Origin of the sequence: Cryobacterium glaciale, from assembly GCF_004402535.1 — a bacterium.
GTDB lineage: Bacteria > Actinomycetota > Actinomycetes > Actinomycetales > Microbacteriaceae > Cryobacterium > Cryobacterium glaciale.
Map to the genome: position 1 here is coordinate 1 of NZ_SOEY01000031.1, position 56,756 is coordinate 56,756.

A 56,756-nucleotide genomic window follows, 5' to 3' on the forward strand; every position below is an offset into this window, starting at 1 on the left:
GACCGGGCCGGTTGCCCCGGCCCCCGCCGCGTCGCCTGCGGCCGCTCCCGCCGCCTCGCCGATCGAGGCGGCCCCGGCCACCCCGGTGCCGCCGATGACGCGCCCGGTGCTGCCGGTCGCTGCGAACGATGACCCGGAGCAGCTCACTCTGGCCGAGAAACTCGGCCTGCGAGCGCCGGGAGAGAAACCCGACCAAACGGGCGAGCAGAACGTGGGGCCGACCCGATGAGGATCGGTCTGGTGCTCTCCGAGGCCGCGAACGGCCTGCGGCGGAACGCCTCGATGGTCGTCTCCGTCGTGCTCGTGACCTTTATCTCGCTGACCTTCGTTGGCGCTGCCGTGCTCATGCAGATGCAGATCGGCCAGATGAAGAATTTCTGGTACGACAAGGCGCAGGTCGGCATCTACATGTGCTCCGATATTTCGCCGGGGGAGACCTGCACCGGCGGTGATGCTTCGCCGGAGCAGATCGCCGCCGTTGAGGCCCAACTGGAATCGCCGACCCTCGCGTCGTTCATCGACAACTACTACTTCGAGACGCACGAGCAGGCCTTCGAGAACTTCAAGAAGCAGTTCGCCGGCAACCCGGTCGCCGACTACGTCACGGCCGACCAGCTCAACCAGACCTTCTGGGTCAACCTGAAGGACCCGGCCCAGTCCGCTGTACTGGTCGAGAGCTTGTCGGGGGTCGCCGGCGTTGAAAATGTCGCCGACCAGCGCAAATACCTCGACCAGATCTTCTCCGTGCTCAACGTGGCGAGCTACACGGCCATCGGTATCGCCGGGTTGATGCTGATTGCCGCGGCGTTGCTGATTGCCACGACGATCCGTTTGTCGGCGTTCTCGAGGCGTCGGGAACTCGGCATCATGCGGTTGGTGGGTGCGAGCAACCGGTTCATCCAGACGCCCTTCATCCTGGAGGGGGTGTTCGCCGCTCTCCTCGGTTCGCTGCTGGCCGGCGGCGCGATCGTGGCGCTCGTCTACTTCTTCGTGCAGGGCTACCTCGGGGCCCGGCTCACCGGCTTCGCCCTGGTCGGCATGGACGATGCGCTCGTCGTCGTGCCCATCCTGCTCGTGGTCGGTGCGGTGCTCGCTGCGTTCTCGGCCAACTTCGCGATCACCCGCTACCTCAAGGTCTAACTCGTGGACGGCACCCGCTAGACTGGTGGGCTGTCTGCCGGATCGGCCGACAGCATCCGCTTGAAGAATCTGAATCGAGGTGAACCATGCCCAGGGAACGTGGCGAAAAAGTTGTGGCGACCAATCGCAAGGCCCGACATGACTACCTCATCAGTGACACCTACGAGGCCGGAATGGTCCTGAGCGGCACCGAGGTCAAGTCTCTGCGCGCCGGCCGGGCGACCCTGGTTGACGGTTACGCCTTCATCGAGGGAGGCGAAGCCTGGCTGGATGCGGTGCACATTCCGGAGTATTCCGGCGGATCGTGGACGAATCACCCGCCGCGTCGCAAGCGCAAACTTCTTCTGCACAAGAAGGAGATCGTGAAGATCAGCCATAAGACCAAAGAGGGCGGATACACGCTGATTCCGCTGCGCATCTATTTCGCGGACGGTCGGGCCAAGGTGGAGATCGCCGTGGCCAAGGGCAAGAAAGAGTACGACAAGCGCCAGACGCTGCGGGAACGCACCGACAAGCGCGAATCGGACCGCGCGATGTCGGCGCAGCGTCACCTCGGCGACTAGCCACCTCCGTCCTTCTGTTGTAGGATGGAGGGCTGCACCGAAAGGTGCGGTTTGGTAACTCAACAGCGTGTGACATGAACCATCGCTGGCGCTTTCACTCTGTAAAGCATGCGATGTGTATGGGGATGATCGGTTTCGACATTGTTTGCGCAATTGTGAGAAGCGGGTCGAGGATGCAGGGTTATCTCGTAAACGATCTCTGCAAAACAATAAGTGCCAATTCAAAGCGCACTGACTTCGCTCTCGCTGCCTAAGCGAAAGCACTAAAGAAGTCCGCCAGACCGGGAATGCTCTCTACCCGGATCCTGACGCCATTTAGAGAGATTGCTTCTACATTGAGCCACGGGGTGTAGAGGGACTTAAACGAAGGCTGGGCCTGTCGGAGTAGATGCCAGTGGCAAATTCCGGGGCCGAGAAAGCGATTTCACTGGATACACCCGTAGAAGGCATATGACCACAACAGTGGACCGGGGTTCAATTCCCCGCATCTCCACCATCGGTTCTGTCACACGCTGTTGTGTTGCCTCTCATCAGGCCGTCCACTGCCCATTAGGTTCAGTGGGTGGCTTGATTTCTTGGTTCATCGATCGAATTAGTGCATTACCAAGTGCCGGAATTAGCCGCTAATTTTCGTCCGGAAGAGTGGAACCCGCTTCACTGGAATCGAACGCCTCGGTGTCTCTGGCGGCGTACTTTCGGTGAGCAGCCTGTCGCGACGTGCCCAGGACCAGCCCAATGGCTTCCCACGAATCGCCGGCCGCGTGTGCGGCTCTTACGGCGCGCTTCAGTTCGTCCTCCGCATGTTCTCGCGCGGTCAGGGCTGCGCCGATCGCACGCAGGTTTCGTCCGTCGCGCGCTGGCATTCCTGTCGGCTCGATAGTGTCGAGCCAGACTTCTACGCCGGCCTTGGCCGTTAGCTTGCTCATGGGCCCTCCCTGGAGGCAATGCTTCAGCGCACTGTCGGCAAATTCCACAGCGTCTTTTAGTTCCTTTGTCATCATAATGATGACGCGCGACCTTGTCGAGGTGTGCGCGCCGGTACTGATGTGATCGGATGCTTCGGATCAGCGCAGGCGCAGGCCGATCGCCGTGCGGATGGGGTCGCGCTGGCCGCCGGAATGCACGATGAAGTCGCCGTCGACGGTGAGTTGGCTGGCGTGGCAGCGGAGGGCGGCCACGACGGTAGGGCGCTGGGCGTCGAGATCGAACCATTCCGCATCCGCTGTGCGAGAGTCAAGAATTTCGGCGTAGGGGAGTGAGAGCGCGCGGCAGGCAGCGAGCGTGGCATCGTGCACGCGTACGTGGTCGGGATGCCCGTAGCCGCCGGTCTGGTCGTAGCTGATCACTAGGCTCGGTCGCACCTGTTGCAGAACCGCGACGAGATCATTCGTGACCTCGCCGAGCGGCGCGCGAGCGAGGGCATCCGTGTCGGAATCGGCGGCCGGGCCGGCCAGGCCGGGGCGGATCCACTCCATGCCGGAATCGCGGTAGCGGCGTTCGGGCAGCCCGGGCGCGCGCGCCGGTGCCTCACCGAGCCAGAAACCCTCGTTGACGCCGAGGGTGCGGGCGGCGCGTTCGAGTTCGCGTTCGCGTTCCTCGGCCAGGGCAGGGGTTCCGACGAGCGGGGAGAGCGGTCCCGCGACGACTTCTCCGCGCTCACCGCGGGTGGCCGTGACCAGGCTGATGCGGATGCCGCGGCCCGCGAGATACGCGATGAGGCCGCCGGTGCTGATGGTCTCGTCGTCGGGGTGGGCGTGCACGAACAGCACCGAGGTGACGACGTGCAGATTGCTCATCGTGCTTGGCCACGGTCAGCGTGAGGTGCAAACTGCACGGGGAAAGCGAATGCGGGAGCCATTCGTCGAGCCTATCGCCGCCAGCCTGTGGTGCCGAAGGCACGCCATGGGCGAAAGGTGGCATCTCGCTAGGCTGGCGCTCGTTCAAGGGGCCGAAAGTGGCACCTCACAGATGATGGAACCTGTTCAAGGGGCCAGAGTTGGCACCTCGCGAAAAACGCGGGAAGGGGCCTGGCAATTTCGGGTCGAACTGGGCGCGCTGCCGATGGCTAGCTGTTCAGGACGGTTCGTCCAATGGCCACGCTACCCGAAGCCTGATTCGATGACGATGACGGCAGCGATGGCGGCCCCGGCGGCGGGTTCGGGTCGACGAGGTCATCGTGATGGATAGCGTCGACCAGCGTGTGCAGCGGCTCCCCGCTGCCGCCCCATTGCAGCGAGATGATCTCGGCGGCGATCGACACGGCGGTCTCCTCGGGGGTGCGCGAGCCGAGGTCGAGGCCGATCGGGCTGCGCAGCCGGGAGAGCTCGGCGTCGGTCACCCCGACAGCGCCCAGGCGCTCCAGACGGTCAGCATGGGTGCGTCGGGATCCCATGGCGCCGATGTAGGCCACGGGCGGGCCGTGCAGGGCGGCTTCGAGCAGGGGAACATCGAATTTGGGATCGTGGGTGAGCACGCAGATGACCGTGCGCGGGTCGATGAGACCGTCGGCGATCTGCTCGCGCAGGTAGCGGTCGGGCCAGCTCACCACGACCTCGTCGACGCCGGGAAACCGGGCGGCGGTCGCGAAGACGCCCCGCGCATCACAGACCGTGACCCGGTAGCCGAGAAAGGTGCCGAGCCGGGCCAGGGCGGTGGCGAAGTCGATCGCACCGAACACCAGCAGGCGTGGCCTCGGCGCGTAGCTCGCGAAGAAGACCCGCATCCCCTCGCCGCGCCGTTCCCCGTCGGGGCCGTAGGTGAGGGTGGTGTTGCGTCCTGCAGCGAGCAGGCCCTGGGTGTCATCGCCGATGGCGTGGTTGGCGCGGTCAGAGCCCAGGTCGCCCTCGAAACCGTGCGGCCGCACCACGAGGTGGCGGCCGAGCCAGGCGGCATCCGGATGCTCGATCACGGTGGCGACCCCCACCGGCCGACCGGCGTCGACGTCTGCGTGTACTCCCTCGAGCAGGGCGAAGGTGGCCCGGGAGACCGGCTCCACGAAGACATCCAGGATGCCGCCGCAGGTCAGCCCGACGGCGAAGGCATCGTCGTCGCTGATGCCGTAACGCACGAGCACGGGCACGCCGTCCTCGGCCACCTGGCTGGCCAGTTCGTAGACGGCGCCCTCGACGCAGCCGCCAGAAACCGAGCCGGCTACGGCGCCATCGGCGCTGACCAGCATCGAAGCGCCGGGCGGGCGCGGCGCGGACTGGAAAGTGCGCACAACCGTGGCCAGGCCGGCCGTGGCGCCGTTCTGCCAGCCGGTGAAGAGGGTATCCAGAACTTCACGCATGTCCGTTTCCCTTCGGTTGTGGGTCAGCGGCCGGACGCGCGCCGACCAATTCGGTATGCGATGAACGCTACCGTGGCCAGCAGCCCCAGAAGTTTCACCGGGTCGCTCAGCTGGTCGGCGACGACGCCCTTGACCAGACTCATCGCGTCCAGGCTCGGCGCGGCCGCCGGGGCTGACCGGTGCGGCGCGGCCCGGTGTCCACCGGCGGGTGCAACGCGGGGAGGGACCGGGCGCGGCGGCAGGCCGGGCCGCGGCGGGGCATCCGCTTGCACGCCGGGGAGCGTGTCGGCGGCGGGGGCGTCTCCGGGCGGAATGTCGGACACGTCGGTGACGGCTCGCGGGGCGGCCTGGGCGAGGGTGGCCGGGTCGTCGACATGGTCGCCGACGGGGGTCGGCGTGGCCGAGCCGCCGTGCGAATCAGTGTCGTCGCCTTCGATGAGGTCTTGCAGGTTGCCGGCGAACAGCGCCATCATCTGCTCGGTGACGCTGCTGATGACGCCCTTGCCCATGGCGGCGGCCTTGCCCGACAGAGACAGATCGGCGCTGACCGTGCCCCGGGTGACTCCGTCGGCTTCGACCAGCACGAGCGTGACGGTGGCCTGGGCGGTGCCCTGCCCGCGGGTCTCCTGTGCCTTGCCAGAGAAGACGGCGCGGTGGCCCTCGGCGTCGCGTTCGTCGACGTTCATCTGGCCGCGGTACTGCATGGTGACCGGGCCGAGTTTCACCTTCATGCCGACCTGGTAGTTGTCGTCGGACAATTTGTTCAGAATCTGCGCCCCCGGCACGCAGCCGGCGACGTGTTCGAAGTCCATCAGGGTGTTCCACACCGTGTCGATGGGGGCGATGACGGTGAAGGTGCTGTCGAGTTGCATCAGAATGTCCTCTGCTGGATGGTTACGGATGGTCGATGGGATGCAGGTCACCGCGAATGGCGGCAGCCACGTCGGCGAGGGCCGCATAGCTGTGCCCGCTGACGAAGGCGTCGCAGTAGGGCAGGGCGGCGGCCATGCCGCCGACGAGCGGCCGGTAGCCGGCGGCGGCCTTGCGCGGATTCACCCAGACGATGCGGTGCGCGAGCCGGCGGAGGCGCGCCATCTGGGCGTCGACATCGGCCGGGTCGTCCTGCGCCCAGCCGTCGGAGAACAGCACGATCACGGCGCCGCGAGCCAGGCCGCGCCGCCCGAAGTCATCGATGAACCGACGGATGCTGGCGGCCAGCCGGGTACCGCCGGCCCAGTCGGTCGCCGTGGCGGCGGCCTGGGCGAGCGCCTGGTCCGGGTCGCGCAGGGCCAGCTGGCGGGTCAGCCGGGTGAGGTGCGTCGAGAACACGAACGCTTCGGCCCGGGCTCCGGATGCCGCGCCCTGCAGCAACGTGAGGAACACCCGGGTGTACGGTTCCATCGAACCCGACACGTCGCAGAGCAGCACGAGCCGGCGCGGCGTCTGGCGGCGACGAGCGTGATGCAGGGTGATCGGATCTCCGCCGGTCCGCTGCGCGGCCCGCACGGTGCGCGCTACATCGAGCCGGTCGCGGCTGTGCGGCGACGGATGCCTGCGGCGGCTCGACCGGGTCGGCGTCGACAGCACGATGCGGGCGACGAGCTGGCGCAGCCGGTCCAGTTCCTCGGGGTCGAGGTCGGCGAACGCCATCTCGTGCAGGTGCTCGTCACTCGAGGCCAGGGCGAGGATGGCATCGCGTTCCGGGCCGTCGGTATCGCCGTCGGCAGAGTCGGCGCCGGGCAGCGGGGCTGGCGGGCGATCGGGCTGCGGTTCGGGAGCGCCGGCCGGCCGATTGGTCGGCGGGGCGGCCTTCGTGCGCGTCTCTGACCCGACCGCCGGGGGAGCGTTCGGGTCACCGCGACTCTCGGCCGGGTCGAGCCGGCCGTCGAACACGGCGCTGAACACCGCGTCGAAGCGGGCGAGGTGCTGCTGCTGGGAGACGAAGACGACGCGGCAGGCCCAGTACAGGGCGGCTCGGTCGGTCGGCGGAACCAGCCGCAGCGCTTCGGCCAGACGCGCCGCGCGGTCCGGTGACACCGGCAGGCCGGCCCGGTGCAGCGCCGTGCTGAACCCGGCGGCGAGGGCAGCCGCTTCGATCGACGGCTGGAGACCGCGGTCAGCCATGCGCGGCCTCCGCCACCCAGGCGCCGCCGCGGGCGGCCGCCACATCAAGGTCGTCCCGATTCTTCAGCACCGAGCCCCAGGTCTGCTCGACCGACCGGCCGCTCAGTTGCTCGATGCCGAGCACGGTCAGCGCGCTCACCCAGTCGATGGCCTCGGCGATGCCGGGCGGTTTCACGAGGTCGAGCGAACGCAAGCGGGTGATCGCCGCTGCGGCTTCGGTCGCGAGTGCCTGCGAGCTGCTCGGCACCCGGCGGCGCACGATCTGCGCGATCCGCTCCGGCCCCGGGTAGTCGATCCAGTGGTACAGACAGCGCCGGGTGAGGGCGTCGTGCAGGTCGCGGGTGCGATTGCTCGTGAGAATCACGATCGGCGGATGCTCCGCCGTGACGGTTCCGAGCTCGGGAATGGTGACCGCCGCCTCGGCGAGAAGCTCGAAGGTGAACGCTTCGAACTCGGCGTCGGCCCGGTCGATCTCGTCGAGCAGCAGCACGGCCGGCCGCGGGCCGGGGTGTTCGATCGCCTGCAGCAGCGGGCGGCGCAGCAGATAGTCGCGCCCGAACAGCTCGGTTTCGGCGAGTTCGACTCCGCGCGCCTCGGCCAGGCGGATGCCGAGCAGCTGCCGGGGGTAGTTCCACTCGTAGAGTGCCTCCCCGGCGCTGATCCCCTCATAGCACTGCAGACGGAACAGCTCGGTGTTGAGCAGCCGGGCGAGCGCCTTGGCGATCTGGGTCTTGCCGACCCCCGGTTCGCCCTCGAGCAGCAATGGCTGCCGCATGCGCACGGCCAGGAACACGGCGGTCGCGAGGCCCTCATCGGCGAGGTAATCCTCCGCGTCGAGGGCACGCTGCAGCGCGCCGACGGACGGCACCAGCTCGGGCACGGTCACCATCGCCGGCACCGCCAACTGCCAGCCTGGCCGCTACCGCGCGGTCGCATACTGCTCCGGATGCGCGAGAAACGCCGTGCGACAGCCCACCGAGCAGAAATACACGATCGTGCCGTTGTGCTCCAGCTGCAGCGACGTTGGCAGTGCCGCCACCGTCATGCCGCAGACCGGGTCGACCGCGGTCGCGGTGACAGCCGCCGCCGGGTCAGCTCCAGCCACGGCAATCGGATGTCCGCGCCCGGCCCGTTCCTGCACCAGCTGCGCGAAAATCGACACCGCGATCTCCCCGGGCGTGCGCGCCCCGAGGTCGAGGCCGGCCGGGCTGAACACCCGGGCGCGCTGCTCGGGCGACACGTCGAGCGAGGCGAGCACCGCCGCGCCGCGCTTCGGGCTCGCCACCAGGGCGACGTAGGGCACCCCGGCGGCCAGGGCGGCGAGCAGGGCCGGTTCCTCGTCGCGGCCGTGCGACGCGACGACCACGGCGGCGTCGCCGACTCGCGGGGCAGCGGAGGCACCATCCGCTTGCACGAGGTCGAAGCCGACCAGCGGCGCGAGGGTGGCGAGGGCCTCGGCGTCGGGGGTCGAGCCGACCACGATCAGTCGCGGGAGCGGAATGCGCGGTTCGAGAAAGATCTCGATCGCGCCATTGCTCACACACGGGTTGGAGACCTCGACCGCGCCGTCCTCGACGATGCTCGACGGCACACCGGCGACGACCTTGAGCAGCAGCGGCTGCCGGCTTTCGAGAACCTGCAGGCTATACAGCCGAACGGATGCCTCCACGCAGGTTCCCCCGACGAACCCCTCGATCTCGCCGGTTGCGCGCACGAGTGCCGTGTCGCCGGCGTGCGCGCTCGTGGGGCGCTGGGCGCGCACCACGGTCGCGTGCACGTACGCTTCGCGGCGTTCGGTGAGTTCCCGTTCGAGGGTCGGGTGGCTGACGGGCATGCTAAACCGGCGGTCTGGTGCGGCCCTGCATGGCTTCCCACACCCGGGAGGGGGTGCAGGGCATGTCCATGTGCACGACGCCGAACGGTGCGAGGGCGTCGACGACGGCGTTGACGACGGCCGGCGGTGAACCGACCGTGGCCGATTCACCGACCCCCTTGGCGCCGATCGGGTGGTGCGGCGACGGGGTCACGGTGAAGCCGGTCTCCCAGTCGGGCACCTCCATGGCGGTGGGGATGAGGTAGTCCATCAAGGAGCCGCCGAGGCAGTTGCCCTCGGCGTCGAACTCGATGATCTCCATGAGCGCCATTCCGACGCCGTCGGTGAGGCCGCCGTGAATCTGGCCTTCGATGATCATCGGGTTGATGCGGGTGCCGCAGTCGTCGACGGCGATGAACCGGCGTACTTTGACGTGCCCGGTGCCCGGGTCGATGTCGACGACGCAGATGTAGGCGCCGAACGGGAAGGTGAGGTTGGGCGGATCGTAGGTGACTTCGGCGTCGAGGTTGCCGTCGATGCCCTCCGGCAGCGCGACCGTGCCGTGGGCGCCCATCGCGATCTCGGCCATGGTCTTGCCCACGCTCGGGTCGCCCTTGACGAACCAGCGGCCCTTCTCCCACTCGAGGTCTTCCGGCCGGGTCTCGAGCATGGCCGCGGCGATGAACCGGGCCTTCTCCCGCACCTTGCGGGCCACGAGGGCCACGGCGGCGCCGCTGACCGGGGTGGACCGGCTGCCGTAGGTGCCGAGGCCGAACGGCGTCTGGTCGGTGTCGCCGTGCACTACGTCGATGTCTTCGGGCGGGATGCCGATCTCCTCCGCCACGATCTGCGCGAAGGTCGTTTCATGCCCCTGCCCCTGGCTCTGCACCGAGATGCGCACGACGGCCTTGCCTGTGGGATGGATGCGCAGTTCGGCGCCGTCCGCCATGCCAAGCCCGAGAATGTCCATGTCCTTGCGGGGGCCGGCTCCGACGGTCTCGGTGAAGAACGAGATGCCGATGCCCATCAGTTCGCCGCGTTCGCGTTTCTCCTTCTGTTCGCGGCGCAGTTCGTCGTAGCCGGCCATTTTCATCGACAGTCGCATGGTGGGTTCGTAGTCGCCCGAGTCATATTCCCAGCCGGTTTTGTTCGGGTAGGGAAACTGCTCCTTCTTGATGAAGTTCTTCAAACGCAACTCGGCGGGGTCCATTTCGAGCTTGCGGGCGAGGATGTCGACCATCCGCTCGACCAGGTAGACCGCCTCGGTCACGCGGAAGGAGCAGGCGTAGGCCACCCCTCCCGGGGCCTTGTTGGTGTAGACGCCGGTGACGGTGCAGTGGGCGGCGGCGAGGTCGTAGCTGCCGGTGAAGATGTGGAAGAACCCGGCCGGATACTTGGTGGGCTGGGCGGTGGCGTTGAAGGCGCCGTGGTCGGCGAGCACGTTGGTGCGGAGGGCCAGGATCTTGCCGTCTCTGGTCGCCGCGATCTCGCCCTGCATGATGTAGTCGCGGGCGAACGAGGTGCTCATGAGGTTCTCGGAGCGATCCTCGACCCATTTCACCGGTTTGCCCGTGACGATGGACCCGACCACGGCGAGGATATAGCCGGGGTAGATGCCGACCTTGTTGCCGAAGCCGCCGCCGATGTCGGGGGAGACCACGCGAATCTTATGCTCGGGAATGCCGGAGACCATGGCGAACAGGGTGCGGTGCGCGTGTGGGGCCTGGGTCGTCTCGTATAGGATGAGCCGGCCGTCGATGGGGTCGAAGTCGGCGACGGCGCCGCAGGTTTCCATCGGAGCCGGGTGCACCCGCGGGTAGACAATCTCCTGCTTCACCACGACGTCGGCGCTCGCGAAGACGGCATCCGTTTCGGCTTTGTTGCCCGCCTCCCAATCGAAGATGTGGTTGTCGGTGCGGCCCTCGAGGTCGTCGCGAATGACGGGAGCGCCCGGGTCCATCGCCTTGCGGGCGTCGACGACCGGTGGCAGCACGTCGTACTCGACCTGGATCAGCTCGAGGGCGTCACGGGCGGCGTAACGGTCGTCGGCGACGACGAATGCGACCTCCTGGCCCTGGAAGCGCACCTTGTCGGTGACCAGCACGGCCTGCACGTCCATCGAGAGGGTCGGCGCCCAGGCCAGGCCGAGGGCCTGCAGGTCGGTGCCGGTGATGACGGCGTGCACTCCGGGGTGGGCGAGCGCTGCGGTGGTGTCGATGGAGACCAGCCGGGCGTGGGCGACGGGTGCGCGCAGGATGGCGCCGTGCAGCATGCCGGGCAGCACGATGTCGTCGACGTAGTGGCCCTTGCCGCGCACGAAGCGCGGGTCTTCCTTGCGCTGCATGCGGCCATGGCCGATCGGGCGATCGTGGTCGCCCGCGGCCGGGTTCGACGGACGGTCCTCGAGGATGGTCATGCGCGCACCTCTTCTTCTTTTTCCGTTGTTTCAGCGGCGGCAACGAGCGGATGCTCCGCGGCCCACTGGATGGAGCGCACGATGGTGGCGTAGCCGGTGCAGCGGCAGATCTGGCCGGAGATGGCTTCGCGAATCTCAAGCGGTTCGGGGTGCGGGTTGTGGTCGAGCAGGGCGCGGGCGGTGAGCATCATGCCCGGGGTGCAGAAGCCGCACTGCAGGCCGTGCTCCTCCATGAAGCCCTGCTGCACCGGGTCGAGGGTGGCGCCGTTGGCGAGCCCCTCTACGGTCGTGATCGTGTGGCCGTCGGCCATGGCGGCGAGCACGGTGCACGATTTCACCGGCTGGCCGTCCATCAGCACGACGCAGGTGCCGCAGTTGCTGGTGTCGCAGCCCCAGTGGGTACCGGTGAGCCGCAGGTCGTCGCGAATGAAGTGCACGAGCAGCACGCGCGGTTCGATCTCGCGCGTGACGAAAGTGCCGTTGATGGTCAGGCTGATCTGCATGAGGGCTCAACTCCTAGCTTGTGATCTCAGAAACGGATGCCGCGGCGCGGCTGCACGCGACCCGAAGTACCCGCCGGGTCAGTTCGTCGGCGAGGTGCCGCTTGTAGTCGATCGGGCCGCGCTGGTCGGCGAGGGGATCGCAGGCTTGTGACGCCAGCAGTCCGGCTTCGACGAAGAGCGCTTCGGTGGGGGCCTGACCGACGAGCACCGCTTCGACCTCGGTCACGTTACGCTCGAGCCCGACCGCGGTGAGGCCGACGGCCACGTGGCTGATCGTGCCGTCGGCGGCGAGCGTCACGCTCGCGCCGGCTGCGGCGACGGCCCAGTCGCCGACCCGACGTTCCACTTTCTCGTAGGCGCTGGCGGAGCCGGCCCGAATGGGAATGCGCACCTCGATGAGTAGTTCGTTCTGGGCGACCGCCGTCTCATACGGGCCGCGGTGGAACTCTGCCATCGGCAGCATCCGCTCACCGGCCGGCCCGCGCACGACGGCCACCGCTTCGAGAACGTGGCACACCGTGGAGAGGTCTTCGGCCGGGTCGGCCTGGCAGAGCGAGCCGCCGATGGTGCCGCGGTTGCGCACGATCGGGTCGGCGATGACGCGTTCGGCGTCACAGATAATGGGGAACAGGTGCCGAACGTCGTCGGATTCGAGCAGGGTCGTGTGCCGGGTCATGGCGCCGATGCGCAGCACCGGGCCATCGACCAGCAGGTAGTCCAGCTCGAACAGGTCGTTGATGTCGATGAGCCAGTCTGGCCGGGCGAGGCGCAGCTTCATCATGGGAAGCAGGCTGTGTCCGCCGGCGACCACCCGGGATTCGGCCCCGTGGCGATCAAGCAGGGCAAGGGCATTGTCAACCGAACTGGCACGAACGTAATCGAACGGAGCTGGAATCTGCACGGGCTTCTCCTCACTGAGAAGGTTCCACGGCACCGCGCATCGTTGCGCGACACTGTCGTGCCACAGCTTGCTCCCCGCGCCCGTGGCTGTCAACATCGAGCACAGCGAAAAACAGGAGTTGGGCACCGCCACTCTCTATTTCGCTCGGCGCACGAGCTAGTCCTGCACCAAGATGGGTTCGGGAGAGGAACGTCATGGCTGCGACGAGGCTGCGGAGGTGGGTACCGGGGATCGACACGGCGCTCGGCTACCGGCGCGCCTGGTTGCTCCCCGACCTGCGGGCGGGCATCGTGCTCACCGCTCTACTCATACCGGTCGGCATCGGCTACGCCGAGGTGGCGGGGCTCCCGCCGGCATCGGGCCTGTACGCCACGATCATTCCCCTGGCCGCATATGCCGTCTTCGGACCGTCGCGCATTCTCGTGCTCGGCCCCGACTCGGCACTGGCACCGATCATCGCGGCCGCGATCGTGCCGCTCGCTCTCGGCGATGATGTGCGCGCAGTCGGCCTCGCCGGGCTCCTGGCGATCATGGTCGGAGTGATCCTCGCGCTCGGCGGAATTCTGCGCCTCGGGTTCGTGACCGACCTGCTCTCCAAGCCCATCCGCGTCGGCTACCTCAACGCGCTCGCCGTGCTGGTCATTATTTCGCAGTTGCCCGCCCTGCTCGGCTTCTCCATCACTGCGGATTCGGCGCTGCTCGACCTGATCGGAATATTCGCCGGAATCGCCGGGGGCGAGGTCAACCTGACCGCGACGCTCTTCGGCCTCGGCTCGCTCGCGGTCATCGTCGTGCTCTCCTGGCGCAGAACCCGGATTTCGGGCGTGCTGGCGGCGGTCGTGCTCGCGACGGCGGTGACCGCGGTCTTCGGGCTGCGGGATGTCTTGCCCGTCGTCGGGGCGCTTCCCCCTGGCCTCCCCGCACCCGCGTTCGGCGGTCTGCAGTGGGCGGATGCTGCCGGTTTGGTGGCCCCGGCGCTCGGCATCGCGCTCATCGCCTTCGCGGACACCGCCGTGCTGTCGCGATCGTTTGCGGCCCGCCGGGGAGAGAACGTCAACGGCAGCCAGGAAATGAGGGCGATCGGCGCGTCGAACATCGCAACCGGACTGCTCGGTGGATTCCCCATCTCGGCGTCGTCCTCGCGCACCCCCGTTGCCGAGAAGGCGGGGGCTCGCTCCCAGCTCACCGGAGTCGTTGGCGCCGTCCTCGTTCTGGCCTTCATACTGTTCGCGCCCGGGCTCACGGATTTCCTGCCCTCAGCGGCCATCGCCGCGGTCGTCATCGTCGCCGCTGGCGGTCTCGTCGATGTGCAAGGGTTCATCGCGCTCATGCGCATGAACAGGGTCGATGCGATGCTTTCGCTCGCGGCCTTCCTCGGGGTGCTGGTGGTCGGTGTGATCGAGGGAATCGCCGTGGCGATCATCCTCTCGCTCGGCGCATTCGTCAGCCAGGCCTGGCGACCCTACCGGGCCGAGCTCGGCCGGATCCGCGGTCTTCGTGGTTACCACGACCTGTCCCGGCATTCGGAGGGCGAACGGCTGCCCGGCATCGTCATCGTTCGCTTCGACGCGCCGCTCTTTTTCGCCAACGGCGGGATCTTCGACGACTACGTACGGGCCACGGTCACGGCTGCCGGCAGCGGTGTGCACACGGTCATCCTCGCGGCGGAGCCCATCACCGACATCGACACCACCGCGGTGGATGAGCTGCTCGAACTCGACGATTTTCTGGCTTCCCGGGGGATTACGCTGGTCTTCGCCGAGATGAAAGGCCCGGTGAAAGACCATCTGCGTGCTTACGGATTGAGCGGGCGGTTTCCGCCCGAGCGGTTCGCCGGCACGGTCGGAGAGGCAGTCGATGAGGCCACCGGAACGCTGCGCGGTGACCTCGACGGCACCCAGTGGCAACCGGATGCCTGACCAGTCCGGTTGATCACACTACCGGGCCAGATACTCATCATGCTGCCGATGAGCCTGTGCCACCTGCTCACGGATCCGATCGATGTCCTTGGCCTTGTTGCGGTACTTGAGCTCCATGGCCAGGACCTGTGCTTCCTCGTCGGTCAGCAGCCGGTAGATCCGCTCGCGCTCGGCGAGATCAGCGGTGTAATCAAGATCAAGGTAGCTGACGGCATGGCGGCGGGCGTTGTTGATGGCGGTCTGGGCTTTGCCCGCCCTGCTCAGCAGTGAGGCCACGACGGTGACGATGAGGGAACCGATAATGACGGTCAGGGACAGGCCGGTGCTGATTTCCACGACCGGGACGGGTTCGCCGCCGTTGATGAACGGCAGGTTGTTCTCATGCAGGGCATGGAGCACGAGCTTGACGCCGATGAAGGCCAGGATGGCCGCCAGTCCGTAGGAGAGGTAGATAAGCCGGTCGAGCAGCCCGTCGATCAAAAAGTACAGCTGGCGCAGCCCCATCAGGGAGAACGCGGTAGCAGTGAAGACGATATAGACGTTCTGGGTCAGCCCGAAGATCGCGGGAATGGAATCCAGCGCGAACAGGATGTCCGTACCGCCGATCGCCACCATGACCAAGAGCATGGGTGTGAGCGCCTTCTTGCCCTCGTGCATGGTGAACAGCTTGTCGCCGTCGTAGTGCTCCGTGGTGTGGAAGCTCCGTTTGGCCAGGCGGATCATAATGTTGTCCGCTTGGTTATCGCCGTGTGCTTCGGGCTTGAGCAGATTACCCGCGGTGATCAGCAGGATCAGGCCGAAGATGTAGAACACCCAGGCGAACGAGTTGATGAGCGCTGCGCCCAGAAAGATGAACCCGGTGCGAGCGATCAGGGAGAAGACGATGCCGAACAGCAGCACCTTCTGCTGGTCCTCGCGGGGCACCCGGAAGCTCGCCATGATGATCAGGAAGACGAAGAGGTTGTCCACCGACAGCGCCTTCTCCGTGATGTAGCCGGCGAAGTACTCTGACCCCATGGTGCTGCCGCCGAACAGCAGAACCAGGATGCCGAAGAGAATGGCCAGGCCCACGTAGATGGAGGACCACAGGGCCGCTTCCTTCAGCGCGGGAACGTGGGCCTTGCGGATGTGGAAGAAGTAGTCGAAGGCGAGCAGCGCCAGGATGACGACGATGGTGGAGACCCAGACGAGGGGCGAAACGGTCATGAACCTTGCTTCCCTGTGAATAGCCGCGGACGTTCTGCCAAACGATAACATCCCTTCCCGGGCGGTCGGGCCAGGGGAGGTCGGGTTACGGGCGGCGCGACCAGGCCGTCCAGAACCGAGCCTCGGCATCCGCTGCCTTCTGCTGTTCCAGGGCGTGCAGGCGGCCGTAGCTGAAGGTGTTCTCGCCGCGGAGGAAGGCGTCGACCCCGCCGCGACGCAGCAGGCGATTCCGGGCGATGACGCTGTCGTGCTGGTCACCGAGGATGGTCTGCAGTTTCTGCGCGAATCGGCTCACCCGTGCGGCACGCTTCGAGTTGAGCGGATGCGCCGTCTCGGCAGCGTAGCGCAGCCGCTTGGCGCGCTTGCGTACCTCGTGCAGGGCGAGGTCGCGCTCCGGCCCCGGCACGGTGTTGGTGGCGCGGCGCACGGCCCGGCGCAGTTTCTTCCACTCGTTCTTGATCAGGGCGGGAACGACCACGCGGGCGTCTTGGCTGGCCGCGGCCGTGAACAACGGCGTGGCGATGAGGGCTTCAAGGGCATCGAGCAGCCGAAAGTAGCGGTGGGTGTCGAGGGCGGCGACGAGCGTGTGAGCGGCGGTGTCGGCATCCGTTTCGGAACGGTCGCGCAGGCGTTCGCGGATCGGCCCGAGCAGCAGAGCCGGGGCCTCGCGGTCGAGCAGGCCGGCGAGGCGCCGCTGCAGTACCTCCTCGTCGCGGGAGCCGCCGAGTACGGCGGCGAGCCAGCTGAGTTCGGAGCGGAGGTGCTGCACGACAGAGGGATCGACGAGGGAATGATAAGTGGCCAGCACCGAACGCAGTCGGCGGGTGGCCACGCGCATGGCGTGCACGGAGCCGGCCCGGTGCTGGCGAATCTCCGGATCCTGCGTTCGAATGACGCTGATCTGCTCGCCCAGGCTGGCCAGCAGAACATTCCCGGCCGGCCTCGTGGGCTTTGGGCGCTGATAATTCTGGGATCGTTCCACCGGGAATCGGTCGCCGAGGGCACGCGCCAGTTTCGAGGTGTGCCGCGACACGAGGATGCCGGAGCCCGCGAGCAGGGCCTGCCCCGCGTCGAGCAGGTCCTTTGGTGCGTCGACGAGTTCGATCTCCCATTCGCGCCAGGCCGCGGAAGCGCGTTCATGAACCAGCCGTTCGGCCTGCACCCGGTCGTCGCAGAGCACGGCGAGGGTTTCGCCGCCGGCACCGATCAGGGCGTGCACCACGCGGGTGGTGCGCAGGCGTGCCACGGGAGCCAGCGGGGAGTCGCGCACGTAGACCCGCACGAGCTGGGCGAGCGATTCGGGGACGGCATCCGCTTCGCTGTGTCCAGACACGCCCTGAACGTGCCGGCCGAGCGGCGCGTGGACCTCGCGGCGGCGGCCGGCGCGCTCGGGCAGTTTGAGGTGCCACCCGGCGTCGTCGCCGCCGGTACGCCGGCGCAGCGTGATGTGCGCGGCGCTGAGCACGAGATCTTTCGTGTCGAAGTAGACGGCTTCGAGGTCGTGAACCACCGGCTCGGCAATGGCCTGCACGCCCGGCAGGTCGTTCAACCGAGGAAGCACCGCCAGCTCGTCAACGTCAAACTTGCGCTCTATCTCGATACCACCGTTAGCGTCCACTGTTCAAACCTAGCGCGGACGCGCCCGTTGAATCATGAGTGCGTCAGGCGTTGGCGAGCCACAGGTCGGGGCCGAAGATCTCATAGTGGATGCGATCGGCCGGTACGCCGGACTGCAGCGCCTGGGAACGCAGGCTGCGCATGAACGGGAGCGGACCGCAGAGGTACACCGAGGCGTCCTCCGGGATCGTCACGTTCTCCAGGGACATGAAGCCCTCGTGGTGGCCCTCGCTCGGGATCTCCAGCCAGAGCTCGAGTTCGGCCGCCTCCAGCAGGGCGACGTCCTCGTTCATCTGGTCGCGCAGCGCCCAGCGCTCGAGGTTGCTCTCGGCATGCAGCACGAGCACCTCACGCTTGGAGCCGGAGTCGACCAGTGAACGCAAGATGGAGGCGCTGGGCGTGCAGCCGATTCCGGCCGAGGCCAGGACCAGCGGGCCGGTGCCCGCATCGAGGGTGATGTCGCCGCACGGCACGGAGAGGATCAGCGTGTCGCCGACCTGCACGTCGCGGTGCAGCACGGGGGAGACCTCGCCGTCGGCGTCGAGCTTGGTGGTGAAGACGCGGGTCGTATTCGTGCCGGCCGAGAGGGAGTACTGCCGCACCTGGCGGATGCCGTCGGGCATGACGGCGGTGACGCTGACGTACTGGCCCGGCAGGGCGGGCGTCACGGGGGTGTCGTCGGCGGGTTCGAGGGTGAACGTGACGGCGTCGGTTCCGGCCGCTTCCTTCTTCACGACGACCCAGGGGGCGAGCGGCTTGTCGCTGGCGAGTCCGGCGTAGAGGCCCTTCTCCATCTTGATCAGGGCGTGGGCCATCAGCCAGTAGACCTCGGTCCAGGCGGCGGCGATCTCGGCCGTGATGACGTCGCTGAGCTCGTCGGCGATGGCCTCGAACAGGTACTTGTAGACGATGTCGTACTGCTCGGGCTGGATGTCGAGGGAGACGTGCTTGTGGGCGATGCGGGAGAGCATGGCCTCCGGCGTGGTGTCGGGGTTCGCCAGCAGGTGGGTCGCGAAGACGGCGATGCTGCCGGCGAGGGCCTGCTGCTGGCTGCCGTTCTTCTGGTTGGACCGGCTGAACAGCCCGTCGAACAGTTCGGGGTGGGCGGTGAGCATGCGGTTGTAAAAGTTTTTCGCGATCTGGGGCATCCGCTCGCCGACCAGCGGCAGGGTGGCTTCGATGAGGGGGAGGGACTGGGGCGAAAGCATGAATACTCCTTCTACGTAACCGACACCCGTTTGTGGGGGTCTTCTACAAAAGTAGCATCTCATATACCAATTAATCGGATACTTTCTACAAGTCGTAGAAATTAGGGACTTTAGTCCTACCGCACCAAGCCCAGTTCGACGAGAATCGGTCCATTCGGCTTGCCGTGTGGCAAATCAGCGATGACGAGGTCGTCGAGCTCGCCGTAGAAGGCCTCGCGCGCGCGGCGCAGGCTGCCGCGCAGGCCGCATCCGCTCAGCAGGGGGCAGGGGCCGTTGGGCGAGTCGCAGGCGGCGAGGTCGGTGCGGGTGTCGAGCTGGCGCAGCAGGGTGCCGACGGTGACTTCGCGGCCGAGCGCGCTGATGCGCACGCCGCCGCTTCGCCCCCGAATGGCCTCGATCAGGCCGAGCTCCCGTAGGCGCAACAGCGCCTTGCTGACGTGGTTGTATGGGGTGCCGACCTCGGCGGCAACCACTCGCGAGGTGAACGTCACGCCTTCCGGCGCCGCTGCCAGCACCATGACGATCCGCAGGCAGACGTCGGAAAAAGCGTTGATCCTCATGCCTTAACAGTAAGTGCGCCCGCCGCACCGCAGATATGAGAGAGAATGGGGCAAGTGGACACTGAGTCGGAGACGCTGTTTGAGGTAATCCGCTTCGTGGACCTGGCCGGCGTGCTCGCCAATGCCATTCTCGGCGGGGTTGCCGCGCGCACCGCCCGCCTCGACATCGTCGGCTTCGTGGTGCTCGCGATCATGAGCGGGCTCGGCGGCGGAATGATTCGCGACACGCTGCTGCAGCAGGGCAGCCCGGCTGCGCTGCTCGACCCCGCCTACCTGATCTGCGCCATCCTCGGCGGGGTCATCGCCTACTTCGTCACCTTCAACGGCCGCTGGACCCGCCGTGTGCTGCTGCTGCTCGACGCCCTCGCCGTCGGCTGCTGGTCGGCGGTGGGCGCGCAGAAAGCACTCGACGCTGGCCTCGGCTGGCTCCCCGCTATTCTGCTCGGTATCATCACGGCGGTCGGTGGCGGTATGGTGCGGGACATCATGTTGCTCAAGGTGCCGACCATCTTCGGCGGCAACACGCTCTACGCCACGAGCGCGCTGCTCGCGAGTACCGAGATGGTCATTCTGAGCAAGCTCGGGTTCGTGGCCATCGGCACCGCCGTGGCCATTCTCAGCGGCGCCGGGCTGTCGCTGCTGGCCAAACGCTACGGCTGGATTCTGCCGACCGGCTACGCGCTGCGCATTCCGAAACCGATTCTGCTGCTGAACCCGCGGGCGTGGCGCCAGCGACGTCTCGATGCGCGCAATGCCCGCAACGGCATCTTTCCCGACGATCCGGGTGCCAGCGTCTGATTTTTCATTAAGCGGATGCCTGCCCCGGGTTCAATACCGCGAGCGTCGCCGCGTGTAGCAGGCCGTTGGTGGCGAGGGCGCTGCCGTACCAGGGGCCGGGCTGGCCGTCGACCGAGGTGAACGTGCCGCCGGCCTCCTGCACGATCGGGGCGAGAGCGGCCATGTCGTAGGGCTGCAGGTCGAATTCCCCGGCGATATCGAGGTGGCCCTCGGCGAGCAGCATGTACGACCACATGTCGCCGTAGGCGCGGGTGCGCCAGACCTGGCGGGAGAGGGCGACGAGCTCGTCGAGGTGCCCGGCTTGATCCCACTGCTGCAGGCTGCCATAGCTGATCGATGCCTCGGCGAGGGTCTCGATGCCGGAGACGCGCAGGCGGGTGGGGGCGTCGCGCAGGCGGGTGGGGGCGTCGCGCAGGCGGGTGGGGGCGTCATCCGCTGTGGTACGGCTCGTGTCGAAGGACCAGGCGCCGCTGCCGGCGGCCGCCCACCAGCGTTTCCCGAGTGCGGGGGCGCTGACCACGCCGAGCACCGGAACGCCGTCGATGGCGAGCGAGATGAGGGTGGCCCAGATCGGAATGCCGCGGAGAAACCCGGCGGTGCCGTCGATCGGGTCGATGATCCACTGGCGCGTCGTGGAACCGGCCGTGCCGAACTCCTCGCCGAGGATGCCGTCGTCGGGGCGATGCTGCGCGAGCAGGTCGCGGATGGCGCGCTCGACGGCCTGGTCGGCATCCGTCACCGGTGTGCGGTCGGGTTTGGTCGTCACGACGAGGTCGAGCGCGGTGAAGCGGGCGCTGGAAATGGCGTCGGCGGCGTCGGCGAGAGCCAGACCGAGCTCGAGGTCGTCGGAAAGGGCGTAGATTCGCGGTTCGGTCACGCTCCCAAGGATAGTAATTTTGGGAACGGATGCCGGTCATCGCCCCTTTTCCGCCTCGATTGGCATCGAGCCCGCTTGGGGTGTTAGGGTTACACGTTGCCGCGGGTTGTTCCGCTGCCTCACATGCACCTCTAGCTCAATTGGCAGAGCAACTGACTCTTAATCAGTGGGTTCCCGGTTCAAGTCCGGGGGGGTGCACCACCGAACCCCGTCGTCATTGCCCTGCGCAGTGCGGCGGGGTTTTTCGTGTGCGGGGCTGTGTGGGAGCACGTGCACTCGTCGCGTCGTTTCTGGCGCTGAGTTGGGACCGTGAGCGGGAAACCGGGGCATTTTCGGTTGGTCGGAATCTCGACAGGGTCGATCCACAGCTTGCATACGACACCGCCATCGACCCACGCGAGCCGGCCTTGAAAACGCGACTGCCCGTCCGAATGCGTCTTCGCACAGAAATCCCAGTAGATCCGAGAAACCCTCGACTTCATGCGCTGAGCTTGGTACACTTGTTCTATGAGCCAGAGCGGCGACACCCCCCAGCCGGGCCCCGTCGATCCGTTCTTCACCGCCCACGGCTGCCGGCCTTCCACGCCTGAGGAGCGCGCCGAGTTCGAGGTGTTCTGGGCGCAGTGTCAAGCGGATTGGCGGGTTGAAGTTGCCGAGGGGCTCGGACAATTCGCCCCGTACGATGACCCCGTTGACCTGGAACCCGTCATCCCAGAACCGGTGAGTCCGGCGACTGACCGTCCGGAGTTACCACCACCTGCTGAAACACCGCCACCCCCGCCCGATCCGTGGACCTCCGACTGGGACAGCACCTGGACCACCGACATATCCGGCCCTGATCCCCGACCGTTCTAGGGAAAACGATCCCCAGCGGGCCCAGCGGGCTTGCCGGGCTCAGCGGGCTCAGCGGGCTTGCCGGGCTTGCCGGCTCGGGGGAGCGCGCCGCCATTTCTTCGCCCGGTTGTGGGCAGAAAATTCACCTCGATAGACTGTTGCAGACATGCTCCCCAGCCGCATCGACGCGGAAAGGTCTCTATGCCCCGCACGGATTCGATCGCTCCCCCCTCCGATCAGGGCGCGGCGGCGGCCGGCGCCGGCGCCGGCGCATCCGCTTTGGCACACGCTGACGGCGAGGTTCTGCTGCAGCGCGAGGGACCGCTGGCCCGCATCATCCTGAACCGGCCGAAGGCGCTCAACGCCCTCACCCACGACATGATCCGCTCGATAGCAGCAGCGCTCACCGAGTGGGCCGAGGACGACGCCGTGCAGACCGTGCTGCTCACCGGAAGCGGCGACCGTGCCCTGTGCGCCGGCGGCGACATCGTCTCGATTTATCGCGACGCCCGCACCGACGCCGGCGGCGACCCCGACGAGAACGCACGATTCTGGGCCGATGAGTACACGCTCAACGCGCAGATCAAGCGCTACCCCAAACCGTTCGTCGCCCTCATGGACCGCATCGTGCTCGGTGGCGGAGTCGGCCTCTCCGGCCACGCCTCCCACCGTGTCGTGACCGAACGCACCAAACTCGGCATGCCCGAGACCACCATCGGCTTCGTTCCCGACGTCGGCGGAACCTACCTGTACTCGCGCACCCCCGGCGAACTCGGCACCCACCTCGCCCTCACGGCCGCGACCATGACCGGCGCCGACGCGATCGCGCTCGGCCTCGCCGACAGCTTCGTCGAATCCACCCAGCTCGAATCCCTCGTCGACGCCCTCAAACGGATGCCCGCTGCCGCAGCCATCGCCGAGCACGCCTCGCCGACGCCACCGGCCCCGCTGCTGGCCGAGCAGGCCTGGATCGACGAGTCCTATTCCGGCAACGACCTGGCCGCCATCATCGAGCGACTGCAGCGGTCATCGGTCGCGGCAGCGCAGGCGGCCGCCATCGCCATTCTGGCCAAGTCGCCGACCGCCGTCACTGTCACCCTCGAGTCTCTCCGCCGCGCGCGCGGCCTGGCCGACCTCGAAGACGTACTCGAGCAGGAATACCGGGTGTCCCTGCGCATGGTGGCCGGCCACGACGTCATCGAGGGCATTCGCGCGCAGGTCGTCGACAAAGATCGCAACCCGTCCTGGCAGCCGAGCACCCTCACCGAAGTGAGTGACGCCGACGTGCAGGCGCACTTCGCGCCGCTGGGGGAGCGCGAGCTGCGCCTGCCGCGAGCAGACACCAACGGAAAACACGACACCGAACGAGAGGCCACCGCGTGAGCGACACGACTCAGACCGACACGACTCCGACCGACACCTACGACAACATCCTGCTGGAACGCCACGGCCGGGTGGGCGTCATAACCCTCAACCGTCCCAAGGCACTGAACGCCCTCAACTTCGCCACCATGCAGGATGTCGTGGATGCCGCCACCCGGCTCGATGCCGACCCCGAGATCGGTGCGATCGTAATCACCGGCTCGGAGCGGGCCTTCGCCGCCGGCGCCGACATCAAGGAGATGTCGACGATGAGCTACATGGACATGTACCTGAAAGACTGGTTCGCCGGCTGGGACCGCCTGGCCGCCGTACGCACACCGGTGATCGCCGCCGTCTCCGGCCACGCCCTCGGCGGCGGCTGCGAACTGGCGCTGATCTGTGATTTCATCATCGCTTCCGACACCGCCACCTTCGGCCAGCCGGAGATCAAGCTCGGAGTCATTCCCGGCATGGGCGGATCGCAGCGCCTCACCCGGGCCGTCGGCAAGGCCAAAGCGATGGAGATGATCCTCACCGGCCGCACCATTAACGCCGTCGAAGCCGAACGTGCCGGACTGGTTGCCCGCATCGTGCCCACCGCCGACCTGCTCGCCGACGCCCTCGCCACCGGGGCCGTAATCGCGGCGAAATCGGCGCCGATCGCCATGCTCGCCAAGGAAGTCGTGAACGCGGCGTACGAGTCGACGCTGAGCAGCGGCATCCACTTGGAACGTCGCCTGTTCCACTCGGTCTTCGCCACCGATGACCAGACCGAGGGCATGGCCGCCTTCGTCGAGAAACGCACACCGATCTTCACTAATCGCTAGCGCCCCGGCTTCCAGCTGTACTCGTTTTCGGGCCGCCCCGGCGTTCCGTAACGCGGTGCGCGCAGCACGAGCCCCATGTCGGCGAGATACTCCAGGTAGCGCCGCGCCGTCACCCGCGACAGGCCGAGCGGTTCCATGAGCTCGCTCGCCGACACCGGCGCGACATGCGCCTGCAGGTAGGAGACCACTGGGGTCAGGGTCGAATCAGACAACCCCTTCGGCCGCGGAATATCGGTCGGCGCGCGCAGGCTCGCAAACGCGTGATCGACCGCTGACTGCGTCACAACGGATGCCTGCGCGTTCAGTTTCGCGCGAAAGTCCCGGTAGCTGGTCAATTTCGTGGCAAAGGTCGAATAGGTGAACGGTTTGATCAGGTACTGCACGACCCCGGCCGCGATCGCACCGCGCACGTTGTCGAGGTCACGCACCGCGGTGATCGCGATGATGTCGGTGGCCAGACCGGCCGCCCGGATGCGCCGGCTCACATCGAGCCCGTGGCTGTCGGGCAGGTTCATGTCCATGAGTACGAGGTCGATCGGAGTGCTGGCCGAGGCAGCTGCAGCGACGCGGCGAAACGCATCCTGCCCGGTGCCGGCCGTACCGACGAGCTCGAAACCGGCGAGGCGACCGACATAGACGGCGTGCGCCTCGGCCGCGAGCGGTTCGTCCTCGACGACGAGCACACGAATGAGTGGCAGCGCGGGCTCAGCCATGATCGACCACCGCCTGGGAATCGGCCGACCTCACTGCGGCCGGAATGCTCACCGTGAAGACAGCCCCTTCGCGACGCCCGATCGTGAGCGTGCCGCCGAGGCGGGTCACCGCCTGCCGAACGAGGGCGAGACCGAGGCCGCGGCCGCCGATCGAGCGGCCCGCCGAGCCGCCACCCTTGGTGCTGAAGCCGAGCCGCAGCACGTCGTCGATGACATCGGGTGCCACGCCCGCTCCGCTGTCGGCGACCTCGATCGTGAGGGCACGCTCGGTCGATGACACCGTGACCGACACGCGCCGGGGGGCGGCACCGGCGGCCGCCGCGTCGAGGGCATTGTCGACCAGGTTGCCGAGCACGGTCACGAGGTCCTGGATCGACAACCCCGACTGGGCCAGGGTGCCCGACGCGGTGACCGTCAGGGCGACCCCGAGCTCATTGGCCTGCGCCGACTTGCCCATGATCAGGGCGCTGATCACGGGTTCATCCACCGAACCGACCATTTCGTCGGCGAGTTGCTGGCTCAACTCGAGATCCGCGGTGGCGAATGCGAGGGCCTCGTGCGTGCGTCCGAGTTCCATCAGCGACACGATCGTGTGCAATCGGTTGGAATGCTCGTGGGTCTGCGCTCGCAGCGCGTCGGAGAGGGTCCGCATCGACTGCAGCTCGCTGCCCAGCGATTGCAGGTCGGTGTGGTCGCGAATCGTCGCGACGAATCCCATTGACTTGCCGCCCCTGACCGACGTTGATGCGGCCGGCTCTTGGTTGACGACGAGCACCCGGGTGTCGGTCACATGAATCTCGTCGTGTACGGTGCGGCCGCTCTGCAACAACTCACCGAGGCTCGGTGGAAGGCTCAATTCGGTGACGGCGGGTGCGGGACTGGTGCTGTCTCCAGCCGCTCGCGGCGGAATACCGAGCAGCCGCGCCGCCTGGTCGTTGTAGAGCACGAGGTCGCCGCGCCGGTCGACCAGCACGAGCCCTTCCCGCACCGAATGCAGCACGGAATCGTAGTACACGAACAGTTGCGCAAGATGCTCAGGCCCCCACCCGAGCGTCACCCGCCGCAGATAGCGCCCGAGCAGCCAGGTCACCACCGACCCCGACGCGAGGAGCCCGACGGCTAGCCCCAGTACCGAGGGCAGTCGGGCGTTCAGGGCGACCGTGATGTTGCTCGTCGTGGTGCCCACCGCGACGAGCGCGCGCACGATGCCATCGGCATCCCGTACCGGCACCACGGCACGAACGGATGGCCCGAGCGTTCCCGTGCTGATTTCGGTGAAGGCTGTTCCGGAGCGTGCCGGTTCGACGGCACCGATGTAGTCGTTGCCGATTTCAGCCGCGTTCGGATGGGTCCAGCGGGTGCGGTCAGGGGCCATGATCGTGATGAAGTCGAGTCCGGCATCCTTGGTCAGCGCAAGGGCGTATGGCTGCAGGGATGCGCTCGGATCGACGGATGTGCTCGCGGTGAGCACGAGGGGACTGTCGGCTATGGCTGTGGCGACCGCGAGCATCCGAGTGCTGGTCTCGTCGTAGCCGCGATCGCGAGCGTCGACGAAGAAGGCCGTTCCGATGAAGACGGTGAGCACCACGATGAACAGGGCGTGCGCGAAAAACAGGCGCCTCGCAATGCTCCATTCCCTGCGCACTGCGTTCCTTCCGCGCATTCCCCGTGAACAACGTTCCCCGTGAACAGTATGACCGCAACCGTGACGTGGCCGGCAGCAGCGACGAGTGTAGATGGATTGCAGCAACCGGAGCCCGTCGGGGCCAGGTTAAGCCTAGACATAGGAGTCTGACATGGCATCGATGCCATCAATCCGTACCAAATCTAACAAATCTGGCAAGTCCAGGAAGAAGATCGACTCGTCGCACTACCTCTACATGGCGGTCATTATCGCGGTCGTGCTCGGTATCGTCGTCGGACTGGTCTGGGGCGGACCCGAGGGTTTCGCCGTCTCACTCAAGCCGCTCGGCGACCTGTTCATCGCCCTGATCAAGATGATGATCGCCCCGATCATTTTCTGCACGATCATTCTCGGCATCGGCTCGATCGCCAAGGCGGCCACCGTCGGCAAGATCGGCGGACTGGCCCTGGGCTACTTTCTGGTCATGTCGACCTTCGCGCTCGGCATCGGCCTGGTCGTGGGCAACATGATCCACCCGGGAGAGGGCATCAACCTAGCGGATGCCACCTTCAAGGCCACCGAATCCGCCGACACGCAGGGGTTCCTGCTCGGAATCGTGCCCGCGACGCTCTTCTCGTCGCTGACCAGCGGCAATATTCTGCAGACGCTGCTCGTGGCGCTCATCGCCGGATTCGCGCTGCAGAAGATGGGTCCGGCCGGCAAGCCGATCCTCGAGGGCATCGCGCACGTGCAGGCCCTGGTCTTCCGCATTCTGATCATGGTCATGTGGCTCGCGCCGATCGGTGCGTTCGGTGCGATCGCCGCCGTCGTCGGCGCTACCGGCATTCAGGCCGTGATCAGCTTGTTCACCCTGATGGCCGCCTTCTACGTGACCTGCATCATCTTCATCGTGGTCATTCTCGGCGGGCTGCTCAAGCTCGTCACCGGCGTGAACATCTTCAAGCTCATGCGCTACCTCGGGCGGGAATACCTGCTCATCTTCTCGACCTCGTCCTCAGAGGCCGCCCTGCCGCGACTCATCGCCAAGATGGAACACCTCGGCGTCTCGAAGCCCGTCGTCGGCGTCACCGTGCCGACCGGCTACTCGTTCAACCTCGACGGCACCGCGATCTACCTCACCATGGCGTCGCTGTTCATCGCCAATGCGCTCGGCCAGCCGCTCGCGCTCGGTGAGCAGATCGGCCTGCTCGTCTTCATGATCATCGCGAGCAAGGGTGCCGCCGGAGTCTCCGGCGCCGGCCTCGCTACCCTGGCCGCCGGATTGCAGGCCCACGCCCCGCAGCTCGTCGGTGGCGTCGGGTTCATCGTGGGCATCGACCGCTTCATGTCCGAAGCTCGCGCGCTGACCAACTTCACCGGCAACGCCGTCGCGACCGTCATGATCGGGTCGTGGACCAAGGAGATCGACCGGGTGCAGGTGGACCGCGTGCTCGACAAGCTCGAACCCTTCGACGAGCGCACCATGCTCACACACGGTCACGTGAGCGCCGCCGACACCCAGCGCAGCAATGAGATGGCAGCGCAGTCCGAGGTATTGGAACGCTCGCACGCACGATAGCGAGCCGCGAAATAGCGAGCACTAGACTCGCGCTAAGGGTGTCGTCCGGAGGAGTCCTCCCGGGCGACACCCCTATTTTGCGCCTCTTTTCGGCATGCCGAAAAGAGAGTGTGTTAGGATTGTTGACGGTCTTACAACCCTTCACCAGGACGCGCAAGCGTGGCCCCCATTTAAGATGGGACGGCCGCCTTCGTATGGTGAGGTGCCGACGGACGCGATCCCATGATTGCTCCACGCCCACGCTGAATTCAGTCAATGTTAATTGCCGCGTGCGGGCCGCTCGGTGCCTACCCGTCCGACAAGAGAGCATTTCGCTTCGTCAGCCGTGAAATCGACTACGTTCGACGTGCACGGAGAACGCGTGACCGAGAGTATTCCTCGTCCAGAAACCATTGCCGTCAAGGCAGATCACCTCTATAAAGCATTCGGGCGCCGCCCGCACGAGATCGTCAAGAAGCTCAAGGCGGGCAAGAGCCGCGCCGAAATCTCGTCCCTCGGAGTCGCCGCCGTCATCGACGCCTCCTTCGAGGTCAAGAAGGGCGAGATCTTCGTCGTTATGGGCCTGTCCGGCTCGGGCAAATCGACCCTCATCCGTATGCTCAACGGACTGTGGGACACCACCTCAGGCACCGTGACCGTCGGCGGCACCGACATCACCGGCGTCTCCGCCAAGGAGCTGCGCGGCGTACGCCGCAAGAGCATCTCCATGGTGTTCCAGCACTTCGCCCTGCTGCCGCACCGCACGGTGATCGACAACGTCGCCTACGGCCTCGAGATTCAGGGCATGGGGCGCGCCGAACGCCTCGCGAAAGCGCAGACCATCATCGACCTGGTCGGCCTCGCCGGCTGGGCCGACAATCTGCCCGCCGAACTCTCCGGTGGAATGCAGCAGCGAGTTGGCCTCGGCCGTGCCCTCGCCGCCGACACCGACGTGCTGCTCATGGACGAAGCGTTTAGCGCCCTCGACCCGCTGATTCGCCGCGAAATGCAGGAGCAGCTCATCGAGCTGCAGGCCGCACTCGGCAAGACGATCATTTTCATCACCCACGACCTCAACGAGGCCATGTTCCTCGGCGACCGCATCGCCGTCATGCGCGACGGCCGCATCGTGCAGATCGGCACCCCCGAGGAGATCCTCACCGACCCGGCCAACGACTACGTGGCCCAGTTCGTGCAGGACGTCGACCGGGCCCGCGTGCTCACCGCTGCGAGCGTGATGGAACCGGTGCGTGCCGTCATCACCAAGACCGCCGGCCCGCGTGCCGCACTGCGTACGATGCGTGACCTGCAGACATCCGTCACCTTTGTGCTCAACCGGGACCGAAGCTTCGCCGGCATCGTGCGGGACCGCGACGTACTGGGGCTCGTCAAGAGCGGCGGTACCGACCTGTCGGCCATCATTCGGGACGACGCAACCTCCGTTGTGCCCGAAACCGCGCTCGTCGACCTGGTCGAACCCTCGGTCGAGAGCGAACTGCCCATCGCCGTCGTCGACGAGAAGAACCGCCTGCTCGGTGTGATCCCTCGGGTCACCCTGCTGGCCGCCATCGGCAACGTCAGTACCAATACCGGCGCCCTGCCCATCGTGATGCCGCCGGCCACCATCTCGATCAGCCAGATCACCGACATCCTGGCGGAGACCGCCGACGATCTGCCCATCGATGCCGAAGGAGCCCGCGCATGAACGACTTTCGCCTTCCCCTGGGTTCACTGGTTGAGTCCTTCGTCGAGTACATCACCGACACTTTTGGCTTTCTGTTCAGCTTTCTTCGCGCGATCTTCGCCGGTGCCTACGAATCGGTCGAATTTGTGCTCGGAGGGCCGCCGTTCTGGGCGATCATGTTCGTGCTCGGCGTTCTCGCCTTCGGTATCCGCGGCTGGAAATTCGCTGTGGGCACCGTCGTCGGCCTGCTCGTCATTCTCGGCGTCGACCAGTGGGACAACGCCATGGACACGCTCGCCCTCGTGCTCGTCGCGAGTGTGCTCGCCATCGTGATCAGCGTTCCGCTCGGTATCCTGGCCGCGAAATCTACCTTCGCGTCCAACATCATCCGCCCGGTGCTCGACTTCATGCAGACCATGCCGGCCTTCGTCTACCTCATTCCGGCGCTCATCCTGTTTCGCATCGGCGTGGTTCCGGGTATCGTCGCGACGATCATCTTTGCGATGGCTCCCGGCGTGCGCCTGACCGAACTGGGCATTCGCAGCGTTGATAAGGAAGTTGTCGAAGCCGGGCAGGCCTTCGGTGCCTCCCCGTGGCGCATCCTGCGTCAGATTCAGCTGCCCCTGGCCACCCCGACCATCATGGCCGGCATCAACCAGGTCATCATGCTCTCGCTCTCCATGGTCGTCATCTCCGGCATGGTCGGCGCTGGGGGACTCGGAGCGGAGGTGGTCGCGAGCCTTAACCGCATCGATATAGCTCTCGGCTTCGAGGCCGGTCTGGCCGTAGTGATCCTCGCGATCTTCCTCGACCGCATCACCGCGTCGCTCGGCAGCACCAACTCGACGGGCTTCTTCGGCAGCATCCGGCGCGTCCTCCGGGCGCGTCGGGTAACGGATGCCGCGGCGTCTGCTCCCGGCGCCGCCAGGGCCCCGAAGCTGGTCACCGAGCCGGCCCGCGTCTAACGCGAACCCAACCGATTTACGGGTGCGTCCGCATCCGTTCAACAGTGCGGCTTTCGCCGTATGCACCAAGCGTCAACCCCAGTCACTCACAGCAGGTGGCACGAAAGGAAGACAGATGAACAACCGCTCCAAATCCCGCATCAAGGCCGGCTTCGCCCTCGGAGCCGTAGGCGTTCTGGCCCTCACCGGCTGCGCCGCTTCGGGTGAAACCGACACCGTCGGCGACGGCAATGACGACAAGAAGGACATGTCGATCGCCGTGTTCAACGGTTGGGACGAAGGCATTGCCGCGTCCGAGCTGTGGAAGGCCATTCTCGATGAGCAGGGCTACAACGTCGAGCTCGAGTACGCGGATCCCGCATTCGTCTACTCCGGCCTGTCGACCGCTGATTACGACGTCAGCATGGACGTCTGGCTGCCCGTCACTCACGCCACCTACATCGAGGAATACGGCGACGACATCGTTGACCTCGGAGCCTGGAACGACGAGTCGCGCAACGCCATCGCGGTCAACGCCGATGCTCCGATCGACTCGCTGGAAGAACTCGCCGCCAACGCCGACCTGTTCGGCGGAAAAATCGTCGGGATCGAGCCCGGCGCCGGCCTCACCGAGGCCACGACGAACAACGTGATTCCCGGCTACGGCCTGGAGGACATGGAATACGTGACCTCGTCGACAGCAGCCATGTTGACCGAGTTGAAGACCGCCACGGAAAACGGCGAGAACATCGTCGTGACCCTCTGGGAGCCGCACTGGGCTTACGGTGTGTTTCCCCTCAAGAACCTCGAGGACCCGCAGGGTACCCTCGGCGGCGTCGAGAGCATCCACTCCTACGGCAGTGTCGATTTCAAGACCGACTTCCCGACGGCCGCTGGCTGGATCGAGAACTTCGAGATGGATCTCGACATGCTGTACTCGCTGGAGAACGCCATGTTCGTCGAGTATGACGGCCAGGACTTCGAGCCGATCGTCGCCCAGTGGATCGAAGACAACCAGGAGTACGTGGACGGCCTCACCAGCTAGTCACGATTCCTACACAATGAACGGCCCGCGTCCTGTGGACGCGGGCCGTTCCGTTTAAGTTTGTTTCGGCCGACGGTTACGCGCCTTCGAGCTCGCGAACCTGCTGCAGCCAGCCGTCGAACAGGGCGCTGTCGAAGTCGTCGACACTGCGCAGTTTCAACTCGCTCATCTCGGCCGATCCGCTCGCATTGAGCTTGCCCGAGTCGTCGGTGATGGCCTGGCCGCGCCAGAACAAGACGGTGACGAACGTGGGGTATGCCTTGAATCCGGCGACCGGCAGGTCCTCCTCGAGCCAGACCGGATGCCCGTGCCACAGTTCCGTCGACGTCTCCGGTAAAGCCAGATCGAACGTGTCGCGGAGCAGGGTGACGATGCTCGCGAGCGGCTCGGTCGGGGCGGCGACGTATTCGTCGATCGTCGTCGGCTTGGCCGCGGAGGGGACGGTGACGGGAGCGGTGGTGGGTGCGAGTGTGGATGTCAGGGGAATAGCCTCTTTCACTGGTGGGGTTGCGGCCCGGCACGGTGCCGGACGACGACTTCGTTCTTCCCTCCACACTCTCACGCCGTTCCCACTCGTGGCTGGGCAGGCACTCAGGAATCGGCCGGCCGGCGGCGCAAAAAAACACCGACCGCCGACGTGGAAGTCGGCGGACGGCGTTCGGGTAAGTCGGCTATGCCGCGGGCGTTGCGTCGGTGGCGACGATATCGACGACGAAGACGAGTGTGTCAGTGCCGGCGATTCCGGCGCCTTCATTGCCGGCTTCACCGTAGCCCTCGGCGGGCGGGAGCACGGCGAGCACCTGGGATCCAACGGTTTGGCCGACCAGCGCGGTTCCAAAGCCCGGAACAACCTGGCTGGTGACGAAGGTCACCGGCCCGGCGGTGGTCCACGAGGAGTCGAAGGTTTCGCCGCTGCCCCAGATGACTCCGGTGTATTCGACGGAAACGGTGTCGCCGTCGGCAACAACGGCGCCGTCACCGAGCTTCAACGTGGCGATCTGCAGTTCGGTTGGAGCGTCGGCATCCGGGATGCTGATGGTCGGGGTGCCGTCGTCGGCGAGCTCCACGGTGGGCAAGCCGTCGACGAGGGGCTGGTCCTCGCCGTCAGCGCGGTCAGCGAGGTTGGTCACGGAGATGACGTCGATGACGAAGACGACTGAATCGCCGGCCGCGATTCCGATGTCGGTGGCGCCGTCGGTGCCGAAGGCGTCGTCGGCTGTGCTGACGGTAACGACGCGGTCGCCCTCAACGGAGCAGTTGACCGCGCGCACCAGGCCCGGCAGGAACGTTTCTCCCACGGTGATGGTCTCACCGGTGCCGGCCGTCGGGTAGGTCGTTTCCTGAACGACCTCGCCCGTGGTTCCGTTGTAGACCGAGAGTGAGGTCTCGACGAGCGAACCCGCCGAGGCCTCCGTGGAACCGGTTCCCTCGATGGCAACGCTGCGCTGCGTTTCTGCGGGCTCCAGCGGATCGGCAAATTCAACGGTCGGTACGACGCCGAAATCGCCGGTCACGTCGACGCCATCCGACACGTCACCCGGTGCAGTGCACTCGCTGTAGGCAGCATCGGTGGCGGCTGCGGCATCCGTTGCTTCGGGAGTGTCGCTGGTGCCGCAAGCGGTGAGCGCGAGCGTGAGGCCCACGATGGTGAGCAGAGCAGGAATTTTCGACACGGGGCCTCTTTCGAGTACGTAGCTGTGGGTAAGCGATTTATGCGGTGAAAGTCTGGTGGCCTTAGCGGCCAAGTCCTTACTCTGCCACGCCTCGCCTATGAACCGGCTGAGTGGATGCCGCGTGGCTGATTGTCAGCGCGCCGCCAGGGAATCCGCTCAGTCGTCGAGGCCGCGAGCGATCAGGGCCTCGCCCAGGGCATCCGCTGCGTAGAGGGAGCGCACGACCACCGGGACGGCGATCGACAACAGCGAGCCCTGCGTGCCGCGGGCGGTGCGGGCCTCGAGCACCTCGCGCACGATGTCGGAGACCAGGGGGATGCAGCGAATGGTGAGGGCCACGAGAAGGCCCACCCGATCGGCGTCGATGAACCGGCGGAACGGGCGCAGCAACATTTGGAAGGCCTCGAGCACCGCGGTGACCGTCGTTGTCATGGTGAACAGGGCGGCAAGAGCCACGGCCACGAGCAGGCGGCCGGCCATGAGGGCGGCGATCATCCAACCCGAGAGCAGCCCCTGGATCGGCACGGCGACGAGCAGAATGAGCAGAATGGGAGCGACCTGGGCTGCGGCCGCCCGCACCGGAACCCGGGCGACCACGAACAACAGCACAACCACGGCCGCGGCGCCGCCCACGACCCAGGGGTCGGGTGAGATGCCGATCAGCAGAACGCAGAGTGAGAGCAGAAACAGCTTGAGCAGCGTCGGAGCCCGGTGGATGAGAGAGGTTCCGGGGCTATAGAGACCGATCACACGAGGCCGATCATGCGTGGCAGGTCATGCGAGCAACAGGGCGCGGTAGGTCGCGAGCGATTCGCCCGGCGTGCCGTCGGCGACGACCGTGCCCTCGTCGATCACGATCACCCGGTCGAATTCTTCGACCAGGTGCAGGTGGTGGGTGACCACGATGACCTGCTGCGGGAGCGTGTGCAACAGGTCGCCGATGCGGCGCGCGTTCCGGGCGTCGAGCAGTGTGGTCGGTTCATCGGCGACGATGGTCGCCGGCTCCGCAACCAGCACCGCGGCGAGGGCGAGCAACTGTTTCTGCCCGCCGGACAGGCGGTGCGCCGGATGCTCGGCGTGCTCGCTCAGCCCGAACTGCTCGAGGGCGGCTGCCGTGCGCCGGGCGATTTCGGCGGGGGAGAGTCCGCGGCGGCGCAGGGTGAAGGCGACATCCTCCTGCACGGTCGGCATCACGATCTGGTTGTCGGGATTGGTGAAGATGAACCCCACCTTGCGGCGCACGTCGCGGGCATGGCGGGCCACGTTCTGACCGTCGACCAGCACGGTGCCGGTCGTCGGCGTCACGAGCCCGTTGATCATGCGCACGAGGGTGGACTTGCCTGAACCGTTTGCGCCGACGATGCCGATGCGGTGCTCGGTCAGACTGAGGTTCACGTCGCGCAGCACCGAGCGGTCACCGAAGCGTTGCCCGACCTGCTCGAAGCGGATGTCACTCACGCACGACGCCGGGGCGGCCGCACGATCAGTCCGGGGTAGGCCTTGTGCACCTGGCGAGCGACGAGCACGGTGACGACGACCTTGATCAGGTCGCCGGGGATGAACGCCACGTTCAGCCCGAGCGTGGTCCAGAGCGGCAGACCCAGGTTGAGGGCCATGACCGGGATACCCACGAGGTACACGGCCACGATGCCGCCGAGAATGGTGGCGCCGAGCGCCGGCCAGAACGGGTATTTCGGCAACAGGCGGGCTGTGAGGTAGCCGGTAACGAAGGCTCCGAGCAGCCAGCCATAGAGGTAGCCGGCCGCGGGACTCACGGTGAACACCCCGATGCCGCCGCGCGCACCGGCGAGCAGGGGCAGGCCGACGGCCGTCAGAACGAGAAAGAGGAGGACAGCGAGCGATCCCTTGCGCGGGCCGAGAATCGCCCCGGCGAACATCACGCCGAGCGACTGCAGGGTGATCGGAACCGGCCCGATGTTCAGCGGCCCCGGCAGGCCGAGGGCGGCGATGAGGGCGGCGAAAATGGCGATCTGGGCCAGATCACGGGCGGGCAGAATACGTCGAGTCGGGGTGCTCGAACGAACGGTGTCGGTCATGATTCCAAATCTAGAATTCGGTGCGTACTCGCCGCTGAAGAATACCTACAACAAAACACCGCGAACTGTGGAGGTCGCGGTTTCTTGAGCTGCCAGGGCGGCGACGATCGCATCCGCTGCCCGCACCAGCGCCAGGTGCGCGAGCGCCTGCGGGGTGTTACCCATCTGGTGCCCGTTGGTCACGTCGTACTCCTCGGACAGCATCCCGACGTCGTTCACGAACCCGACCAGGGTGTTCATGAGCTCGGTGGCGTCCTCGAGTCGACCCGACCCGGCGTACTGCTCGACCAGCCAGAACGAGCAGGCCAGAAACGGATGCTCACCCGGCGGCAAGCCGTCCACCGCGGACACCGTGCGGTATCTCAGGAGCAGGCCCGAGTGCAGGAGATCGGCCTCGATCGCGGCCACGGTGCCGAGCATGCGCGGATCGGTGGGGGCGCAGAAGCCGACCTGGGGGAGGACGAGGAGGGAGGCATCCACTGCGGTGCTGCCGTAATACTGCACGTAACTGTTTCGTTTTCGGTCGAAACCCCGGGTTTCGATGTCGGCGCGCACCTCCGCGCGCAGGGCCTTCCACCGTTCGAGCGGACCGTCGAGGCCGCACTCCTCGATGCCGCGCACGGCGCGGTCGAACGCCGCCCACACCATGACGCGGGAGTGGGTGAATTCGCGTGCCGGGCCGCGTACCTCCCAGATCCCCTGGTCGGCTCGGCGCCAGTTCTTCTCGAGAAAACTCATGAGGGCACGCTGCAGCGGCCAGGAGAACTTCGTCTCGCGCACGCCGGCCACGCGAGCGGCGTGCAGGGCCACCATGACCTCGCCGATGACGTCGGACTGGAACTGATCGACCGCTCCGTTGCCGACGCGAACGGGGGAGGCTCCGTTGTAGCCGGGCAGGCTGGTCAGTTCACGCTCGGGCAGGTAGCGTTCGCCGGAAAGTCCGTACATGATCTGCACGTCGGCCGGGTCGCCGGCAATGGCGCGCAGCAACCAGGCGCGCCAGTCGTTCGCCTCCACCTCGTAGCCGTGGCTGAGCAGCACTTCGAGGGTGAGTGAGGCGTCCCGCAGCCAGACGTAGCGGTAATCCCAGTTGCGGGTGCCATCGGTCTGTTCGGGCAGTGAGGTTGTCGCCGCGGCGACGATGCCGCCGGTCTTCTCGTGGGTCAGCGCGCGCAGCACGAGCAGGGAACGCACGACCTGGGCGCGGAGTGGCCCCTCATGGCTGCAGCTCGAAGCCCAGTTCTGCCACCAGGCGCAGGTAGAAGCCAGAGCCGCGTCGATGTCGATGGCCGGTGGGATCTCGCGCTCCGAGGGGTACCAGGTCAGCTGCGCGTCAATCGTCTGCCCGGCGACCACGTCGAAGTGGGACACGTGACGGTGGTCGGAGGCGCGCAGCTCCGGTCCGCGCACAACGATGGCGTCGGGCCCGGCAATGGCGATGAGGCCGCGCATCGACTCACCCTGCAGCTGGCGCACCCACGGCATGGTCGTGGCGTAGCCAAAGCGAATGCGCAGGTCCTGGGTCATGTGCACGCTGCCGCTGATGCCGCGCACGCGACGCACGAGGTCGGCTCGGCGGTCACCGTGCGGCATGAAGTCGAGAACCTCGACCTGGCCGGTCGAGGTGGTCCAGATGGTCGACAGCACAAAGGTGTCGCCCTGGTAGCTGCGGGTGGCGGTGGCCTGTTCCTCGGCCGGGGCCAGCAGCCAACGGCCGTGGTTCTCGTCGCCGAGCAGCGCGCCGAACAGCGAGGCGGAGTCGTAGCGCGGCAGGCAGAGCCAGTCGATGCTGCCGTCACGGCCGACGAGCGCCGCCGAGTGGCAGTCGCTGATGAGTGCGTAGTCCTCGATGGGGAGTGCCATCAGGCCATTCTGGCATCAGCTGGGTTCGCTCGGTGCTCGAATCAGGCGACGAGACGAGCCGATGCGAGCGTCGCGGACGCCTTCTCGATCCAGGCAGCGGATGCCGCAGCCACGTCGTCAGCGTCGGCGTCTGCCGCTTCGACCGGAGTCAGTGCAATCGCAACCGGTTCGCTCCAGGTCGCGATCGGCGCGGGAGTCCAGGACAGCGCGGTCGGCTCCCCACTGCTCTCACCGCGCAGGGCGGCTTGCTCCGTCGTGATCGCTGTGGTCAGCTCCGTCGCGATCTCTCGGGCCTTCAGCCCGTGAAAGATCACCTCGGTGTCGTCACTGTTGCGGGCCACCAGCGTCCAGGCACCGTGTTCGCCGACCAGGTCCCTGAGCCGGTCGTGGAGCAGCTCGAAAATCTGTTCGTCGCGCAGCACCGGAGCGGGAGCGACGCTCAGCACCGCATTCGCGGCCAAACGTCGGCGTCGACGACCAAACATGACGAGCCCCTTTCAGGTGCACAGGTTACAAAGTGCGCAGCCGATCCAGCCGCTGTCCCCATTTTCGGTGACGGGAAGCCGACTCGCCGGGGGACACGCCGCCGGACAGTGCGATTGGGAGCTGAAGTCAGCTCTCAATCTTGCGATTGTTCGCGTCTTCGATGACCGTACCGATGGCGACGGCGGCGCTCAGTGCCCAGCCGAGCCACAGCATCACGAGGCGCCAGTCACGCGGACCGTGCCGCGTGGCCTGCACGCTGTTCCATCCGCCGGCGATCACGCCGATCATCGCACTGTTGAAAATGAACTTTCGCATCTGTACCTCCGGCATCAGGGTACCCGGGATGGGGCACGGGTCGACTGGTATCCTTCCAAGGGCAACACAGGTGCGCAACCCCGAGTGCGCCCGGAACGGATGATCCATTACTTCTTCAGCCGAACCAACGTACACGCTCGTCGTGGTCTCGAACCGGTTGCCGGTCGACTACGACGAAGCCGCAGACGGGGCCGTCACCTGGCGCACGTCTCCCGGTGGGCTGGTCACCGCACTGGAACCACTGATGCGTTCCTCGCACGGCGCCTGGGTCGGCTGGCCGGGTGTCGCGGACCGCGATTTCGAACCGTTTGAGAACGACGGGATATCGCTCGTCCCGGTACGGCTGAATGAAACCGACATCGAGGATTACTACGAGGGATTCTCCAACGACACCCTCTGGCCGCTCTACCACGACGTCATCGCGCCGCCGAGCTTTCACCGCGAGACCTGGGACGCCTATGTGCGCGTGAATCGCCGATTCGCGGCCGCGGCCGCAGCCGTCGCCGCTCCGGGAGCCACGGTGTGGGTGCACGACTACCAGCTGCAGCTCGTGCCGCGCATGCTGCGGGAAGCCCGCCCCGACCTCGTCATCGGCTTCTTCAACCACATTCCGTTTCCGCCCTACGGCATCTATGCCCAGCTGCCCTGGCGTAAACAGATCCTGCACGGACTGCTCGGCGCCGACGTCATCGGTTTTCAGCGAGTAGCGGATGCCGGAAACTTCACCCAAGCCGTGCGTCGCCTCTTCGGCTACCCGACCCGCGGCGTCGTCATCGACGTGCCGACCGGCGACGGGCCAATCGGACAGACTGGCGACAGTCGCCGCGTCATCGCCAAACACTTTCCTATTTCGATCGACGCAGCCTCCTACGAAGAACTCGCCCGGCGCCCCGACATCCAGGCCAGGGCCCGCCAGATTCGCGAAGACCTCGGCAACCCCAAAACCCTTATGCTCGGCGTCGACCGGCTCGACTACACCAAGGGCATCGGCCACCGCCTCAAGGCCTTCGGTGAGCTGCTCGCCGACGGCCGGCTGAGCGTCGAAGACGTCACGCTGGTGCAGGTCGCGAGCCCGTCCCGAGAACGCGTCAGCACCTATATGGCCCTGCGCGACGAGATCGAGCTGGCGGTCGGCCGGCTCAACGGCGACTTCTCCACGATCAGTCACACCGCCATCAGCTACCACCACCATAGTTATCCGCGCGAAGAAATGGTCGCGATGTACCTCGCCGCCGACGTCATGCTCGTCACCGCCCTGCGCGACGGCATGAACCTCGTCGCCAAGGAATACGTGGCCGTGCGATTCGACGTCGACGGCGTGCTCGTTCTGAGCGAGTTCGCCGGCGCCGCCGACGAACTCAAACAGGCCATCCTGATCAACCCGCACGACATCGACGGCACCAAGGACGCCATCGTGCGCGCGGTCGAGATGCCGAAACGCGAGCGCACCCGGCGCATGCGGTCTCTGCGCCGCAAAGTCGCCGAAAACGATGTCGCCGCCTGGTCAGCGTCGTTCCTGCGCGCCCTCACCGGGGGCGCTGCCGTGCCGGCCGGGATCCCCGACGATCTCGACCTGGCGCTGCAGGGCATCGCCGGCGCCGAGAACCTGCTCATCGCCCTCGATTTCGACGGCACCCTGGCGCCGCACGTCGATCATCCCGAAGACGCCCGCGCCATCGCCGGCACCCGGGAAGCCGTGCAGTCCCTGCTAAACCTGCCGGGCGTGCGCGTGGCCTTCGTCTCCGGCCGCGCCCTGGTGAGTCTGCAGCACGTTGCCCAGCCGCAGAGCTCGGTACTGCTCACCGGCTCGCACGGTATCGAGGTGCAGCTGGACACCCCGGAAATCGAGCTTGACCTGCTTTCCAGTGAACTGGAGCAACTCGACATCCTCACCCGAGTGCTCGGAAGCATCTCCGGGTCGATCGCCGGCACCACGATTGAGCGCAAGCCCGCCGGTCTCGCCCTGCACACCCGCCTCGCCACCGAGAAGGACGGCCAGCGGGCCGAGCGTGCGGCGCGCGATCAACTCGGTGACCAGCTGCCGGGACTCACCGTGCGTGAGGGCAAGAACGTACTCGAATTCTCGGTGCGCTCGAGCACCAAGGGCGACGCCGTCACCAAGCTGCGCGAGTACACCGGCGCCGACCGGGTGTTCTACGCCGGCGACGACGTGACCGACGAGGACGCCTTCGCGGTGCTGCGGGAGGACGACGTCGGGCTCAAGATCGGACAGGGCGCCACGCTCGCAGGTTTCCGGGTGCGCAGCCCGCACGAAGTGACCCAGGTGCTCGTGCGCATCGCCGCCCTGCGCTCAGGCGGTTCCCCGAGGTTCTAGACTCGGAGGCATGTCTGAGATCGATGTGAAACCCCGTAGCCGCGCCGTCACCGATGGAATCGAGGCCACCACATCGCGTGGAATGCTTCGCGCCGTCGGCATGGGCGACGCTGACTGGGACAAGCCCCAGATCGGCATTGCGAGCTCGTGGAACGAGATCACGCCGTGCAACCTGTCGCTCGACCGCCTGGCGCAGGCGGCCAAGGAAGGCGTGCACTCCGGTGGCGGCTACCCGCTGCAGTTCGGCACCATCTCGGTCAGCGACGGCATCTCGATGGGTCACGAGGGCATGCACTTCTCCCTGGTCTCCCGCGAGGTGATCGCCGACTCGGTCGAGGTCGTCATGCAGGCCGAACGTCTCGACGGCAGCGTTCTGCTGGCCGGCTGCGACAAATCCCTGCCCGGCATGCTCATGGCCGCCGCCCGCCTCGACCTCGCGAGCGTGTTCCTCTACGCCGGATCGATCGCCCCGGGCTGGGTCAAACTCTCTGACGGCACCGAAAAAGACATCACCATTATCGACGCGTTCGAGGCCGTCGGCGCGGTCAAGGCCGGCCGCATGAGTGAAGCGGATGCGAAGCGCATCGAGTGCGCGTTCGCTCCGGGCGAGGGCGCCTGCGGCGGTATGTACACCGCAAACACCATGGCCAGTGTCGCGGAAGCCCTCGGAATGAGCTTGCCTGGCTCGGCGAGCCCGGCATCCGCTGATCGTCGCCGCGACTACTTCGCGCACCGCTCCGGCGAAGCCGTCGTCAACATGCTGCGCCTCGGCATCACCGCCCGCGACATTCTCACCCGCAAGGCGTTCGAGAACGCGATCGCTGTGGCCATGGCCTTCGGTGGATCGACCAACGTCGTGCTGCACCTGCTCGCCATCGCCCGCGAGGCCGAGGTTGAACTCACCCTCGACGACTTCAACCGCATCGGTGACAAGGTCCCGCACATCGGCGACCTCAAGCCCTTCGGCAAGTACGTTATGAACGACGTCGACCGCCAGGGCGGCGTCCCCACCGTCATGCGCGCGCTCCTCGAAGCCGGTCTCATCCACGGCGACGCGCTCACCGTCACCGGAAAGACCGTGGCCGAGAACCTCGCCGAGATCGACCCGCCCGCCCTCGACGGTGAGGTACTGCGCACCCTCGACAACCCCATTCACAAGAGCGGCGGAATCACCATCCTGAAGGGCACCTTCGCCCCCGAGGGCGCCGTGGTGAAGACCGCCGGCTTCGACGCCGCCGTGTTCGAAGGACCGGCCCGGGTGTTTGAGCGGGAACGCGCAGCGATGGACGCCCTGACCGAGGGCAAGATCTACAAGGGTGACGTCGTCATCATCCGCTATGAGGGCCCTAAGGGTGGCCCGGGCATGCGCGAGATGCTCTCGATCACCGCAGCCATCAAAGGCGCAGGCCTCGGCTCCGATGTACTACTGTTAACGGACGGTCGATTCTCAGGCGGCACAACCGGACTGTGTATCGGCCACATAGCACCCGAAGCGGTGGACGCAGGTCCAATCGCCTTCGTGCGCGATGGGGATCTGATACGGGTCGATATCGCAGCTCGCACGCTTGACCTACTGGTTACCGATGCAGAGCTGGCCACCCGCCGAGATGGCTGGGCGCCCCTTCCCCCGCGCTATACCCGCGGCGTACTCGCAAAGTACTCGAAGCTCGTGCATTCCGCTGCCGAAGGCGCCATCACCGGCTAGCAGCGCACGGGCTACCCCGGGTGCCCGTGAGGCAGCCGGTTCAATGTCGAAACGACCGATTTCGAAGTAGGGATTCAACGATCATGACCACGGAAACCACTCCCGTGCCCTCGGCTCCCGCGTCTGCGGAGCCGGAGATGCTCACCGGTTCGGGTGCGATCATTCGCACCCTCGAACGCCTCGGCGTCACCGACGTCTTCGGCATTCCCGGCGGCGCCGTCATCCCGCTGTACGACGAGCTCATGACACAGACCAAGATTCGCCACATCCTGGTACGCCACGAACAGGGCGCCGGCCACGCCGCCGAAGGCTACGCCTCGGCGACCGGTCGCGTCGGCGTCGCCATTGCCACGAGTGGCCCCGGTGCCACCAACCTCGTCACGGCCATAGCGGATGCCTATATGGACTCGGTTCCGCTGCTCGCGATCACCGGCCAGGTGTTCTCGACCTCGATGGGCACGGACGCATTTCAGGAGGCCGACATCATCGGCATCACGATGCCGATCACCAAGCATTCTTTCCTCGCCCGCCGGGCCGAGGAGATCCCTGCGGCGATCGCCTCGGCCTACCACATCGCCTCGACCGGCCGGCCCGGCCCGGTGCTCGTGGACATCACCAAGGACGCGCAGCAGAACCTGGCGCCGTTCATCTGGCCGCCCAAGCTCGACCTGCCCGGCTACCGGCCGATCGTCAAGGCGCACGGCAAGCAGGTGCAGGCCGCAGCCCAGCTGCTGCGGAATGCCAGGAAGCCCGTGCTCTACGTGGGTGGCGGAGTCATTCGCGCCCACGCATCCGCTGAACTGCTGGTACTCGCCGAGGCGACCGGCGCACCGGTCGTGACCACCCTCATGGCCCGCGGCGCGTTTCCCGACTCGCACCCGCAGCACCTCGGCATGCCGGGCATGCACGGCACGGTTCCAGCCGTGCTCGCGCTGCAGGAGAGCGACCTCATCATTTCGCTCGGAGCTCGCTTCGACGACCGGGTCACCGGAAAGATCAGCGAGTTCGCGCCCAACGCGAAGATCGTGCACGTTGACGTCGACCCGGCCGAGATCTCCAAGATCCGCCTCGCCGATGTACCCATCGTCGGTGATGCCAAGGATGTCATCGCCGACCTGACCCTGGCCTGGGCCGAAGCAACCCAGGGTGCCGCACCCGACGCTGCTGTACCTGATACGGCGGAGTGGTGGACCTACCTGCACGGCCTGAAGGCGGAGTTTCCCCTCGGCTTCACCGAGCCGACCGACGGCCTGCTCGCCCCGCAATACGTGATCCAGCGCATCGGCGAGCTCACCGGCCCGGAGGCGGTCTACGCTGCCGGCGTCGGCCAGCACCAGATGTGGGCGGCGCAGTACATCAAGTACGAACGCCCCAATTCATGGCTCAACTCCGGCGGCGCCGGAACCATGGGCTATTCCATCCCCGCAGCGATGGGCGCCAAGGTGGCCGAGCCCGACCGCGTGGTCTGGTCGATCGACGGTGACGGCTGCTTCCAGATGACCAACCAGGAACTCGCCACCTGCACGATCAACAAGATCCCGATCAAGGTCGCGATCATCAACAACTCCTCACTCGGCATGGTGCGCCAGTGGCAGTCGCTGTTCTACGACGGACGCCACTCCTTCACCGACCTCAACACCGGCCACGGCACCGCCATGGTGCCCGACTTCGTCAAAATGGCGGATGCCTATGGCGCGCTCGGCATTCGGGTCACCAGCAAGGACCAGGTGGATGACGCCATCAAGCTGGCCCTCGCCACCAACGACCGCCCGGTCGTGATCGACTTCATCGTGAGCCCCGGCGCCATGGTCTGGCCGATGGTTCCGCAGGGAGTCAGCAACAGTTTCGTTCAATACGCCAAAGACCACGCACCGACCTGGGGAGAAGAGTAACCGTGTCGAGCCACGTTCTGAGTCTGCTCGTCGAGGACAAGCCCGGCCTGCTCACGCGCGTCGCCGGCCTGTTCGCGCGTCGCGGCTTCAACATTGAAAGCCTCGCCGTTGGCCACAGTGAGATCCCCGGCCTGTCCCGCATCACGATTTTGGTCGACGTCGAAGACGTGCCGCTCGAGCAGGTGACCAAACAGCTCAACAAACTGATCAACGTCATCAAGATCGTCGAGCTCGACGTGGCCCAGTCGGTGCAGCGCGAACACCTGCTGATCAAGGTCAAGGTCGACAACACCACGCGGTCGCAGGTGCTCGAAGCGGTCAACCTGTTCCGTGCCCGCGTCGTCGACGTGGCCACGGACGCGGTCGTCATCGAGGTCACCGGCGACAGCGGCAAGACCCAGGCGCTGCTGCGGGTGCTCGAACCGTTCGGCATTCGGGAGCTCGCCCAGTCGGGCCTGCTTGCCATCGGCCGCGGCTCCAAATCCATCACCGAACGAGTCTTCAAAAACTAACGTTTTAGCTTTTTCTAACAATCAATTCACGAGGAGAGAAACACATTGTCTGAGATTTTCTACGACAAAGACGCCGACCTGTCGATCATTCAGGGCAAGAAGGTGGCCGTCATCGGCTACGGCTCGCAGGGTCACGCCCACGCGCAGAACCTGCGCGACTCCGGCGTTGAGGTCAAGATCGGCCTGAAGGACGGCTCCAAGAGCAAGGCCAAGGCCGAAGAAGCGGGCTTCACCGTGCTGTCCACAGCGGATGCCGCGGCGTGGGCCGACGTCATCGTCATACTCGCTCCCGATCAGGTGCAGCGTCACCTGTACAAGGATGACGTGCTTCCGAACCTGACCGCCGGCAAGGCGCTCGTCTTCGGCCACGGCTTCAACATCCGTTTCGGCTACATCACGGCCCCCGACGGTGTCGACGTCGTCATGGTCGCCCCCAAGGGACCGGGCCACACCGTGCGCCGCGAATTCGAAGCCGGTCGCGGCGTTCCCGTGATCGTTGCCGTGGAGAAGGACGCCTCGGGCAACGCCTGGCCGCTCACCCTCAGCTACGCCAAGGCGATCGGTGGCCTGCGTGCCGCCGGCATCAAGACCACCTTCACCGAGGAAACCGAAACCGACCTGTTCGGCGAGCAGGCCGTTCTCTGCGGTGGTACCTCGCAGCTGATTCAGTACGGCTTCGAGGTTCTCACCGAAGCCGGTTACCAGCCGCAGGTCGCCTACTTCGAGGTGCTGCACGAGCTCAAGCTCATCGTCGACCTCATGTGGGAGGGTGGCATCGCCAAGCAGCGTTGGAGCGTCTCCGACACGGCCGAGTACGGCGACTACGTCTCCGGCCCGCGCGTCATCGACCCGAGCGTCAAGGAGAACATGAAGGCCGTTCTCGCCGACATCCAGAGCGGCGCGTTCGCCGAGCGTTTCATCGCCGACCAGGACAACGGCGGAGTCGAATTCCTCGCCCTGCGCAAGAAGGGCGAAGAGCACCCGATCGAGGCCACCGGCCGCAGCCTGCGCAAGCTGTTCGCGTGGAACGCGTCGACCGACGACGACTACACCGACGGCTCGGTCTCGCGCTAAGCATCCGCTGAACCTATTCGCATGACCGAAGGGGCCCTCGTTCGCGAGGGCCCCTTCGTTTTCCCCTGAAGGACGGGTGAATGACAGCGCACGACACGAATACCGGCGCGTGGCGGCGCGGAAACGCAACGGCAGCCATGGTCGGCGTCGTGCTCTACGTGCTCATCGACCTGCTGCTGCAGTTTCTACCGCCGCACTACAGCCCGATCAGCGACGCCGAGAGCAACCTCGCCGTCGGCCCGTACGGCTGGGTGATGAACCTCAACTTTCTCGGCCGCGCGGTGTTCAGCGTCGCCGCGGTCGCCGCGATCGCCCTGGCCGACCGTGAACTGGCCGCCCGGTCGCGGCTGCCCGGGCGCCGAGAGCCGTTGCTCGGCACGGGCCTCGGGCTGTTGCTCGTCGGGGGAGCAAGCTCTGCGGTGCTCGCCTTTTTTCCGACCGATGTCAGCGCAGACCACACGAGCACCCTGCAGACGTCGACCACGGTCGGCGTCATCCATCTCGCCGTGGCATCCTTCGGCTTCATCACCGCCCTCGCCGCGATCCTGCTGCTGACGATCTGGCTGCGGCTTCGCCGCGTGTTGCCGTGGGTCTGGCCGTGGGTGATCGGGTTCGCTCTGCTCACCCTCGCCGGGCTTCTGTTCGTTGTCGCCGCGAATGCGTGGCTGCCGGGCGTCGTCGGCCTCGCCGAACGCCTGGCCCTGGTGGGAATCCTGGGGTGGACTTTCTCGGTGAGTGCCGGCATCCGTCGTCTGGCGTAGACGACGAGTCTGCCCCCAACCGGTAGAGTCGAGCAGTGCACCGGTTTTGACCACCGGTTCATCTGGTCCTGTGCACCGACGCGCAGCTTCGCCGCCGACTAACCCTCAAACGGATTCCGGTGGGGCCGCCCGCTCCACTCGCGTAAGGCCGGCACCATGACCTCAGGCAAGAACATTAACGACGACCAGCTGGTCGCACCGGCCGCGATCGACGGCCCGCTGCCCAAGTGGAAGATCGTCGGCCCCGGCCTCGTCGTGGCCGCCACCGGCGTGGGAGCGGCCGACATGGTCGCCACCCTCGTGGCCGGCTCGCGCTACGGCTACGCACTGCTCTGGGCGGTCATCCTCGGCGTGATCCTCAAGATCGTGCTGGTCGAGGGCGCCGGACGCTACACGCTCGCGACCGGCAAGACCATCTTCGAGGGCTGGCGTGCTCTCGGCAAGTGGACCACCTGGTACTTCGGCCCGTACATCATGCTGTGGGGCTTCGTCTATGGCGCCACCGCCATGTCGTCGGCAGCCCTGCCGCTCGCGGCCCTGTTCCCGGTCTTTCCGCTGCCGGTATGGGCCGTGCTGATGGGCCTCGCCGGGCTCACCATGGTCTGGTTCGGGCGCTACGCCATCTTTGAGAAGATCACCGCGGCGCTCGTGGGCATCATGTTCATCACGGTCGTCGGTCTCGCCGTCATCGCCGTTCCCAACTTTCCGGCCATGCTGCGCGGGCTCGTGCCGATCATTCCCGAGGGCGGAGTGCTCTACACCCTCGCCCTGGCCGGCGGCGTCGGCGGCACCATCACCCTGGCCGCCTACGGCTACTGGTTGCGCGAAAAGGGCTGGTCCACGCCGCGCTGGATGAAAGTCATGCGCATCGACAACCGCATGGCCTACGTCATGACCGGAATCTTCGTCGTCGCCATGCTCATCGTCGGCGCTGAAGTGGTCGGTGCCGCCGGCATCACCCTGAGCGCCGGTGACAAGGGCCTGCTCGACCTCTCGACCGTGCTCAACGAGAAGTACGGTGTCCTGGTCGGAACCGGCTTCCTGGTGGGCTTCTGGGCGGCATCCTTCTCGTCGATCATCGGCGTGTGGAACGGTGTGAGCCTCATGTTCGCCGATTTCTGGGGCAACATGCGCGGCAAGAAGTCCGGCCACCCCGACACGATGGTCGGCGGCAAATACTTCAAGTTCTACCTGTTGTGGCTCACCTTTCCGCCGATGATCCTGTTCCTGCTCGGTTCACCGATCGGGCTGATCCTCGCCTACGGCGTGCTCGGCTCGCTCTTCATGCCCTTCCTGGCCATCACTCTGCTCGGCCTGCTGAACGGCACGCGCATTCCGCGGGAATGGCGCAACCGATGGTTCACGAATATCGCCCTGGGCATCTGCGCCCTGCTCTTCATCATTTTGGGCGTGCAGCAACTGATCACGGCACTCAAACCGCTGTTCGGCTAGCCTCAGCACGGCAACCGGATACTCTGGAAAAATGAACGCGAAACGTGACGACGACGCACTGAACTGGGCCGGTGACGACGATCCGACCTTGACATCGGGGAGCACCGATCGGGCAGGGCTCGAACCGGTCGGTTTGCCGGAGGGGTGGACCATTCCGCAGGTGTCAGCTGACCACCCGGTCGCTCCCGACACCACAACGGATGCCGACACCCCCGAACCCGACAGCGCCCAGCCCGGCAGCGCCCAGCCCGACAGCCCCGCAGTGGGCTCGGCTGCCCTGGTCGGCATGGGGATCCTCGCCGGGATCTACCTGCTGTACTCGATCGGCTGGTTCATCGGCGCCGCCCGCCTCTCGTCCCAGACCATGGTCGTCAGCACGGCTGACCCGGTCGCCGAGTTCATGACGTCTCTGGGCGGCTGGCTCGCGGTAGCGGCGCCGTTGGTCTGGTTCGGATCGACGTTCTGGCTCACGATGAGCCGGCCGCGGGCGCGGTGGTTTTTTCTGCTCCTCGGCGTCGTCGTGTTGATTCCGTTTCCCTTTCTCGTCGGATCGGGGCAGCCGCTATGAGCAAGATCGAGACGAAGGTTGATCTGCAGCCCCGCCGGCGCCCGCGCTGGCTCCTGCTGGCCATCGCACTGTTCATCGGACTGTTTTATGCCTACGACGTCTGGGAAGCCGTCGGCAACCTGGTCGGGCTGAATGTGCAGGCGCAGTCCCTCGACACCCAGCTGAGCGGCTTCGGCTGGGCCGTACTCATCTTCGGAGTGCTGCTGCCGGTGCTGGTCTACGCCCTGGCCTTCTGGCTGGGACGCAACCGGGCATTCGGAGTGCAGGCCCTGACCCTGCTCGTCGGGCTCTGCGCGGTGGCCGCCGTGTCGCTCGACATCACCGCCGTGTTCAGCCTGGCCAGACTGATCGTCTAGAGCGCAGACACCACGATCAGGCCCATCAACACCAGCTGGGCAATGAGCCGGGGAACAAACGGGATCGCCACCCGCCCGAACCGTTTCGGGTGGCGCGCAGCATAGGCGTTGGCCGGAAACACCGCCGCCAGGAACACCACGAGCGCCCCGGCCGCGACCACCATGGTCGGTGGATAGAGCAATCCCAGCCCGCCGGCTACCTCGCACAGCCCGGTGAACAGCACGAGATTGACCGGGCTGGCCAGGCCGCTGCGGCGCAGGCGAGGCGGAATCATCGCCGCCATGGTGCGTTGCACCGACGGCAGAAAGTGAGTGATGCCGGCACCGATGAACAGCACGGCCAGAATCACCCGCAGCACCAGCTGGAGTCCGTCTGTTACGTCATTGCTCATGGGTCTATTGTGCAGCGGGTAGGGTGGAAACCGAGTAGCGCCCTTTGTCGCGCCGCCGACAAATGCAATCTAAGGATCCGATTTTATTGTCGAAGCCCGTCGTCCTGATCGCCGAAGAACTTTCCCCCGCCACCGTCGATGCCCTCGGGCCCGACTTTGACATTCACTACGTCGACGGCACGGATCGCTCCGCGCTGTTCGCCGAGCTTGCCACCGCGCAGGCCGTTTTGGTGCGCTCAGCCACCAAGATGGATGCCGAAGCCATCAAGGCTGCGCCCCGTCTGAAGGTCATCGCCCGTGCGGGCGTCGGCCTCGACAACGTCGACATCAAAGCCGCCACCGCGGCCGGTGTCATGGTTGTCAACGCTCCCACCTCGAACATCATCTCGGCCGCCGAGCTGACCGTCGGGCACATCCTGAGCCTGGCCCGTCACATTCCGGCCGCCTCCGGCGCCCTCGCCGACGGGCAGTGGAAGCGCTCCAAGTACACCGGCGTCGAGCTCTACGAAAAGACCATCGGCATCATCGGCCTCGGCCGGATCGGTGCGCTCATCACCGCCCGCATGCAGGCCTTCGGCACCAACGTGATCGCCTACGACCCGTACATCACCTCGGCCCGGGCCCAGCAGCTCGGTGTGACCCCGGTCACCCTCGACGAACTGCTCGCGCAGTCCGACTTCGTCACGATCCACATGCCGAAGACCCCAGAGACCACCGGCATGATCGGTGCCGCGCAGCTCAAGCTGATGAAGCCGACCGCCTTCGTCGTCAACGTCGCCCGCGGCGGACTCATCGATGAAGAGGCGCTGCACGAGGCCCTCCTCGCCGGCACCATCGCCGGCGCTGGCCTCGACGTGTTCGTGAGCGAACCGCCGACCGGTTCGCCGCTGCTCGGTCTCGACAACATCATCACGACCCCGCACCTCGGCGCGTCGACCGACGAAGCCCAGGAGAAGGCCGGCGTCTCGGTTGCCAAGTCCGTGCGCCTCGCGCTATCCGGCGAGCTCGTTCCCGACGCGGTCAACGTTGCCGGCGGAGTCATCGATCCCTACGTGCGCCCCGGCATCCCGCTGGTCGAGAAGCTCGGCCAGGTCTTCTCCGGCCTCGCCGCCCACAGCCCGCTCACGAGCGTGGACATCGAGGTGCGGGGCGAACTGGTCGAGTTCGATGTGAGCGTGCTCAAGCTCGCCGCGCTCAAGGGCATCTTCACGAACGTAGTCAGCGAAACCGTCTCGTACGTCAACGCACCGCTGCTGGCCGAACAGCGCGGCGTCACCGTGCGCATGCTCACCGACGCCGAATCGCCCGAGTACCGCAACGTCATCACCCTGCGCGGCGCCCTCGCCGACGGCTCGCAGGTTTCGGTCTCCGGTACCCTCACCGGTACCAAGCAGATCGAGAAGATCACCGAGATCAACGGCTACGACGTTGAGGTTCCGTTCGCCAAGAACCTCATTGTCATGCTCTACACCGACCGCCCCGGAATCGTCGCCGTCTACGGCCGCGAATTCGGCGAGGCCAACATCAACATCGCGGGCATGCAGATTGCCCGCCACGTGGCTGGCGGCAAGGCACTGAGCGTGCTGACGGTCGACTCCGAGGTTCCGGCCGGTCTGCTCGCCTCGGTGCGCAGCGCGATCGACGCCGAGATCATGGTGGAGATCGACCTTACCGAGTAGTTTTCTTTCAGAACGGATGCGAGTGGGCGCCTGCCATGCAGGCGCCCACTTGTGTGTGCTGGCTCAGGACGGCAGGAGCCGCCCGATCACGGCGATCAGCCGGGTCATCGCCGCATCGGTGTGATTCTTTGGCGCCTGCTCGTGCTCGGCGAGCGACGAGTTGACGTAGAGCCCGTCACTGATCAGCATGATCGCCTGGGCCGTATCCGGGTCGTGCACGGCGTCTTCGATCACCGAGAGCCAGCGTCGACGAATCTCGGTGAGCACCTGCATGGCCCGGGGGTCGCGGCCCTGGGCGAGCCGGGAGCCGGCGATGTAGGCACGGTCGAGCGGGCTCCCGGTGTGCACCGAGGTGCGAATGAGGTAATCGACCGGTCCGGCGGGGGCGGTGCGGATGTTCTCGGCGTCCTCGAGGGCGAGCGCGTCGAGGCGGGCCAGCAGGCCGTCGACCAGGGCGTCCTTGGAGGCGAAGTGATAGAGCAACCCGCCCTTGGACACCGCGGCCGCCGCAGCGACGGCATCGAGGGTTGCGGAGCGTTCGCCGCCCTCGACCAGCAGTTCCTCGAAGGCGTCGAGCAACCGATCCCGGGTGGGAACGGCTGGCGCGGCGGCATTTTTCGACATAAGGGCCATGGTAACGAACACGCAGACTGTCGGTCGGACACGACGAGCGGACTGGACAACTATACCGTCTAGCCGGTACAGTAGTTTCTGTTGCTCCGCCGCTGGCGGTCGAGAAAGAACCCAGAAAGTGAACGAGATCGTGTCTGCCCCCGCTGTCCCCACCAATGTTGTTCCTACCAACGCGAAAACAGAGGGAGCGGCATCCGCTCTGCCAGCGCGGCAGGACCGTCTGCGCTGGTGGGCGTTGGCCGTGCTGATGCTGCCGGTGCTGCTCGTCTCGATCGACAACACGGTGCTCAATTTTGCGTTGCCGGCGATCTCGACGGCCACCCTGCCGACCGGCGTGCAGCTGCTCTGGATGGTCGACATCTACCCGCTCGTACTCGCCGGCCTGCTCGTGGCCATGGGCAGCCTCGGTGACCGCATCGGGCGTCGCCGCCTGCTCCTGATCGGCTCGGCCGGGTTCGGTGTGGTGTCGGTGTTCGCGGCGTTCTCCCCGAGTATCGAGGGCCTCATCATTGCCAGGGCCGCACTCGGATTCTTCGGTGCGATGCTCATGCCGTCGACGCTGTCGCTGCTGCGCTCCACCTTCGTCGATCGCGACCAGCGTCGCCTCGCCATCGCGATCTGGGCCACCGGATTTGCGGCCGGCAGCGCCCTCGGGCCGGTTGTCGGCGGCATCCTGCTCGAGCATTTCGCTTGGGGCTCTGTATTTCTGCTCGCCGTTCCTGTACTGCTGCCGCTGCTCGTGCTGGCACCGATCCTGGTCACCGAGTCGCGCGATCCGCACCCCGGGCGCATCGACTTTCTCAGCATCGCCCTCTCGCTCGGCACCATGCTTCCCATCGTCTACGGCATCAAGGCCATCGCCGAGCACGGGGTGACCTGGCTCACGCTCGCCCCGATCGCGCTCGGCCTGGCCCTCGGCGTGTGGTTCGTGCTCCGGCAGCTGCGGGTGTCGAACCCCATGCTCGACATGGGACTATTTCGGCGCGGCGCGTTCAGCGGCGCTGTCGGCGTCAACCTGCTCAGTGTGACGGCGCTCGTCGGGTGCCTGTTCTTCATCTCGCAGCACCTGCAACTCGTGCTCGGCCTCTCACCGCTGTCGGCCGGACTCGTGCTCGTGCCCGGCCTGGCCGCGATGATCGTGGCCGGACTGCTGATCGTTCCGATCGCCCGCCGGGTGCGGCCGTCGCGCGTGGTACCGGTAGCCCTGCTGGTGTCGGTCGCCGGATTCGCGTCGATCGCCCTGCGGGGCGGCCAGATCGATGGCTTCTGGATCGGCGTGGCCTTCGTGCTGCTCGGCATCGGAATCGGTGCGGCCGAGACCGTCTCGAACGAGCTGATCGTGGCGACCGCGCCGGCGGATAAGGCGGGGGCGGCATCCGCTGTGTCGGAGACGGCCTACGAATTGGGGGCGGTGCTCGGAACGGCCGTTCTCGGCACGATTTTGACCGTATCGTATCGCGCGGCCGTGCTGCTGCCTGAGGGACTGAGCCCGGCAGAGCGTCTGGCGGCGGGGGAGACCCTCGGCGGGGCGGTGTCGGTCGCGGGGAACCTGCCGGCCGATTCGGCGGCGCAATTGCTTGACTCCGCCCGGCACGCGTTCGACAGCGGCGTGGGTTTGACCGCGTGGATCGGCGTCGCCCTCGTGCTCGCGGCGGCCCTCGTTGCGCTGGTGTCGCTGCGCCGAGCCCGCTAAGCCCGCGAAAGCGGGAAAAACGTTGCTTCAGCATCCGTGAAGCAGCAGTTTTTCCGCTCTCGCGATCAGGGCAGGGGGCTACAGGTCGTCGATCGAGTTCTCGCGGCGCGTGACCTGCTCGCCGTTCGCCGGGTCGGCGATGGTGCGCGTCGTAGAGACACTGTTGCGGCGACGCGTCATCAACACGATCCCGAGGACCGTCACGAGAGCACCGGCCGCGAGCAGAATGTAGCCGACGAGCTGCAGGTCCACTCCGGTGACGGTGATGTCGAGGGCCCACACCAAGATGGCGCCGACGACCAGCAGAAAGATTCCCAGTCCGATACTCATGATGTCCTTCTTTCCGTTGGTGGTGCGCTGGTGACAGCCTAGGCAGTTCAGCGACAAAGGTAAGGTTTGACTATACGCAATTCAGGTGTTCGTTGACTGGTTCGGAGCCGCATGTCTCGTATTATCAAACTCGCTGTCATCCCCGGAGACGGGATTGGACCGGAAGTTGTCGCTGAGGCCGTGAAGGTGCTCGGCGCCGTCACCGCCCGTGACGAGGTCACGATTGAGACGAGCACGTTTCAGCTCGGAGCCGCGAGGTTCCTGGAGACCGGCGACGTGCTCACGGATGCCGACCTCGCGTCGATCCAGCAGCACGACGCCATTCTGCTCGGAGCCGTCGGCGGCGTTCCGGGCGATCCGCGCCTGAAAGACGCCAACATCGAACGGGGACTGCTGCTCGGCCTGCGCTTCGCGCTCGATCACTACGTGAACCTGCGTCCCTGCACGATCTACCCCGGCGTCACGAGCCCGCTCGCCGCACCCGGCGTGGTCGACTTCGTGGTCGTGCGCGAGGGTACAGAGGGCCCCTACGTCGGCAACGGCGGCGCGATCCGCCGGGGCACCCAGCAGGAGGTCGCCAACGAGGTCTCGGTCAACACCGCCTACGGGGTGGAACGCGTCGTGCGGTACGCCTTCGAGGTGGCCCAGGGACGCGAACGCAAGCACCTCACCCTCGTGCACAAGACCAACGTGCTCGTCTTTGCCGGCAGCCTGTGGCAGCGCATCGTGAACGAGGTGGCAGCCGAATACCCCCAGGTCGCGGTGGATTACCTGCACGTCGACGCGGCGACTATCTTCTTCGTCACGAACCCGACTAGATTCGATGTGATCGTCACCGACAACCTCTTTGGCGACATCCTCACCGATCTGGCAGCGGCAATCAGCGGCGGCATCGGCCTGGCGGCCTCCGGCAATATCAACCCGACGGGTCGCTTTCCCAGCATGTTCGAGCCGGTACACGGCTCGGCCCCCGATATCGCCGGCCAGCAACTCGCCGACCCGACCGCGGCCATCCTCTCGGTGGCACTGCTGCTCGATCACCTCGGGCTGACGGATGCCGCGGCTCGCGTCAACGAGGCCGTGGCCCACGACCTGGCGCGTCGCACCATATCCGTGCGACGCAGTACCGCTGGGGTGGGGGACGCCATTGTGACGCTTTTGACAGACAAGGTACTCAAATGAGCAAGGCCGCAACTTTTCCGCTGAGCTTCGCGTTAACGCCGTCGACCGACGCGCGCGCCGAAGCGGAACGCGAGGAGATCCTCGCCGACCCGGGCTTCGGTAAGCACTTCACCGACCACATGGTAACGATCGACTGGTCGGTCGACGCCGGCTGGCATGACGCCCGCGTCACGCCGTACGGTCCGCTGCTGCTCGATCCTGCCTCCTCGGTGCTGCACTACGGCCAGGAGATCTTCGAGGGCCTCAAGGCCTACCGGCACGCCGACAACTCCATTTGGACCTTTCGGCCAGAGAAGAACGCGCAGCGCCTGCAGCGCTCAGCGCACCGCCTCGCACTGCCCGAACTATCGGTCGAGGACTTCGTCGAGTCGGTCAAGCAGATGATCGCCATCGATGGCGACTGGGTGCCGTCCGCGCCGGAGACCAGCCTGTACCTGCGCCCGTTCATGATCGCCAACGAGAGCTTTCTCGGTGTGCGCGCCGCCCATAAGGTGAGCTTCTACGTGATCGCGAGCCCGGCCGGCGCCTACTTCGCCGACGGCGTCGCCCCGGTGAAGATCTGGCTGTCGACCGAGTACTCCCGCGCCGGCCGCGGCGGCACCGGCGCTGCCAAGTGCGGCGGCAACTACGCCGCGTCCCTGCTGCCCCAGATGGAGGCCTACGAGAACGGCTGCGCCCAGGTGCTCTTTCTCGACGGTGAAACCGGCAGTCATATCGACGAACTGGGCGGCATGAACGTGTTCTTCGTGCACGGTACCGACACCCTCGTCACTCCGCGCCTCACCGGATCCATCCTCGAGGGCGTCACCCGCGACAGCATCATGCAGCTCGCCCGCGACCGCGGTATGACCGTGGAAGAGCGTGACGTGACGCTGGGGGAGTGGCGCGAGGGCGTCGCATCCGGTGCCATCACCGAGGTCTTCGCCTGCGGAACCGCCGCTGTCGTCACCCCGATCGGCCAGCTCAAGGCCAAGGACTTCACGATCGGCGAAGCGGATGCCCCCGCCGGCGCGATCACGCTGTCGCTGCGCCAGGAGCTCACCGACATCCAGTACGGCCGCCTGCCCGACCGACACGGCTGGCTCACCCGCCTAGACTGAAGCTTTTGGCCTTATGGGCGGGAACGAGACACGTGAAGATCGCACGCTACAGCTACCAGGGCGCCATCGCGTTTGGCATCGTTGACGACGACGACGAACTGGTCGTGCTCAGGAGCGACCCGATGTTCGCCGGATTCGACACGACCGGCGACCGGGTGGCCCTGGCCGACGTGAAGCTGCTCGCGCCGGTGATTCCGCGTTCCAAGATCGTCGCCGTGGTGTCTTCCGGGGCTGAGCCGTCGTTCGTGCTTCGGCCGAACACCGCGGTCGTCGGTCCCGGCGACTCCATCTTGCTGCCGGCCGCCTCCGAGCGGGTCGAGGTCGAGGGCCAGCTCGCGATCGTCATCGGCAAGATCGCCAAGAACGTCCCAGCAGCGGATGCCCTCAGTCGCGTCTTCGGCTACACCGTCGCGACGGTCGTCACCGCGGCCGACCTCGCTTCGGCCACGCGGGCCGGGGCCTTCGACACGTTCCTGCCGCTCGGTCCGGTCATCGAGACCGAGTTCGACGAGGCGGCCACAGCGCTGCGCGGGCTCATCAACGACGAGGAATTTCAGGCGGTCTCGCTCGGAGACGACGACCGCACCACCGAGGACACGGTCGCTGCCCTGGTCGCGTTCGCCTCGAGCGTGTTCACCCTGTTGCCCGGCGACGTGATTCTGGCCGGACGCTTGGACACGCCCGCGGACGTCGTCGACGGCGACACGGTCACGCTGTCGATCGCCGGTATCGGAACGCTGGTGAACCCGGTGGTGCGCCCGGCCTGACCCGCCGTGTCTGGCTCCGGGGCCCACTTTAGGGAACCGGGCCCACGGTAGATCATGGGCCCACTTTCCGGGCCCGGGCCCGGAAAGAGAGTCATGGGAGCTCGCGCAACTAGAATCGTGAGTAATGTCTGATACCACTGCACACCCGTTCTCTACCGCCACCGGAACCGACGTTCGCGTGCGCTTCTGCCCCTCGCCGACCGGAACGCCCCACGTGGGTCTCGTCCGTACCGCCATGTTCAACTGGGCCTACGCCCGGCACACCGGCGGCACAATGATCTTCCGCATCGAGGACACCGACGCCGCCCGGGACAGCGAAGAGAGCTTTCTGCAGCTCGTCGACGCCATGCGCTGGCTCAAGCTGGATTGGGACGAAGGCGTCGATATCGGCGGTCCCCAGGCGCCG

The 56,756-nt window shown here is 66.4% G+C and carries 54 protein-coding genes, 1 tRNA gene, 1 other RNA gene and 1 pseudogene (1 of these 57 running past the window's edge); 29 read left to right on the forward strand and 28 right to left on the reverse strand.

Annotation, left to right across the window (positions count from 1 at the left end):
• The 4 genes and pseudogenes from E3O06_RS15830 to ssrA all read left to right on the forward strand — a co-directional run.
• Positions 1–229, forward strand: a pseudogene (locus tag E3O06_RS15830) (cell division ATP-binding protein FtsE); the annotation flags it as partial.
• Positions 226–1,140, forward strand: a complete 915-nt coding sequence (gene ftsX / locus E3O06_RS15835; RefSeq protein WP_134504350.1) for a permease-like cell division protein FtsX — start codon at positions 226–228, stop codon at positions 1,138–1,140. The pseudogene E3O06_RS15830 and the gene ftsX, both read left to right, overlap by 4 nt.
• An 86-nt stretch (positions 1,141–1,226) precedes the next feature.
• Positions 1,227–1,703 carry an SsrA-binding protein SmpB gene (smpB, locus tag E3O06_RS15840; protein ID WP_092108491.1) on the forward strand — a complete coding sequence of 159 codons (477 nt, stop codon included), beginning with the start codon at positions 1,227–1,229 and terminating at the stop codon, positions 1,701–1,703.
• A 121-nt stretch (positions 1,704–1,824) separates the two neighbouring features.
• Positions 1,825–2,199: a transfer-messenger RNA gene (gene ssrA / locus E3O06_RS15845) on the forward strand.
• A gap of 127 nt (positions 2,200–2,326) precedes the next feature.
• Here the strand turns inward: ssrA and E3O06_RS15850 are convergent.
• From E3O06_RS15850 to E3O06_RS15895, 10 genes are all read right to left on the reverse strand, one after another.
• Entirely contained in the window at positions 2,327–2,629 is a 303-nt protein-coding gene (locus E3O06_RS15850) for a hypothetical protein (protein ID WP_174843246.1), read from the reverse strand.
• Positions 2,630–2,767: 138 nt separating this feature from the next.
• A complete protein-coding gene (locus E3O06_RS15855; protein ID WP_134504351.1) occupies positions 2,768–3,499 on the reverse strand; it encodes a PIG-L family deacetylase in 732 nt (243 codons plus the stop codon).
• Between the two features lie 269 nt (positions 3,500–3,768).
• On the reverse strand, positions 3,769–4,992 hold the full coding sequence (locus tag E3O06_RS15860) for an XdhC family protein (RefSeq protein WP_134504352.1): 1,224 nt from the start codon (positions 4,990–4,992) through the stop codon (positions 3,769–3,771).
• A 23-nt stretch (positions 4,993–5,015) separates the two neighbouring features.
• Entirely contained in the window at positions 5,016–5,864 is an 849-nt protein-coding gene (locus E3O06_RS15865) for an SRPBCC family protein (RefSeq protein WP_134504353.1), read from the reverse strand.
• Positions 5,865–5,886: 22 nt separating this feature from the next.
• The gene (locus E3O06_RS15870) at positions 5,887–7,116 is read right to left on the reverse strand and encodes a vWA domain-containing protein (protein ID WP_134504354.1); all 1,230 of its coding nucleotides are present in this window, start codon (positions 7,114–7,116) and stop codon (positions 5,887–5,889) included.
• Positions 7,109–8,005: an AAA family ATPase gene (locus tag E3O06_RS15875; protein WP_134504355.1), complete on the reverse strand. Its 897-nt coding sequence runs from the start codon at positions 8,003–8,005 to the stop codon at positions 7,109–7,111. The genes E3O06_RS15870 and E3O06_RS15875 overlap by 8 nt, the downstream gene beginning before the upstream one ends.
• 30 nt (positions 8,006–8,035) lie before the next feature.
• Positions 8,036–8,950: an XdhC family protein gene (locus E3O06_RS15880; protein WP_134504356.1), complete on the reverse strand. Its 915-nt coding sequence runs from the start codon at positions 8,948–8,950 to the stop codon at positions 8,036–8,038.
• A gap of 1 nt (position 8,951) precedes the next feature.
• Entirely contained in the window at positions 8,952–11,345 is a 2,394-nt protein-coding gene (locus tag E3O06_RS15885; RefSeq protein ID WP_134504357.1) for an aerobic carbon-monoxide dehydrogenase large subunit, read from the reverse strand.
• Complete coding sequence (locus E3O06_RS15890) at positions 11,342–11,848, reverse strand: (2Fe-2S)-binding protein (RefSeq protein ID WP_134504358.1); 507 nt, start codon at positions 11,846–11,848, stop codon at positions 11,342–11,344. Before E3O06_RS15890 ends, E3O06_RS15885 begins: the two co-directional genes overlap by 4 nt.
• Before the next feature lie 13 nt (positions 11,849–11,861).
• On the reverse strand, positions 11,862–12,749 hold the full coding sequence (locus E3O06_RS15895; protein ID WP_134504359.1) for an FAD binding domain-containing protein: 888 nt from the start codon (positions 12,747–12,749) through the stop codon (positions 11,862–11,864).
• Positions 12,750–12,943: 194 nt separating this feature from the next.
• Here E3O06_RS15895 and E3O06_RS15900 point away from each other — a divergent pair, with 194 nt between their 5' ends.
• Positions 12,944–14,668 (forward strand): SulP family inorganic anion transporter, encoded by a 1,725-nt coding sequence (locus E3O06_RS15900; protein ID WP_134504360.1) that lies wholly within the window; start codon positions 12,944–12,946, stop codon positions 14,666–14,668.
• A gap of 18 nt (positions 14,669–14,686) precedes the next feature.
• On the opposite strand, the gene E3O06_RS15905 is transcribed toward E3O06_RS15900, so the two are convergent.
• The 4 genes from E3O06_RS15905 to E3O06_RS15920 all read right to left on the reverse strand — a co-directional run bounded on the left by E3O06_RS15905 (position 14,687) and on the right by E3O06_RS15920 (position 19,259).
• Complete coding sequence (locus tag E3O06_RS15905) at positions 14,687–15,874, reverse strand: TerC family protein (protein ID WP_134504361.1); 1,188 nt, start codon at positions 15,872–15,874, stop codon at positions 14,687–14,689.
• Positions 15,875–15,959: 85 nt separating this feature from the next.
• Positions 15,960–17,492 (reverse strand): CYTH and CHAD domain-containing protein, encoded by a 1,533-nt coding sequence (locus tag E3O06_RS15910; RefSeq protein WP_134504362.1) that lies wholly within the window; start codon positions 17,490–17,492, stop codon positions 15,960–15,962.
• A gap of 43 nt (positions 17,493–17,535) precedes the next feature.
• Positions 17,536–18,699: a globin domain-containing protein gene (locus E3O06_RS15915; RefSeq protein ID WP_134504363.1), complete on the reverse strand. Its 1,164-nt coding sequence runs from the start codon at positions 18,697–18,699 to the stop codon at positions 17,536–17,538.
• A gap of 116 nt (positions 18,700–18,815) precedes the next feature.
• A complete protein-coding gene (locus E3O06_RS15920; protein ID WP_134504364.1) occupies positions 18,816–19,259 on the reverse strand; it encodes an RrF2 family transcriptional regulator in 444 nt (147 codons plus the stop codon).
• A 54-nt stretch (positions 19,260–19,313) separates the two neighbouring features.
• Between E3O06_RS15920 and E3O06_RS15925 the strand changes: the two genes are divergently transcribed.
• Positions 19,314–20,057, forward strand: coding sequence for a trimeric intracellular cation channel family protein (locus E3O06_RS15925; RefSeq protein ID WP_134504365.1), 744 nt, complete (start codon positions 19,314–19,316; stop codon positions 20,055–20,057).
• A 7-nt stretch (positions 20,058–20,064) separates the two neighbouring features.
• On the opposite strand, the gene E3O06_RS15930 is transcribed toward E3O06_RS15925, so the two are convergent.
• Positions 20,065–20,934, reverse strand: coding sequence for an inositol monophosphatase family protein (locus E3O06_RS15930; protein WP_134504366.1), 870 nt, complete (start codon positions 20,932–20,934; stop codon positions 20,065–20,067).
• 125 nt (positions 20,935–21,059) lie between these two features.
• Between E3O06_RS15930 and E3O06_RS15935 the strand changes: the two genes are divergently transcribed.
• From E3O06_RS15935 to E3O06_RS15950, 4 genes are all read left to right on the forward strand, one after another.
• Positions 21,060–21,135 (forward strand) — tRNA-Lys (locus tag E3O06_RS15935).
• 306 nt (positions 21,136–21,441) lie between these two features.
• On the forward strand, positions 21,442–21,789 hold the full coding sequence (locus E3O06_RS15940) for a hypothetical protein (RefSeq protein ID WP_134504367.1): 348 nt from the start codon (positions 21,442–21,444) through the stop codon (positions 21,787–21,789).
• 180 nt (positions 21,790–21,969) lie between these two features.
• Positions 21,970–23,151, forward strand: coding sequence for an enoyl-CoA hydratase/isomerase family protein (locus E3O06_RS15945; RefSeq protein ID WP_134504368.1), 1,182 nt, complete (start codon positions 21,970–21,972; stop codon positions 23,149–23,151).
• Positions 23,148–23,957: an enoyl-CoA hydratase gene (locus E3O06_RS15950; protein WP_134504369.1), complete on the forward strand. Its 810-nt coding sequence runs from the start codon at positions 23,148–23,150 to the stop codon at positions 23,955–23,957. Before E3O06_RS15945 ends, E3O06_RS15950 begins: the two co-directional genes overlap by 4 nt.
• On the opposite strand, the gene E3O06_RS15955 is transcribed toward E3O06_RS15950, so the two are convergent.
• Together E3O06_RS15955 and E3O06_RS15960 are read right to left on the reverse strand one after the other, a co-directional pair.
• Positions 23,954–24,670: a response regulator gene (locus tag E3O06_RS15955; RefSeq protein WP_420898894.1), complete on the reverse strand. Its 717-nt coding sequence runs from the start codon at positions 24,668–24,670 to the stop codon at positions 23,954–23,956. The two genes, E3O06_RS15950 and E3O06_RS15955, sit on opposite strands and share 4 nt — an antisense overlap.
• Positions 24,663–26,315, reverse strand: coding sequence for a sensor histidine kinase (locus E3O06_RS15960; RefSeq protein WP_134504370.1), 1,653 nt, complete (start codon positions 26,313–26,315; stop codon positions 24,663–24,665). The genes E3O06_RS15955 and E3O06_RS15960 overlap by 8 nt, the downstream gene beginning before the upstream one ends.
• A gap of 160 nt (positions 26,316–26,475) precedes the next feature.
• Between E3O06_RS15960 and E3O06_RS15965 the strand changes: the two genes are divergently transcribed.
• From E3O06_RS15965 to E3O06_RS15980, 4 genes are all read left to right on the forward strand, one after another.
• Entirely contained in the window at positions 26,476–27,873 is a 1,398-nt protein-coding gene (locus E3O06_RS15965; protein WP_134504409.1) for a cation:dicarboxylate symporter family transporter, read from the forward strand.
• Positions 27,874–28,234: 361 nt separating this feature from the next.
• Positions 28,235–29,557: a quaternary amine ABC transporter ATP-binding protein gene (locus E3O06_RS15970; RefSeq protein WP_241980303.1), complete on the forward strand. Its 1,323-nt coding sequence runs from the start codon at positions 28,235–28,237 to the stop codon at positions 29,555–29,557.
• Complete coding sequence (locus E3O06_RS15975; RefSeq protein ID WP_134504371.1) at positions 29,554–30,501, forward strand: ABC transporter permease; 948 nt, start codon at positions 29,554–29,556, stop codon at positions 30,499–30,501. The genes E3O06_RS15970 and E3O06_RS15975 overlap by 4 nt, the downstream gene beginning before the upstream one ends.
• A 115-nt stretch (positions 30,502–30,616) precedes the next feature.
• Complete coding sequence (locus E3O06_RS15980) at positions 30,617–31,525, forward strand: glycine betaine ABC transporter substrate-binding protein (protein WP_134504372.1); 909 nt, start codon at positions 30,617–30,619, stop codon at positions 31,523–31,525.
• A gap of 76 nt (positions 31,526–31,601) precedes the next feature.
• Here the strand turns inward: E3O06_RS15980 and E3O06_RS17635 are convergent, their stop codons facing one another.
• The 8 genes from E3O06_RS17635 to E3O06_RS16020 form a co-directional block, all read right to left on the reverse strand.
• Positions 31,602–32,024: a DUF1801 domain-containing protein gene (locus E3O06_RS17635; protein ID WP_166788236.1), complete on the reverse strand. Its 423-nt coding sequence runs from the start codon at positions 32,022–32,024 to the stop codon at positions 31,602–31,604.
• A gap of 172 nt (positions 32,025–32,196) precedes the next feature.
• Positions 32,197–33,198, reverse strand: a complete 1,002-nt coding sequence (locus E3O06_RS15990) for an FKBP-type peptidyl-prolyl cis-trans isomerase (RefSeq protein ID WP_134504374.1) — start codon at positions 33,196–33,198, stop codon at positions 32,197–32,199.
• Between the two features lie 156 nt (positions 33,199–33,354).
• Complete coding sequence (locus E3O06_RS15995) at positions 33,355–33,948, reverse strand: CbiQ family ECF transporter T component (RefSeq protein WP_134504375.1); 594 nt, start codon at positions 33,946–33,948, stop codon at positions 33,355–33,357.
• A 24-nt stretch (positions 33,949–33,972) separates the two neighbouring features.
• Positions 33,973–34,656, reverse strand: a complete 684-nt coding sequence (locus E3O06_RS16000; protein ID WP_134504376.1) for an energy-coupling factor ABC transporter ATP-binding protein — start codon at positions 34,654–34,656, stop codon at positions 33,973–33,975.
• Complete coding sequence (locus E3O06_RS16005; RefSeq protein WP_134504377.1) at positions 34,653–35,255, reverse strand: biotin transporter BioY; 603 nt, start codon at positions 35,253–35,255, stop codon at positions 34,653–34,655. Before E3O06_RS16005 ends, E3O06_RS16000 begins: the two co-directional genes overlap by 4 nt.
• A 45-nt stretch (positions 35,256–35,300) precedes the next feature.
• Entirely contained in the window at positions 35,301–37,118 is a 1,818-nt protein-coding gene (locus E3O06_RS16010; RefSeq protein ID WP_134504378.1) for a glycoside hydrolase family 15 protein, read from the reverse strand.
• Positions 37,119–37,159: 41 nt separating this feature from the next.
• Positions 37,160–37,603: a hypothetical protein gene (locus E3O06_RS16015; RefSeq protein WP_134504379.1), complete on the reverse strand. Its 444-nt coding sequence runs from the start codon at positions 37,601–37,603 to the stop codon at positions 37,160–37,162.
• 127 nt (positions 37,604–37,730) lie between these two features.
• Entirely contained in the window at positions 37,731–37,919 is a 189-nt protein-coding gene (locus E3O06_RS16020; protein ID WP_134504380.1) for a hypothetical protein, read from the reverse strand.
• A 142-nt stretch (positions 37,920–38,061) separates the two neighbouring features.
• Here E3O06_RS16020 and E3O06_RS16025 point away from each other — a divergent pair, with 142 nt between their 5' ends.
• From E3O06_RS16025 to E3O06_RS16065, 9 genes are all read left to right on the forward strand, one after another.
• Positions 38,062–40,254, forward strand: a complete 2,193-nt coding sequence (locus tag E3O06_RS16025; protein ID WP_241980305.1) for a bifunctional alpha,alpha-trehalose-phosphate synthase (UDP-forming)/trehalose-phosphatase — start codon at positions 38,062–38,064, stop codon at positions 40,252–40,254.
• Between the two features lie 10 nt (positions 40,255–40,264).
• The gene (gene ilvD / locus E3O06_RS16030; protein ID WP_134504382.1) at positions 40,265–41,959 is read left to right on the forward strand and encodes a dihydroxy-acid dehydratase; all 1,695 of its coding nucleotides are present in this window, start codon (positions 40,265–40,267) and stop codon (positions 41,957–41,959) included.
• Positions 41,960–42,042: 83 nt separating this feature from the next.
• Complete coding sequence (locus E3O06_RS16035; RefSeq protein ID WP_134504383.1) at positions 42,043–43,851, forward strand: acetolactate synthase large subunit; 1,809 nt, start codon at positions 42,043–42,045, stop codon at positions 43,849–43,851.
• 2 nt (positions 43,852–43,853) lie between these two features.
• On the forward strand, positions 43,854–44,363 hold the full coding sequence (gene ilvN / locus E3O06_RS16040; protein WP_134504384.1) for an acetolactate synthase small subunit: 510 nt from the start codon (positions 43,854–43,856) through the stop codon (positions 44,361–44,363).
• 45 nt (positions 44,364–44,408) lie between these two features.
• Entirely contained in the window at positions 44,409–45,437 is a 1,029-nt protein-coding gene (gene ilvC, locus E3O06_RS16045) for a ketol-acid reductoisomerase (RefSeq protein WP_134344625.1), read from the forward strand.
• A gap of 80 nt (positions 45,438–45,517) precedes the next feature.
• Positions 45,518–46,198, forward strand: a complete 681-nt coding sequence (locus tag E3O06_RS16050) for a DUF998 domain-containing protein (RefSeq protein ID WP_134504385.1) — start codon at positions 45,518–45,520, stop codon at positions 46,196–46,198.
• Positions 46,199–46,354: 156 nt separating this feature from the next.
• Positions 46,355–47,650, forward strand: coding sequence for an Nramp family divalent metal transporter (locus tag E3O06_RS16055; protein WP_134504386.1), 1,296 nt, complete (start codon positions 46,355–46,357; stop codon positions 47,648–47,650).
• A gap of 31 nt (positions 47,651–47,681) precedes the next feature.
• The gene (locus tag E3O06_RS16060; protein ID WP_134504387.1) at positions 47,682–48,218 is read left to right on the forward strand and encodes a DNA polymerase III subunit gamma/tau; all 537 of its coding nucleotides are present in this window, start codon (positions 47,682–47,684) and stop codon (positions 48,216–48,218) included.
• On the forward strand, positions 48,215–48,574 hold the full coding sequence (locus E3O06_RS16065; protein ID WP_134504388.1) for a hypothetical protein: 360 nt from the start codon (positions 48,215–48,217) through the stop codon (positions 48,572–48,574). Before E3O06_RS16060 ends, E3O06_RS16065 begins: the two co-directional genes overlap by 4 nt.
• Here the strand turns inward: E3O06_RS16065 and E3O06_RS16070 are convergent.
• Positions 48,571–48,966, reverse strand: coding sequence for a DoxX family protein (locus E3O06_RS16070; protein WP_134504389.1), 396 nt, complete (start codon positions 48,964–48,966; stop codon positions 48,571–48,573). The genes E3O06_RS16065 and E3O06_RS16070 overlap by 4 nt on opposite strands.
• Positions 48,967–49,052: 86 nt before the next feature.
• On the opposite strand from E3O06_RS16070, the gene serA reads away from it, so the two are divergent.
• Positions 49,053–50,645: a phosphoglycerate dehydrogenase gene (gene serA / locus E3O06_RS16075; protein WP_134504390.1), complete on the forward strand. Its 1,593-nt coding sequence runs from the start codon at positions 49,053–49,055 to the stop codon at positions 50,643–50,645.
• Positions 50,646–50,708: 63 nt separating this feature from the next.
• Here serA and E3O06_RS18220 read toward each other — a convergent pair whose 3' ends face one another.
• Complete coding sequence (locus tag E3O06_RS18220) at positions 50,709–51,269, reverse strand: TetR/AcrR family transcriptional regulator (protein ID WP_134504391.1); 561 nt, start codon at positions 51,267–51,269, stop codon at positions 50,709–50,711.
• Positions 51,270–51,477: 208 nt separating this feature from the next.
• On the opposite strand from E3O06_RS18220, the gene E3O06_RS16085 reads away from it, so the two are divergent.
• Positions 51,478–52,971, forward strand: a complete 1,494-nt coding sequence (locus tag E3O06_RS16085; RefSeq protein ID WP_241980314.1) for an MFS transporter — start codon at positions 51,478–51,480, stop codon at positions 52,969–52,971.
• Between the two features lie 78 nt (positions 52,972–53,049).
• Here the strand turns inward: E3O06_RS16085 and E3O06_RS16090 are convergent, their stop codons facing one another.
• A complete protein-coding gene (locus E3O06_RS16090) occupies positions 53,050–53,301 on the reverse strand; it encodes a DUF6458 family protein (protein ID WP_134504392.1) in 252 nt (83 codons plus the stop codon).
• A gap of 111 nt (positions 53,302–53,412) precedes the next feature.
• Here E3O06_RS16090 and E3O06_RS16095 point away from each other — a divergent pair, with 111 nt between their 5' ends.
• The 4 genes from E3O06_RS16095 to gltX form a co-directional block, all read left to right on the forward strand.
• The gene (locus E3O06_RS16095) at positions 53,413–54,483 is read left to right on the forward strand and encodes a 3-isopropylmalate dehydrogenase (protein WP_134504393.1); all 1,071 of its coding nucleotides are present in this window, start codon (positions 53,413–53,415) and stop codon (positions 54,481–54,483) included.
• The gene (locus tag E3O06_RS16100; protein WP_134504394.1) at positions 54,480–55,583 is read left to right on the forward strand and encodes a branched-chain amino acid aminotransferase; all 1,104 of its coding nucleotides are present in this window, start codon (positions 54,480–54,482) and stop codon (positions 55,581–55,583) included. The genes E3O06_RS16095 and E3O06_RS16100 overlap by 4 nt, the downstream gene beginning before the upstream one ends.
• A gap of 32 nt (positions 55,584–55,615) precedes the next feature.
• Entirely contained in the window at positions 55,616–56,350 is a 735-nt protein-coding gene (locus E3O06_RS16105; protein ID WP_134504395.1) for a fumarylacetoacetate hydrolase family protein, read from the forward strand.
• A gap of 124 nt (positions 56,351–56,474) precedes the next feature.
• A protein-coding gene (gene gltX / locus E3O06_RS16110; protein ID WP_134504396.1) for a glutamate--tRNA ligase crosses the window boundary here: on the forward strand, positions 56,475–56,756 show its 5' end (the start). It continues 1,242 nt past the right edge of the window; 282 of the gene's 1,524 nt are visible here — the first part of the coding sequence; the start codon lies at positions 56,475–56,477; the stop codon falls past the right edge of the window.

What these genes read in the sequence shown, in the direction of transcription:
- ilvD (WP_134504382.1), top strand. Translation starts at nt 40,265, where the DNA reads ATGTCTGAGATCGATGTGAAACCCCGTAGCCGCGCCGTCACCGATGGA.
- E3O06_RS16050 (WP_134504385.1), top strand. Translation starts at nt 45,518, where the DNA reads ATGACAGCGCACGACACGAATACCGGCGCGTGGCGGCGCGGAAACGCA.
- E3O06_RS16005 (WP_134504377.1), bottom strand. Translation starts at nt 35,255, where the DNA reads ATGACCGACACCGTTCGTTCGAGCACCCCGACTCGACGTATTCTGCCC.
- E3O06_RS16100 (WP_134504394.1), top strand. Translation starts at nt 54,480, where the DNA reads ATGAGCAAGGCCGCAACTTTTCCGCTGAGCTTCGCGTTAACGCCGTCG.
- E3O06_RS15905 (WP_134504361.1), bottom strand. Translation starts at nt 15,874, where the DNA reads ATGACCGTTTCGCCCCTCGTCTGGGTCTCCACCATCGTCGTCATCCTG.
- E3O06_RS15945 (WP_134504368.1), top strand. Translation starts at nt 21,970, where the DNA reads ATGCCCCGCACGGATTCGATCGCTCCCCCCTCCGATCAGGGCGCGGCG.
- E3O06_RS16090 (WP_134504392.1), bottom strand. Translation starts at nt 53,301, where the DNA reads ATGAGTATCGGACTGGGAATCTTTCTGCTGGTCGTCGGCGCCATCTTG.
- E3O06_RS16035 (WP_134504383.1), top strand. Translation starts at nt 42,043, where the DNA reads ATGACCACGGAAACCACTCCCGTGCCCTCGGCTCCCGCGTCTGCGGAG.
- E3O06_RS18220 (WP_134504391.1), bottom strand. Translation starts at nt 51,269, where the DNA reads ATGTCGAAAAATGCCGCCGCGCCAGCCGTTCCCACCCGGGATCGGTTG.
- E3O06_RS15885 (WP_134504357.1), bottom strand. Translation starts at nt 11,345, where the DNA reads ATGACCATCCTCGAGGACCGTCCGTCGAACCCGGCCGCGGGCGACCAC.
- E3O06_RS16015 (WP_134504379.1), bottom strand. Translation starts at nt 37,603, where the DNA reads ATGTTTGGTCGTCGACGCCGACGTTTGGCCGCGAATGCGGTGCTGAGC.
- E3O06_RS16055 (WP_134504386.1), top strand. Translation starts at nt 46,355, where the DNA reads ATGACCTCAGGCAAGAACATTAACGACGACCAGCTGGTCGCACCGGCC.
- E3O06_RS16065 (WP_134504388.1), top strand. Translation starts at nt 48,215, where the DNA reads ATGAGCAAGATCGAGACGAAGGTTGATCTGCAGCCCCGCCGGCGCCCG.
- E3O06_RS15890 (WP_134504358.1), bottom strand. Translation starts at nt 11,848, where the DNA reads ATGCAGATCAGCCTGACCATCAACGGCACTTTCGTCACGCGCGAGATC.
- E3O06_RS15955 (WP_420898894.1), bottom strand. Translation starts at nt 24,670, where the DNA reads ATGGCTGAGCCCGCGCTGCCACTCATTCGTGTGCTCGTCGTCGAGGAC.
- E3O06_RS15940 (WP_134504367.1), top strand. Translation starts at nt 21,442, where the DNA reads ATGAGCCAGAGCGGCGACACCCCCCAGCCGGGCCCCGTCGATCCGTTC.
- E3O06_RS16095 (WP_134504393.1), top strand. Translation starts at nt 53,413, where the DNA reads ATGTCTCGTATTATCAAACTCGCTGTCATCCCCGGAGACGGGATTGGA.
- ftsX (WP_134504350.1), top strand. Translation starts at nt 226, where the DNA reads ATGAGGATCGGTCTGGTGCTCTCCGAGGCCGCGAACGGCCTGCGGCGG.
- E3O06_RS16060 (WP_134504387.1), top strand. Translation starts at nt 47,682, where the DNA reads ATGAACGCGAAACGTGACGACGACGCACTGAACTGGGCCGGTGACGAC.
- smpB (WP_092108491.1), top strand. Translation starts at nt 1,227, where the DNA reads ATGCCCAGGGAACGTGGCGAAAAAGTTGTGGCGACCAATCGCAAGGCC.
- E3O06_RS16010 (WP_134504378.1), bottom strand. Translation starts at nt 37,118, where the DNA reads ATGGCACTCCCCATCGAGGACTACGCACTCATCAGCGACTGCCACTCG.
- E3O06_RS15850 (WP_174843246.1), bottom strand. Translation starts at nt 2,629, where the DNA reads ATGAGCAAGCTAACGGCCAAGGCCGGCGTAGAAGTCTGGCTCGACACT.
- E3O06_RS15980 (WP_134504372.1), top strand. Translation starts at nt 30,617, where the DNA reads ATGAACAACCGCTCCAAATCCCGCATCAAGGCCGGCTTCGCCCTCGGA.
- E3O06_RS15855 (WP_134504351.1), bottom strand. Translation starts at nt 3,499, where the DNA reads ATGAGCAATCTGCACGTCGTCACCTCGGTGCTGTTCGTGCACGCCCAC.
- E3O06_RS15875 (WP_134504355.1), bottom strand. Translation starts at nt 8,005, where the DNA reads ATGGTGACCGTGCCCGAGCTGGTGCCGTCCGTCGGCGCGCTGCAGCGT.
- E3O06_RS15920 (WP_134504364.1), bottom strand. Translation starts at nt 19,259, where the DNA reads ATGAGGATCAACGCTTTTTCCGACGTCTGCCTGCGGATCGTCATGGTG.
- E3O06_RS15965 (WP_134504409.1), top strand. Translation starts at nt 26,476, where the DNA reads ATGCCATCAATCCGTACCAAATCTAACAAATCTGGCAAGTCCAGGAAG.
- E3O06_RS15860 (WP_134504352.1), bottom strand. Translation starts at nt 4,992, where the DNA reads ATGCGTGAAGTTCTGGATACCCTCTTCACCGGCTGGCAGAACGGCGCC.
- E3O06_RS15870 (WP_134504354.1), bottom strand. Translation starts at nt 7,116, where the DNA reads ATGGCTGACCGCGGTCTCCAGCCGTCGATCGAAGCGGCTGCCCTCGCC.
- E3O06_RS15865 (WP_134504353.1), bottom strand. Translation starts at nt 5,864, where the DNA reads ATGCAACTCGACAGCACCTTCACCGTCATCGCCCCCATCGACACGGTG.
- E3O06_RS15975 (WP_134504371.1), top strand. Translation starts at nt 29,554, where the DNA reads ATGAACGACTTTCGCCTTCCCCTGGGTTCACTGGTTGAGTCCTTCGTC.
- E3O06_RS15915 (WP_134504363.1), bottom strand. Translation starts at nt 18,699, where the DNA reads ATGCTTTCGCCCCAGTCCCTCCCCCTCATCGAAGCCACCCTGCCGCTG.
- E3O06_RS15880 (WP_134504356.1), bottom strand. Translation starts at nt 8,950, where the DNA reads ATGCCCGTCAGCCACCCGACCCTCGAACGGGAACTCACCGAACGCCGC.
- E3O06_RS16020 (WP_134504380.1), bottom strand. Translation starts at nt 37,919, where the DNA reads ATGCGAAAGTTCATTTTCAACAGTGCGATGATCGGCGTGATCGCCGGC.
- E3O06_RS15900 (WP_134504360.1), top strand. Translation starts at nt 12,944, where the DNA reads ATGGCTGCGACGAGGCTGCGGAGGTGGGTACCGGGGATCGACACGGCG.
- E3O06_RS16070 (WP_134504389.1), bottom strand. Translation starts at nt 48,966, where the DNA reads ATGAGCAATGACGTAACAGACGGACTCCAGCTGGTGCTGCGGGTGATT.